Origin of the sequence: Litchfieldia alkalitelluris (assembly GCF_002153425.1) — a bacterium.
GTDB lineage: Bacteria > Bacillota > Bacilli > Bacillales > Salisediminibacteriaceae > Evansella > Evansella alkalicola.
In genome coordinates, this window is record NZ_KZ119600.1 from 4522442 (window position 1) to 4580112 (window position 57671).

The 57671-nt window shown below is 38.9% G+C and carries 55 protein-coding genes (1 of these 55 cut by a window edge); 26 read left to right on the forward strand and 29 right to left on the reverse strand.

From position 1 onward, the window contains the following. Positions 1-204 precede the first annotated feature (204 nt). Positions 205-462: a hypothetical protein gene (locus tag BW724_RS21405; RefSeq protein WP_088077097.1), complete on the forward strand. Its 258-nt coding sequence runs from the start codon at positions 205-207 to the stop codon at positions 460-462. Between the two features lie 146 nt (positions 463-608). Here BW724_RS21405 and BW724_RS21410 read toward each other — a convergent pair whose 3' ends face one another. Continuing rightward, entirely contained in the window at positions 609-1481 is an 873-nt protein-coding gene (locus BW724_RS21410; RefSeq protein WP_088077098.1) for a nitrilase-related carbon-nitrogen hydrolase, read from the reverse strand. A gap of 1146 nt (positions 1482-2627) precedes the next feature. On the opposite strand from BW724_RS21410, the gene BW724_RS21415 reads away from it, so the two are divergent. After that, a complete protein-coding gene (locus BW724_RS21415; protein ID WP_088077099.1) occupies positions 2628-4619 on the forward strand; it encodes a heavy metal translocating P-type ATPase in 1992 nt (663 codons plus the stop codon). A 269-nt stretch (positions 4620-4888) separates the two neighbouring features. Here BW724_RS21415 and BW724_RS21420 read toward each other — a convergent pair whose 3' ends face one another. The 3 genes from BW724_RS21420 to BW724_RS21430 all read right to left on the reverse strand — a co-directional run bounded on the left by BW724_RS21420 (position 4889) and on the right by BW724_RS21430 (position 7058). Further along, complete coding sequence (locus BW724_RS21420) at positions 4889-5683, reverse strand: alpha/beta fold hydrolase (RefSeq protein ID WP_088077100.1); 795 nt, start codon at positions 5681-5683, stop codon at positions 4889-4891. A 90-nt stretch (positions 5684-5773) separates the two neighbouring features. After that, on the reverse strand, positions 5774-6244 hold the full coding sequence (locus BW724_RS21425) for a hypothetical protein (RefSeq protein ID WP_140355052.1): 471 nt from the start codon (positions 6242-6244) through the stop codon (positions 5774-5776). Positions 6245-6260: 16 nt separating this feature from the next. After that, positions 6261-7058 (reverse strand): hypothetical protein, encoded by a 798-nt coding sequence (locus tag BW724_RS21430; RefSeq protein ID WP_088077102.1) that lies wholly within the window; start codon positions 7056-7058, stop codon positions 6261-6263. 351 nt (positions 7059-7409) lie between these two features. On the opposite strand from BW724_RS21430, the gene BW724_RS23380 reads away from it, so the two are divergent. Continuing rightward, the gene (locus BW724_RS23380) at positions 7410-8033 is read left to right on the forward strand and encodes a hypothetical protein (protein ID WP_140355054.1); all 624 of its coding nucleotides are present in this window, start codon (positions 7410-7412) and stop codon (positions 8031-8033) included. 17 nt (positions 8034-8050) lie between these two features. On the opposite strand, the gene argS is transcribed toward BW724_RS23380, so the two are convergent. From argS to speE, 4 genes are all read right to left on the reverse strand, one after another. After that, on the reverse strand, positions 8051-9733 hold the full coding sequence (argS, locus tag BW724_RS21435) for an arginine--tRNA ligase (protein ID WP_088077103.1): 1683 nt from the start codon (positions 9731-9733) through the stop codon (positions 8051-8053). Next, positions 9730-10185 (reverse strand): YwiB family protein, encoded by a 456-nt coding sequence (locus BW724_RS21440; protein ID WP_088077104.1) that lies wholly within the window; start codon positions 10183-10185, stop codon positions 9730-9732. Before BW724_RS21440 ends, argS begins: the two co-directional genes overlap by 4 nt. Before the next feature lie 374 nt (positions 10186-10559). Beyond that, positions 10560-11435, reverse strand: a complete 876-nt coding sequence (gene speB, locus BW724_RS21445) for an agmatinase (protein WP_088077105.1) — start codon at positions 11433-11435, stop codon at positions 10560-10562. 12 nt (positions 11436-11447) lie between these two features. Then, the gene (speE, locus tag BW724_RS21450; RefSeq protein WP_088077106.1) at positions 11448-12275 is read right to left on the reverse strand and encodes a spermidine synthase; all 828 of its coding nucleotides are present in this window, start codon (positions 12273-12275) and stop codon (positions 11448-11450) included. Positions 12276-12522: 247 nt separating this feature from the next. On the opposite strand from speE, the gene BW724_RS21455 reads away from it, so the two are divergent. After that, entirely contained in the window at positions 12523-14649 is a 2127-nt protein-coding gene (locus tag BW724_RS21455; RefSeq protein ID WP_088077107.1) for a transglycosylase domain-containing protein, read from the forward strand. Between the two features lie 496 nt (positions 14650-15145). Here BW724_RS21455 and BW724_RS21460 read toward each other — a convergent pair whose 3' ends face one another. After that, on the reverse strand, positions 15146-15676 hold the full coding sequence (locus BW724_RS21460) for a YwhD family protein (RefSeq protein ID WP_088077108.1): 531 nt from the start codon (positions 15674-15676) through the stop codon (positions 15146-15148). Positions 15677-15936: 260 nt separating this feature from the next. Here BW724_RS21460 and BW724_RS21465 point away from each other — a divergent pair, with 260 nt between their 5' ends. Next, positions 15937-16122, forward strand: a complete 186-nt coding sequence (locus BW724_RS21465; protein ID WP_088077109.1) for a 2-hydroxymuconate tautomerase — start codon at positions 15937-15939, stop codon at positions 16120-16122. Positions 16123-16688: 566 nt separating this feature from the next. On the opposite strand, the gene BW724_RS21470 is transcribed toward BW724_RS21465, so the two are convergent. From BW724_RS21470 to BW724_RS21480, 3 genes are all read right to left on the reverse strand, one after another. After that, positions 16689-17204: a YwgA family protein gene (locus tag BW724_RS21470; protein WP_088077110.1), complete on the reverse strand. Its 516-nt coding sequence runs from the start codon at positions 17202-17204 to the stop codon at positions 16689-16691. Between the two features lie 4 nt (positions 17205-17208). Continuing rightward, on the reverse strand, positions 17209-18513 hold the full coding sequence (locus BW724_RS21475; RefSeq protein WP_088077111.1) for an HD domain-containing protein: 1305 nt from the start codon (positions 18511-18513) through the stop codon (positions 17209-17211). 423 nt (positions 18514-18936) lie between these two features. Further along, on the reverse strand, positions 18937-19158 hold the full coding sequence (locus BW724_RS21480; protein WP_088077112.1) for a YuzB family protein: 222 nt from the start codon (positions 19156-19158) through the stop codon (positions 18937-18939). Positions 19159-19334: 176 nt separating this feature from the next. Here BW724_RS21480 and BW724_RS21485 point away from each other — a divergent pair, with 176 nt between their 5' ends. The 6 genes from BW724_RS21485 to BW724_RS21510 all read left to right on the forward strand — a co-directional run bounded on the left by BW724_RS21485 (position 19335) and on the right by BW724_RS21510 (position 23153). After that, a complete protein-coding gene (locus BW724_RS21485; RefSeq protein ID WP_088077113.1) occupies positions 19335-20177 on the forward strand; it encodes a lipoate--protein ligase family protein in 843 nt (280 codons plus the stop codon). A 455-nt stretch (positions 20178-20632) separates the two neighbouring features. Next, a complete protein-coding gene (locus tag BW724_RS21490) occupies positions 20633-20866 on the forward strand; it encodes a YczI family protein (RefSeq protein ID WP_088077114.1) in 234 nt (77 codons plus the stop codon). A gap of 136 nt (positions 20867-21002) precedes the next feature. Further along, positions 21003-21569 (forward strand): VanZ family protein, encoded by a 567-nt coding sequence (locus tag BW724_RS21495; RefSeq protein ID WP_088077115.1) that lies wholly within the window; start codon positions 21003-21005, stop codon positions 21567-21569. A 21-nt stretch (positions 21570-21590) separates the two neighbouring features. Further along, on the forward strand, positions 21591-22259 hold the full coding sequence (rpiA, locus tag BW724_RS21500; RefSeq protein WP_088077116.1) for a ribose-5-phosphate isomerase RpiA: 669 nt from the start codon (positions 21591-21593) through the stop codon (positions 22257-22259). Between the two features lie 325 nt (positions 22260-22584). Beyond that, positions 22585-22776, forward strand: coding sequence for a hypothetical protein (locus tag BW724_RS21505; RefSeq protein WP_088077117.1), 192 nt, complete (start codon positions 22585-22587; stop codon positions 22774-22776). 182 nt (positions 22777-22958) lie between these two features. Further along, positions 22959-23153, forward strand: coding sequence for a hypothetical protein (locus BW724_RS21510; RefSeq protein WP_088077118.1), 195 nt, complete (start codon positions 22959-22961; stop codon positions 23151-23153). A 184-nt stretch (positions 23154-23337) separates the two neighbouring features. Here the strand turns inward: BW724_RS21510 and BW724_RS21515 are convergent, their stop codons facing one another. Together BW724_RS21515 and pta are read right to left on the reverse strand one after the other, a co-directional pair. Next, the gene (locus BW724_RS21515) at positions 23338-24204 is read right to left on the reverse strand and encodes a polysaccharide deacetylase family protein (protein ID WP_088077119.1); all 867 of its coding nucleotides are present in this window, start codon (positions 24202-24204) and stop codon (positions 23338-23340) included. A 702-nt stretch (positions 24205-24906) separates the two neighbouring features. Beyond that, the gene (pta, locus tag BW724_RS21520) at positions 24907-25884 is read right to left on the reverse strand and encodes a phosphate acetyltransferase (protein ID WP_088077120.1); all 978 of its coding nucleotides are present in this window, start codon (positions 25882-25884) and stop codon (positions 24907-24909) included. A 242-nt stretch (positions 25885-26126) separates the two neighbouring features. On the opposite strand from pta, the gene BW724_RS21525 reads away from it, so the two are divergent. The 5 genes from BW724_RS21525 (at position 26127) to gerQ (ending at position 31359) form a co-directional block, all read left to right on the forward strand. Further along, entirely contained in the window at positions 26127-28055 is a 1929-nt protein-coding gene (locus tag BW724_RS21525) for an oxidoreductase (RefSeq protein ID WP_088077121.1), read from the forward strand. A 21-nt stretch (positions 28056-28076) separates the two neighbouring features. Further along, a complete protein-coding gene (locus BW724_RS21530; protein WP_088077122.1) occupies positions 28077-28826 on the forward strand; it encodes an enoyl-CoA hydratase/isomerase family protein in 750 nt (249 codons plus the stop codon). A gap of 544 nt (positions 28827-29370) precedes the next feature. After that, positions 29371-30114 carry a hydrogen peroxide-dependent heme synthase gene (hemQ, locus tag BW724_RS21535; RefSeq protein WP_088077123.1) on the forward strand — a complete coding sequence of 248 codons (744 nt, stop codon included), beginning with the start codon at positions 29371-29373 and terminating at the stop codon, positions 30112-30114. Positions 30115-30434: 320 nt separating this feature from the next. Next, complete coding sequence (locus BW724_RS21540; protein ID WP_088077124.1) at positions 30435-30866, forward strand: cell wall hydrolase; 432 nt, start codon at positions 30435-30437, stop codon at positions 30864-30866. Between the two features lie 43 nt (positions 30867-30909). Further along, positions 30910-31359, forward strand: coding sequence for a spore coat protein GerQ (gerQ, locus tag BW724_RS21545; protein WP_088077125.1), 450 nt, complete (start codon positions 30910-30912; stop codon positions 31357-31359). A 125-nt stretch (positions 31360-31484) separates the two neighbouring features. Here gerQ and BW724_RS21550 read toward each other — a convergent pair whose 3' ends face one another. Further along, on the reverse strand, positions 31485-31856 hold the full coding sequence (locus tag BW724_RS21550; RefSeq protein WP_176371524.1) for a DUF423 domain-containing protein: 372 nt from the start codon (positions 31854-31856) through the stop codon (positions 31485-31487). 284 nt (positions 31857-32140) lie between these two features. Further along, on the reverse strand, positions 32141-32455 hold the full coding sequence (locus BW724_RS21555; RefSeq protein WP_088077126.1) for a hypothetical protein: 315 nt from the start codon (positions 32453-32455) through the stop codon (positions 32141-32143). Between the two features lie 177 nt (positions 32456-32632). Here BW724_RS21555 and BW724_RS21560 point away from each other — a divergent pair, with 177 nt between their 5' ends. Next, positions 32633-33265 carry a GNAT family N-acetyltransferase gene (locus BW724_RS21560; protein WP_088077127.1) on the forward strand — a complete coding sequence of 211 codons (633 nt, stop codon included), beginning with the start codon at positions 32633-32635 and terminating at the stop codon, positions 33263-33265. 294 nt (positions 33266-33559) lie between these two features. Here the strand turns inward: BW724_RS21560 and BW724_RS21565 are convergent, their stop codons facing one another. From BW724_RS21565 to BW724_RS21600, 8 genes are all read right to left on the reverse strand, one after another. Beyond that, complete coding sequence (locus tag BW724_RS21565; protein ID WP_088077128.1) at positions 33560-33892, reverse strand: YwdI family protein; 333 nt, start codon at positions 33890-33892, stop codon at positions 33560-33562. A gap of 30 nt (positions 33893-33922) precedes the next feature. Next, positions 33923-35704 carry a M3 family oligoendopeptidase gene (locus tag BW724_RS21570; RefSeq protein WP_088077129.1) on the reverse strand — a complete coding sequence of 594 codons (1782 nt, stop codon included), beginning with the start codon at positions 35702-35704 and terminating at the stop codon, positions 33923-33925. Further along, complete coding sequence (locus BW724_RS21575; RefSeq protein WP_328588734.1) at positions 35701-36417, reverse strand: oxidoreductase; 717 nt, start codon at positions 36415-36417, stop codon at positions 35701-35703. Before BW724_RS21575 ends, BW724_RS21570 begins: the two co-directional genes overlap by 4 nt. A gap of 96 nt (positions 36418-36513) precedes the next feature. Beyond that, a complete protein-coding gene (locus BW724_RS21580) occupies positions 36514-38682 on the reverse strand; it encodes a PAS domain-containing sensor histidine kinase (RefSeq protein ID WP_176371525.1) in 2169 nt (722 codons plus the stop codon). 256 nt (positions 38683-38938) lie between these two features. Beyond that, on the reverse strand, positions 38939-39814 hold the full coding sequence (locus BW724_RS21585) for an NAD(P)-dependent oxidoreductase (RefSeq protein ID WP_088077131.1): 876 nt from the start codon (positions 39812-39814) through the stop codon (positions 38939-38941). Between the two features lie 23 nt (positions 39815-39837). Continuing rightward, complete coding sequence (locus BW724_RS21590) at positions 39838-40665, reverse strand: aldo/keto reductase (RefSeq protein WP_088077132.1); 828 nt, start codon at positions 40663-40665, stop codon at positions 39838-39840. Between the two features lie 55 nt (positions 40666-40720). Then, positions 40721-41404 carry a uracil-DNA glycosylase gene (locus BW724_RS21595; RefSeq protein WP_088077133.1) on the reverse strand — a complete coding sequence of 228 codons (684 nt, stop codon included), beginning with the start codon at positions 41402-41404 and terminating at the stop codon, positions 40721-40723. Positions 41405-41442: 38 nt separating this feature from the next. Next, the gene (locus tag BW724_RS21600; RefSeq protein ID WP_088077134.1) at positions 41443-42138 is read right to left on the reverse strand and encodes a DNA alkylation repair protein; all 696 of its coding nucleotides are present in this window, start codon (positions 42136-42138) and stop codon (positions 41443-41445) included. Positions 42139-42387: 249 nt separating this feature from the next. Here BW724_RS21600 and BW724_RS21605 point away from each other — a divergent pair, with 249 nt between their 5' ends. From BW724_RS21605 to BW724_RS21635, 6 genes are all read left to right on the forward strand, one after another. Further along, positions 42388-42750 carry a response regulator gene (locus BW724_RS21605; protein ID WP_088077135.1) on the forward strand — a complete coding sequence of 121 codons (363 nt, stop codon included), beginning with the start codon at positions 42388-42390 and terminating at the stop codon, positions 42748-42750. A 186-nt stretch (positions 42751-42936) separates the two neighbouring features. Next, positions 42937-43878 carry an ATP-grasp domain-containing protein gene (locus tag BW724_RS21610; RefSeq protein WP_088077136.1) on the forward strand — a complete coding sequence of 314 codons (942 nt, stop codon included), beginning with the start codon at positions 42937-42939 and terminating at the stop codon, positions 43876-43878. Between the two features lie 26 nt (positions 43879-43904). Continuing rightward, the gene (locus BW724_RS21615) at positions 43905-44255 is read left to right on the forward strand and encodes a YojF family protein (protein WP_088077137.1); all 351 of its coding nucleotides are present in this window, start codon (positions 43905-43907) and stop codon (positions 44253-44255) included. A gap of 91 nt (positions 44256-44346) precedes the next feature. Next, positions 44347-45009: a bacillithiol biosynthesis deacetylase BshB2 gene (gene bshB2 / locus BW724_RS21620; protein WP_088077138.1), complete on the forward strand. Its 663-nt coding sequence runs from the start codon at positions 44347-44349 to the stop codon at positions 45007-45009. Positions 45010-45351: 342 nt separating this feature from the next. Beyond that, positions 45352-46116 carry a MerR family transcriptional regulator gene (locus BW724_RS21630; RefSeq protein ID WP_088077140.1) on the forward strand — a complete coding sequence of 255 codons (765 nt, stop codon included), beginning with the start codon at positions 45352-45354 and terminating at the stop codon, positions 46114-46116. Positions 46117-46118: 2 nt separating this feature from the next. Continuing rightward, positions 46119-46754, forward strand: coding sequence for a hypothetical protein (locus BW724_RS21635; protein WP_088077141.1), 636 nt, complete (start codon positions 46119-46121; stop codon positions 46752-46754). A 104-nt stretch (positions 46755-46858) separates the two neighbouring features. On the opposite strand, the gene BW724_RS21640 is transcribed toward BW724_RS21635, so the two are convergent. Beyond that, positions 46859-47374 carry a hypothetical protein gene (locus BW724_RS21640; protein WP_088077142.1) on the reverse strand — a complete coding sequence of 172 codons (516 nt, stop codon included), beginning with the start codon at positions 47372-47374 and terminating at the stop codon, positions 46859-46861. Between the two features lie 381 nt (positions 47375-47755). Continuing rightward, positions 47756-49597, reverse strand: a complete 1842-nt coding sequence (locus tag BW724_RS21645) for an LTA synthase family protein (RefSeq protein ID WP_088077143.1) — start codon at positions 49595-49597, stop codon at positions 47756-47758. A 429-nt stretch (positions 49598-50026) separates the two neighbouring features. Between BW724_RS21645 and BW724_RS21650 the strand changes: the two genes are divergently transcribed. Further along, a complete protein-coding gene (locus BW724_RS21650) occupies positions 50027-51259 on the forward strand; it encodes an aminopeptidase (RefSeq protein ID WP_088077144.1) in 1233 nt (410 codons plus the stop codon). A 1646-nt stretch (positions 51260-52905) separates the two neighbouring features. Next, complete coding sequence (locus tag BW724_RS21655; protein WP_088078146.1) at positions 52906-54210, forward strand: alanine/glycine:cation symporter family protein; 1305 nt, start codon at positions 52906-52908, stop codon at positions 54208-54210. A gap of 83 nt (positions 54211-54293) precedes the next feature. Here BW724_RS21655 and BW724_RS21660 read toward each other — a convergent pair whose 3' ends face one another. The 3 genes from BW724_RS21660 to BW724_RS21670 form a co-directional block, all read right to left on the reverse strand. Further along, complete coding sequence (locus tag BW724_RS21660; protein ID WP_088077145.1) at positions 54294-54989, reverse strand: ABC transporter permease; 696 nt, start codon at positions 54987-54989, stop codon at positions 54294-54296. Further along, positions 54989-55837 (reverse strand): ABC transporter ATP-binding protein, encoded by an 849-nt coding sequence (locus BW724_RS21665; protein ID WP_088077146.1) that lies wholly within the window; start codon positions 55835-55837, stop codon positions 54989-54991. Before BW724_RS21665 ends, BW724_RS21660 begins: the two co-directional genes overlap by 1 nt. 154 nt (positions 55838-55991) lie before the next feature. After that, positions 55992-56942 (reverse strand): response regulator transcription factor, encoded by a 951-nt coding sequence (locus BW724_RS21670; RefSeq protein WP_088077147.1) that lies wholly within the window; start codon positions 56940-56942, stop codon positions 55992-55994. 422 nt (positions 56943-57364) lie between these two features. On the opposite strand from BW724_RS21670, the gene BW724_RS21675 reads away from it, so the two are divergent. Beyond that, on the forward strand, positions 57365-57671 hold the beginning of the coding sequence (locus BW724_RS21675) for a YjiH family protein (protein WP_088078148.1). It continues 1004 nt past the right edge of the window; the window shows 307 of its 1311 coding nt (coding positions 1-307); it begins with the start codon at positions 57365-57367; the stop codon falls past the right edge of the window.

Here is a 57671-nt window from a genome sequence, read left to right on the forward strand (position 1 = left end):
AACAGAAACGCCCATATTTGTTTATCAATTCTAATTTTTTCATGTGACTTAGGTGTTATGGAAATAAAGTAGTCGTTTAAATATATATTCTCTAATACAACTTGTATTCCTCAGAAAATTCATTTTTTTCAAACGGTTTTGTGGTTGGTTCGATTTAATAGATATATAATATTCGTAAGTACTAACTAGCGAAGGGGGGATTTTGTGACAGCCATCGTTGATTTCATCGAATATTTGTTTTCTACTAAAAAAGCTTTGGTGTATACTACTTTCAAAATGGATGATTATTATCGGGTTACGGATAAACTAAAGGCGGGCTCAATAAAATACCGAGTTGTGTCAAGGTCAAATGCCTCACAGGCTGGTGTTGGGTACGGTGCGGTGAATCACATTTATAAAATATACGTGAAGAAGTCCGAAAAGGCGAAAGCGCAATATTGCATTCAAAAGAAAGCAAACTAAGTACGAAATCAGCGCGTGCATATGTAAAGGCTGCCCGGGCTCAAATAACACATTAAAAAGGTGAACGGACAAGAACGTTTTGTTCTTACCAGTTCACCTTTTAACTTCCACTATTGTCATTACTGTCATTATTGTCTTGCAACATTTTAGGCTCCTTTCATTTTGTCTTCTGAATGGCCGATATTAACAGGAGCAAAATCTGCTGGATAGTCTTTCATATAAGGAATATCCTCTCGTGTTTTTATGAGCTGCTGCTTATCAATAGTTCCATAGATGACTTCTTCTGAGCCTCTCGATGCTTCCTGCATGATCCTCCCTTTTGAATCTAGGAATTTACTTTTTCCACAAGTCCCTTCTCCCACGGCGTTTACCCCTAACACATACAAAGAGTTATCTAACGCCCGCGCCGGCAGTTGAATATCCCATCTTTGCTCTGCCTCCAAGCTCCAGACTGACGGGACAACGATGAGATCTGCACCACTTAAAGCAAGAACTCTCGATGTCTCGGGAAATTCCACATCATAGCAGATGAGGACCCCAATCTTTCCAACCGCTGTGTCAAAAATTGGGTAGGATCTCTGTCCAGGAGTGAACGTTCCCTTTTCCGCCCCCCACAGCATGGACTTGCGATAAACGCCACAAAGTGAACCATCCTTATCAATCACCGTTGCAGAAATAAAGATATTTTCAAAACTTTGCTCAAGGTCGTTTTCGTTTGATTGAGCAAGAGCAAATTCTCCCACAGCTTCTACCTTTTCTGGAAAAGGAACGATAAGAACGACTTGAAGCTCTCTTGCTAGATTTTGAAACAATGTGATGGTTTCTCCATTTTGCTTTTCCGCAAGTTTGCTGAACAAATCTGTCCCAATCCCATAGCCTGTAACCCATAATTCTGGCAGGGCGATTAGTTCCGCACCATGTGACGCAGCTTCCCTTATTAGTTCTACTGCCCTTTCACGATTTTTTTCCACTTCCCCTTTTATGGAGCGCATTTGCACCCCTGCAACTTGAATTGTCATTATTCATACCTCCTTTTTAGGTTGCTCTACATCTAAAGGTATCTTGGGTTGGTTGGTGGTTGATGGTTGGTAGTTGGTTCAAATCACTCGCTATCCGACTAAATATGAACCTTAATTCCATTTATACGGGATGGACAATATATTCGCAACAGAAGTTTATATTTTTGGGGAGATGAGGAGGTGGGGACTGCTGCGGACATTTCATTGCTTTTCTCATCTAGTTTTGTCCGCTGAGCTAGTGCCTGCGGACATTTCATTGCTTTTCTCGTTGCGTTTTGTCCGCTGAGACTTTGGCTGCGGACATTTCATTGCTTTTCTCTTGTAGTTTTGTCCGCAAATCTAGTGCCTGCGGACATTTAACTGCTTTTCTCGTTGCGTTTTGTCCGCAGATCTAGTGCCTGTGGACATTTTGACGCTCTTCTCGTTTAGTTTTGTCCGCTGAGCCTTGGACTGCGGACATTTCGTTGCTTTTCTCTTTTAGTTTTGTCCGCTGAGACTTTGGCTGCGGACATTTCATTGCTTTTCTCGTTGCGTTTTGTCCGCAGATCTAGTGCCTGCGGACATTTAACTGCTTTTCTTGTTGCGTATTGTCCGCTGAGCCTTGGACTGCGGACATTTCAATGCTTTTATCGTCTAGTTTTGTCCACAGATCCTATTGCTGCGGACATTTTCATATTAATTCCATCAAGTTTTGTCCGCAGACGCCCCCTGAACTACACAAACTAAAAGAGTACCACCCCTTTTTTGACCAACAAAATAAAATTAATTAATGAGGATTGACTTCCCGCCAAATTGGGTATAGATTTATAACTAACAAATAAATAACATATGAAAATAACGTTCATCAATTTTTCATAAAATAGTTAAAGCACTATAGCTTAACTGCATATAATTTAGCAAAGCCAGGCCAAGAATTTTAAATTAAATAGTTTGAAACAAACAGATTGATCAGTCTATATGTAAGTTGCTGTCACCATTGGGTGGCAGCATTTTCTGCTTTTTAGGGGTAATGATTATGATTCTAATTCTCAATAAGAATGAGCAATTGCCTCTGATTAGCTAAAAAATGATTTTCTAATGTTTCACTTAAGAAAATCACCATCGAAAAAGCAGCATCATTCAAGTTTTTCAAAAGGAGATGATCACATGGGCTTACCTAAACCTCGTACACAAGAAGCACAACAGCCTTCATCAAACAAACAAGCAAAAGCAAAAACAAATCAGTCAACATTTATTAAATGCTGTCACGTAGCAGCGACAGGCGCATCAAAACATAGAGAACTACTCTTCGCGCTCCTTGGGGGAATATTCCTCCTTGCCGGATATATTGCAGAACAAACAGCTTTGGCAGGGAGTAGCGCCATTACACTTTACTTACTTTCGTATGCAATTGGAGGATACTACAAGACGAAGGAAGGTGTCCTCGACCTTGTGAAAGATCGCTCCTTGAATGTAGAAATATTAATGATCCTCGCTGCTATTGGCGCCGCTTATATCGGCTACTGGAACGAGGGCGCCATTCTTATTTTCATATTTTCATTGAGTGGAGCGATGGAGACTTATACCTTCCAAAAAAGTGAGAAGGACCTGTCTGCATTGATTGAAATGGCTCCAGCAGAAGCTAACCTTATTGACGAGAAAACTGGAAACGCGAGAACCGTCCCTGTGGACACGATTGAAGTGGGGGACAGGGTGCTGATTCGTCCTGGAGAGAGAGTTCCAGTTGATGGAGTAGTAATCAATGGGGAGACGACCGTTGATGAAGCTGCCCTTACTGGAGAGGCAGTACCTGTGACGAAGACATACGATAGCCAAGTTTTTAACGGAACCATTAACGGAAAAGGTTCCATGACAGTAGAAGTGACGAAAAAGAATGCCGACTCCCTTTTTCAAAAAATGATTCAGCTCGTCCAACAGGCAAAATCCGAGCGCCCACCGACACAACTGTGGATTGAAAAAATTGAAGGCCCGTACGTCATTACGGTGTTGATGATGGTAGCCTTGATGATCGTTATTCCATACACCTTTCTTAACTGGGGATTTGAAGAAACCTTCTATCGGGCCATGGTCCTGCTGGTTGTGGCGTCCCCGTGTGCCGTGGTGGCGTCCGTTATGCCCGCCCTCCTATCTGCCATTTCGACAGGGGCACGAAACGGCGTGCTAATGAAAGGTGGCATGTATTTGGAACAGCTATCGAAAGCGAACGCCATCGCCTTTGATAAAACAGGAACGATCACGAAAGGTCAACCCGAAGTAACAGACTCGATCCTTACCGATAAGAGAGCATCAGACGAGATTTTTGCAGCCGTGGCAGCGGTAGAGCATCAATCAAACCACCCTTTGGCAAAAGCAATATTTAAGTTTTGCCAGAAGGAAACGGAGAAGCAGCTCCCTGAAGTACTAACAATCGAGGATGTCACTGGGTATGGGGTTCAAGCAGAAATTGCCTCCGACAAATGGCTACTTGGAAGCATCGCCTTCATGAAGCGTTCAAATATAGTGGGATACCCGTCAGACTGGAAAGCGTGGGAGCGGAACCGCCAAGAAGAAGGAAAAACCATTGTTTACGCAGCTGTAAATGATGAAGTGGTTGGCGCTTTTGCTATTAAAGATCAAATTAGGAAAGATGCTAAAGAAACGTTGAGGGAGCTGCAGAAAGCTGGTGTGAAAACCATTATGATAACCGGTGATCATGAAGCTACGGCCGCTTCCATTGCCAAAGAAGCAGGTGTAGATGATTGGATATCCGAAAGCTTACCGGAACAAAAAGTAGAAGAAGTTGTGCGACTGAAGAAGAAGTACGGCTCTGTCATTATGGTGGGCGATGGTGTCAATGATGCCCCTGCATTGGCCAAAGCAGATATTGGGATTGCCATGGGATCTGGAACAGACGTCGCTATTGACACGGCCGACCTTGTTTTAATGAAAAGCGAGTTAGACAAAATCCGTTTGTCTTTACGATTATCAAAGCGTATGAACCGTATCGTGAAGCAAAATTTAGTTTTCTCCATGTCCGTCATTGTCTTATTAATTATCGGTAACTTCTTTCAGCAAGTGAGCCTTCCCCTTGGCGTCATCGGACACGAAGGCAGTACTATTCTCGTTATACTAAATGGACTTAGGCTTCTAAAAACTTAATATGTGATGAGTGCGTGCCGTAATCCAACCGATTCAGATTCAGCTTCGTGGGTGAGTTGAATGGTCGTTCCATTCAAAAAAACCGGGTATGAGCTGCCCGGTTTAATTTAGTCAAATACTGCTGTAGAAAAACACATGCTATTCATTCCAACTGTGAAATGAAATCGCATGTGTTTTTCGGGTGGATATCGCATGTGTTTTTTTGCTAGAAAGCTCATGTGGTTATTCACAAAATAGCTTGTTTACAGTTCGCCAGTAAAAGCCATTAATTAAGCTAGACTTGGGTTTCTTTCTGTATCCTTAATAAAGTTCTTTATGATTTGGTTTATGGCGCTTCCCTTTTTGGTTGGCGTCTGGTGGGCAACATTTCCGACTAGAATCACTGTAACTGGACCTTGAACATATTTTTTAAAGAGATGACGATAATGATGAACATAATCGTCCCGCTCCCCATAAATAAGGGTGACTGGACAAGTTACCTTCGTTAATCGCTCAGTCGATTCATATTCAAGTCCCATACGGTAATATGCTTCTAAAATTTCTGGGTTCGATTGCTTAATGTAGGAGGAAAGCTGAAACATTTTAATTGGATTCCACTCATGGGCACCTGCAAGGACATTGGATAGGAGACCCATCAGTTTGTTCTCCATCGCCCAAATCCCAAGCTTGAATTCGTTTCTTAAAAGAAAACTATTTACTTCTGGAAAACTTCCAAGGAGAACAATCCCTTTAATCCGCTCTGGATAGGATATCGCCAACTCTTGTACGACAGATCCTCCATTTGAATAGCCACATGCATATGTTTTTTCAATACCACAGTTATCGAGCACTCTTATGACATCTTCTGCCACCGTCTCCATCGTTAATGGCCGCTTGTCCATACCACTCCGCCCATTACCCCTAAGGTCTACAGCAACTACAGTATAAAATTTCTTGAGTTCATCCTTTTGCCTTCTAAATGTTACATGCCCCATTCCTGGTGGATGCACGAAGACAATTGCAGGACCTTGGCCTTCCACTTCATAGAATATTCTTGCCTTTCCATCTTTCACTGTCCACGGCATGCAATCACCTTTTCCGACATAGTGTCTTACTTTACTTTATCTGTTCCCTTGTAAAGTAGTTTTTGCAGTTTGCAGTATTTCATGCCCAGCTTATTTAGTATAGTGTCCGATTGCGAGTGCACCATTGTCTAATAAAATCTTTTCAATCGTTTCCTTCTGTTCCAACTTGCAATTGATTGCCAGGAAAACCTCTGCCGTGTTCATGTTTAGTTTCTTTCTTTTCTTTATTCTGCGGTTCTTTATAAATTTTTCAACCAGAATTCCTGTTAAAAAGCCGATGGCCAAGCCAATTAAACCCCATATTACTGGTCCCATCGTTAACACAAACCCGTAAATCGTTCCGAGCAACATAAAGATAAGTCCTAAAAAGAAAGCATAATCTAGGCCACTTGATCCTGCAGATAAATTAACACTTTCCAACACGCGCTTTTCCTCTGACCTCCTATCAAGGGGGAGGGCTATTACCTGGTCTTGTTTAATTTCTTTCTCCTCTAGCTTTTTCAACGTTGCTTCTAAGTATGGTGAGTACTCAAAGGACGCAATAATATACACTACTATCACCTAAACTTCCCTTACTTTATGTAAATAAGTCTTCCAAGCTTCCTTCTTGATAAGTACTTCTAAGATGATGTATCATTTCCAATTCATACATTTTGTTATTTTCAATTGCTTTCGTATGTACGTCAAAAATTGTGAATGTATAAACAGATGGAAGATTTAATACCCACTGTGGATCTAATATTTCCTTCGTCTTGGAAAACTCACCAATTGCACTATAGTAAACTGCCTCCATGATATTAGTAAAATATAATAGCGCTCCCCACCAAATTGCAGTAAACACAAGTGTTATAAAACGGTGAATATAGATATACAACATCGGTGGCATAATGAAAGCCCATAGCAAAGTCATCGCTGTATTCTTTTTTCTTAAGGAATTGACTTCTAGAATCGACAAATGAAACGGATTAATATTGAACTTCTCTTTGCTTGTAATTGTGAGTTCGATATCCATATTTAACTCAATTGCCTTTCTGTAGCTATCCCATACGGCAAATATATAAATGGGAATGTAAACAAAGAAGTATTTTAACTCAATCGCTTCTTTAGCCTCCTGAAAATCCCCGAGCATCGAAAAATAAATTGCTGTATTTAATCCACTTAGGGTATTTATTAAAAATTCAAAAACAACAAGAATGACACCGAATAAGTGGTTTCCTAACAAGAAGTGTCCAAAACCAGGAAAGGCTAAGGACCACCAAGCTACCATTAGTGGTTTTTTATAACTTAATGAATTAGTAGCTAATGAATTAGATACAACTATACGTCGACGGGGTTGATTCTGACCGCCATCCTTTCTGTACTTGTTTTTTTCCATTGGCAAGACCTCTTTTAATTATCTTTGTTGGTATTTGTCTTAGTTGGTTTGTCGCTGGTTCGTGGCTGGTTGACTTGGTTCGTCGCTCATTCGTCTTTGTTTGACTTGTTTTGTGCGGGTTCCTCGCTAGATTGACGTTGTTTCTTCTTTAGTCTGTCTTTGATTCGATGTTGGTTTATCGTGGTTCTTCATTGGTTTGTCTTTGGTTTGTCTTTGATTCGACTCAATTTTGTCGTTGTTTCGTATAGTTTCCTAATATTTGTATTTTCTTCTAAAAGAATGGTAATCATTCAGTTAATTAGAAAATCCAACTTTAGACTCATATTATGTTGAGAGCTATATGCTTAAGGAATGCGGACTGAGTTTCATTCAATCTCTGTTTTCAGTCCGCATTTCCCAATATTGCGGACTGAGTTTCATTCAATCCCCGTTTTCAGTCCGCATTTCCCATTAATGCGGACTGAGTTACCTTCAATCTCAATTTTCAGTCCGCATTTCCCATTAATGCGGACTGAGTTACCTTCAATCTCAATTTTCAGTCCGCATTTCCCAATATTGCGGACTGAGTTACCTTCAATCTCAATTTTCAGTCCGCATTTTCTAATATTGCGGACTGAATTACCATCAATCTCAATTCTCAGTCCGCATTTCCCAATATTGCGGACTGAGTTTCATTCAATCCCCGTTTTCAGTCCGCATTTCCCATTAATGCGGACTGAGTTACCTTCAATCTCAATTTTCAGTCCGCATTTCCCATTAATGCGGACTGAGTTACCTTCAATCTCAATTTTCAGTCCGCATTTTCTAATATTGCGGACTGAGTTACCATCAATCTCAATTCTCAGTCCGCATTTTCCATTAATGCGGACTGAGTTTCACAAATCTTCATTACCCAGTCCGCAGTTCGACAAAAAGACCGGCTTTCAATCAACCAAAAAAGTCCGCAGAAATCACTATCTCTGCGGACATAACTAATATTTACTTATACGATATTACATTTTTTCAGGAGCTACTACACCGACTAAGTCAAGGGCATTTGCAATAGTCAGGCGTACTGCTTCCATTAGGGCAAGGCGAGCCTTCGTAAGCTCTGCATCATCTTCGTTAATTACTTTTTCAGCATTATAGAAGCTGTGAAGTGCTTGGGCAAGCTCGTATACGTAGTTCGTCATTCTGTGAGGAGCACGCTTCTTCGCCGCATCCGTCACCGCTTCAGGGTATTCACCTAATTTTTTCATCAAATCAAGCTCTTTCTCAGACTTCAAGAGATCTAAATTCAACTCGCTAGGGGAAGCCGCTGCCACGTCATAACCGGCATCTGCCGCCTGGCGCAGCATACTACAAATTCGGGCGTGCGCATATTGAACGTAATAAACAGGATTCTCCGTTGACTGTGATTTAGCTAAATCTAGGTCGAAATCTAGATGAGTGTCTGCAGCACGCATAGCAAAGAAATAACGGGTTGCATCTATACCCACTTCCTCCATCAACTCACGCATTGTAACAGCCTTTCCTGTACGCTTACTCATCTTCACCTTCTCGCCGTTTTCAAACAGGTTCACCATCTGAATAATTTGGACACTTAATTGGTCTTCCCTATAGCCAAGGGCTTGAACTGCCGCTTTCATACGAGGAATATAGCCGTGGTGGTCAGCTCCCCAAATATTAATGAGCTCCTCAAATCCTCGGGCAAACTTATCCTTATGGTAAGAAATATCAGGCGTCAAGTACGTATAAGATCCATCGCTTTTTACAAGAACACGGTCTTTATCATCACCGTAAGTCTTGGAGCGGAACCAAAGTGCCCCATCCTCTTCATACGTTTCACCTCGACGATCCAACTCCTCTAAAACATCCTTAACTTTCCCACTCGTATACAAGGAGGTTTCTGAAAACCAGTTGTCAAAGCGGACACGGAAGTCCCCTAAATCATTTTGCAGCTTATCGAGCTCGCGCTTTAAGCCGTATTCTTTTAAAAATGCTAGACGCTCTTCGCTTGATTGATCCTTAAAACGGTCTCCATATGTATCCACGATTTCTTTCGCGAAACCAATGATATCTTGACCGTGGTAACCATCCTCTGGCATCGGACGATCTTCACCTAGCTCTTGGAAGTAGCGAGCCTCAATAGAAGTGGCCAAATTATCAATTTGGTTACCAGCATCATTAATGTAGTACTCTCGTGCCACATCGTATCCTGCCTTTTGTAATATATTACAAAGAGAATCACCAACTGCCGCTCCACGGGCATGTCCTAAATGAAGTGTTCCTGTCGGGTTTGCGGAAACGAACTCCACTTGGATTTTCTTCCCTTGTCCAAAATCAGTAGAACCAAACTTCTCACCTTGTTCCAAGACTGTAGACACTACTTTTGCTAAATAATCCTTCTTCATGAAAAAGTTAATGAATCCAGGTCCCGCAATATCTACCTTCTCTACACTGGCACGTCCCATATCCAAATGCTTTACAATATCTTCAGCAATCATTCTTGGTGCTTTTTTCGCGATTCTTGCTAGCTGCATTGCCATATTTGTTGCATAATCACCGTGATCCTTATCCTTTGGTGATTCAATGACGACTGCAGGAACTTCCTCTTCCGTTGCTAGTCCAGCTGCAACGACAGCCGACACAATTTCCTGCTTCAATTGTTCCTTCACCTGTTCCACTTGGCTCATTGCATTTCATCCTCCTTTATTTTTACACGCATATCATAATCTCCCGCCTTTGATCCTTGCAGCTGAAGACTGTACCGTAAACGGATCATACCACTGCCAACACTATTTCCTGTGCGTTCGTTCCAATCAAACAAGACATCCTTTGTCTTTGTGCGCATAGCCATTGGACCGTACGGACTTTGATACATTCCCTCAGTAGTCGTGCCCGGTATAAATCGCTGATTCATGGAGATGGCTCCTTTACGTAACACGGTCATCTCATTACCTTGTATTTTAACAGTTTGAACTGTCTCTGCTTCGTCACCTTCTATAGGCTCGAGAAAACGAAGAAATACTGCCCTACCTTTTTCAAACATATGTCCTTTAGTAGAAAACGAATTAGTATCTTTTTGTGAACCGTCTTTAATAATTGTTGTCATTTCAATCATTACGGGTATTCCATTGGAATTCATAACATCCCCGCCTTTTCATTAGTAACCTATGTATTATATCGAATTTTGGCCTTTTTCTTCAAGCCTAACCTTTTTAGATAGAATTTCTACCTAGCCTATGAAAAAATCATTCTTTGTTTCTGAATAAGTCTACCTTGAAATAAGGTTTGTTGAAACAACCTCAGGTGGAAGTCTACCCTAAAAATATGCTCTTTGAAACAGACGAGGTCCTTCAAGTTTTTTATAGCAAAAAGAGGCTAGGTCATATCATGTTTCACTGAAAATACGAACGGCAATAAGTAAATTTCCGAATAGCAGTTATCACTATTCTATTTGGTTCGTATTCTCAATGATTAAAAACATTCATGTACCCGCCTCTGTATTTGAGCGCTCTATTATTTTTTTGTCCAGCCAAGAAGCATTTCTCGCACGAATTTACTTGCAGCGATAGCCGTTTGGTCCGCAGCATCATAAGGAGGAGAAACCTCTACTAAGTCACAGCCTACAACATTAATCTCAGAATTTGAAATAGCTACGATTGCTTCAAGAAGTTCTTTTGATGTGATTCCGCCTGCTTCTTGCGTTCCTGTTCCTGGGGCTGCTGCTGGGTCTAGTACATCAATATCGATGGTGACATAGACAGGTCGTCCCTTTAACTTTGGAAGCACTTCCTTTAAAGGAGCAGCTACCTCGTATTTTGCCATATACATTCCTGATTCGTTGGCATACTGGAATTCTTCTCTCATACCAGAACGGATACCAAAGGAGTAAACATTCTCTGGCCCGATTAACTCACATGCTTTTCTAATAGGCGTGGAGTGTGATAATGGCTCCCCTTCATATTGTTCTCGCAAATCGGCGTGAGCATCAATATGAATGATAGCTAAGTCATCATATTTTTTAAAAAAGGAGCGAATGATCGGCCAAGATACAAGATGTTCTCCCCCAAGTCCAAGAGGGAATTTTCCATCATCTAGGAGCTTGTCCACAAATTGTTCGATCATATCGATACTCTTTGCTGCATTACCGAACGGCAAAAGCATGTCCCCTGCATCATGGAAGTTTACTTCTTCTAGGTGTCGATCCATATATGGGCTGTACTCCTCTAATCCGATAGACACTTCACGAATTCTATTCGGACCGAATCTAGATCCTGGGCGGAAGCTTACAGTATAATCCATCGGCATGCCAAAAATGACGACATCACTTTTTTCATAGGAGCCATTTCCCATAATAAATACTTTTCCTGAATAAGCATCATCGAAAAACATTGGTGCGCCCCCTTATTCCGTCAAATCCTTCACAAACTTCGGTAGAACGAAAGATGCAAAGTGAATTTCTGGTGTGTAGTATTTCGTTTCCATATCTGTGAATCGTTCCTTCGGAGTTTCTAATGGATCATGTTTCTTAGATCCCATCGTAAATGTCCAAAGTCCACTTGGATATGTTGGAATATTCGCAGTATATAGGCGCGTTACCGGGAACGTTTCCTTCACATCACGATATGCATTTTTAATTAGATCTTGATGGAACCATGGGTTATCTGTTTGCGCAACAAACAATCCGTCTTCCTTTAGCGCTTTAGAAATGCCTTCGTAAAAACCTTTTGTAAATAAATTCACGGCAGGGCCTACTGGTTCCGTTGAGTCAACCATAATTACATCGTATGCATTCTCACTTTGAGCAATATGCATAAAGCCGTCCCCAACTTTCACTTCTACTCGTGGGTCTTCTAGCTTACCTGCGATAGATGGAAGATACTTTTTCGAATACTCGATAACTTTCCCATCAATATCTACTAACGTCGCTTTTTCTACTTCTGGGTGCTTTAAGATTTCACGAATAACGCCACCATCTCCGCCACCTACAACAAGAACATGCTTAGGATTAGGGTGAGTATGTAAAGGCACGTGAGCCACCATCTCATGATAAACGAACTCGTCCTTTTCCGTCGTCATCACCATTCCGTCTAGAAGCAGCATGTTACCGAACTCAGCAGTTTCGACCATGTCTAACTGTTGAAAATCCGTTTTCTCACTGTGATACGTCTTTTTCACACGCATTGTAATCCCAAAATCCTTCGTTTGCTTTTCTGTATACCAAAATTCCATTCCAATCACCTCTATTTTCTATCTTTCACTCTGAACTAGTTATAAAACATATTATCCATTCCAGTTTATTGTCAGCGGAAGCTATTCATTTTATCCAGTCTCAGTGTAACAAGAGAATTATAATTCATCGTTGGAAAAATAGGAAATGTTTTTTATACAAGTATATCCAAGTAGTGGTTGTGGAAAACTGTGGTAATAACTCTAAATTTATTCAATTCGAGCACGATTTACTTAAGGGGTGACATAAGTGGAGGTATTGACTAGAAGAGCTTATCGCAAAAAGAGGAAGCGCAAGCTAAAAAGGCTATTCCAAGCATTCATACTTTGTATTACCATAACCCTCGGCGCAATAGCCGCCGTTGTCACATATGCATATCAACTGGAACCTCCATCATTATCTGTTCCTGAAACTACTGTATTGTACTCCAAGAATGATGAAGTGATAGGTGAGTTCCACCATGGACAAAATCGCCACTGGATCCCAATTGAAAACATGGGCGATGCCATTGTCGATGCCACCCTTGCAATAGAAGACAGGCGCTTTCACGATCACTACGGACTAGATTTTTACCGAATTGGTGGTGCTGTAGTCGCGAATTTAAGGGCTAACTCCATGGCACAAGGTGGAAGTACTATTACACAACAATATGCAAGAAACCTTTATTTAGATCACTCCAAAACATGGACAAGAAAGTTAAACGAAGCACTTTATGCTTTAAGACTAGAGCTTCATTATTCGAAAGAAGACATATTAGAAGGGTACTTAAATACAATCTATTACGGTCATGGTGCCTATGGAATTGAAGCAGCTGCGAATGTTTACTTTCAAAAACATGCAGAAGATTTAACCCATGCTGAAGCAGCGTTATTGGCAGGCATTCCAAAAGGACCAAATATATATTCCCCATTTGTAAACGAAGAGCGGGCGATAGAGCGCCAGCAAGTTGTATTAAGCACGATGGTAGAGAGTGGGTTTATTACATCAGAGGAGCGACAAGAGTATGCAAACGAACCACTCGAGTTTTCACTAAATGAAGATTATAATGCTAGGAAAATAGCACCTGCCTTTCAAGATGTCGTTCGAAGTTTTTTAACAGATGAACTGAATATAAGCGAGGAAGTCATTGAATCAGGAGGGCTAGAAGTACACACCACCCTAGACCCAGACATGCAGAAAAAAGCAGAGGACGCCCTTTTCAGTCAAATTGGGGACGAAGAAGAGTTAGAGGCCGCATTTGTTGCAATGGACCCTCGAACTGGTGAGGTAAAAGCAATGATTGGGGGCACTAATTATACAGAAGGTGGATTCAACCGAGCAACGATGGCAAACAGGCAGCCAGGGTCTACGATTAAACCATTTTTATATTACGCTGCCTTAGAACATGGTATGAGACCTAACTCCATGTTAAAAAGCGAATACACTAGCTTTTTATATGAAGGTGCACAGGAGCCATATCAGCCTGAAAACTTTAATGACAAATATAAAGATGATTATATTACAATGCTACAGGCATTAGCTGTTTCAGATAATATTTTTGCTGTGAAAACTCATTTTCTACTTGGTTTTGACACCTTAGAAAAAACAGTGAGGCGGTTTGGAATTGAGAGTCCGATGAATTCTGCGTTTCCTGCTGTTTCCTTAGGCTCATCTGAGGTTGGTGTAATGGAGATCATTAACGCCTATAGTCCTTTCGCTAACGGTGGATACGTTGTAGAACCTCAGTTTGTTACAAAAGTAGTTGATAGAGATGGAGATATTTTATATGAAGCCGACAATGAGCCAATACAGGAGTTAGATCCTTCGTTAACGGCAATTATGACCAATATGATGGAAGGTGTATTTGAACCAAATTTACGTGTGCAAGGGATAGCAAATCCTACTGGAAGCAGTGTGTCTGGTTACTTTGACCGGCCAATTGCAGGAAAAAGTGGAACTACTGAAAATGATAGTTGGATGATAGGATATACGCCTCAGCTTCTATCTGGAGTCTGGGTTGGATATGACAACCCTAAACGCCTAGAAGGAATGAGTGGACATACGAAGGAAATCTGGGCTAAATTTATGCATGATGCCTTAGAAGGTGAAGTTAAACTCCCTTTTCCAACGACTGATAATGTGATAGAAGTAGATATTAATCCTGAAACGGGAATGCTGGCAACAGATGATTGTCCTGTAAGTCGCCCTACCCTCTTTTATGTGGGAACCCAACCTACGGAATATTGCACTGAGCATATAGAGGAAGAGGTGGAAGAGCAACCGAAAGACCCTAATAAAAAGTCAGAAGAAGAGAAAAAAGAAAAATGGTTAGATCGCTTTTTCGATTGGATTGGCGGAGATCCCGAGTTACCAGACAATGTCGTTGTAGTAGATTAGAAAAGCGGAAGTGCCTTGGTCATCGGCCACAAAAACTGCCTCTTCCTCTGCTAGTAACACTCTGGAGTTTATCCGTCGAGGCAACTCGTAGCTTACTCGTGATGTAAACGCTAGTTGGAGTAGTTAATTCGAAGAAGCTATCGTGAGATAAAGGAAACACAACGAACGTAGTGAGTTGATGTTGACTTATCGTAGACGAGGTGAAGGAAGTTTCTTGGGCTGATAGGCACTGGAGCTAGACATTAATTCAAAGAAAATACTTTTTTTGAAACCTATTTGAACCGAAAAGCGAAAGTGCCTTGATCATCGGCCACAAAAACTGGTATTTATCAAAATGAAAGGCAGGCGAAGGAATTTAAACTCCTTCGCCTGCCTTTTTGTCTTAGTCTATCTTAGTGTGTGTGTCGAATTTAAGTTTACTCATTAAGGCACATTTTCGCAAGACCTCTAAAGTAATTTTTAACCTGTTCACAAAATAGACACATTTAGCCCTCCGTTACATTCCCAAATCTTCTTTTAATTGATCAGAAGAGTTATCCCACATGTCATTGTTAAATTCCTTTAAGTAATTCCTTAAAACTACTTTTGACTTTTCGTCCATTTGGTCCACGATAATTCTCCCTTTAAGGGATTTATCCATATTGTTTACATGCTCAGGCAAGCTTTTATAGCCACGACGAATTTCTCGGTCAACTGTTAGTTCACATGCAGCGACACCACTATATGCCGGCTTTCCATTAATGTGATCTACAGTTACCCATACAAGCCAGTAAGGCTTTCCATTTGGAACTTGATCTTTTTCTTTTAAAAACTTAATTCCTTTTTCTACAGAGCTGCGGGCATGAAGCGCGCCCATATCAACAAATGCCTCTCCTTCATTCACATCAATAAACACAGGAGATACGTTATTCAAATTCAGCGTTCCTGCACCGTATCCACCATGCCCATCATTAGAGTCAGAGCTTAATATATTGAACCCTTGCCCTCGTTTACTGTTTTTCTTTTTATATTCATCAAACAAATCCATGATGAAAACCTCACTTTCAAGTTAGTTAATTATATTTGAATCTAATTATTTGTGTATACATGTAGTCTAGTTTCGTCATTCCCCATTTAGTTTATCATATCTAGTTTTTCAGATGCACATAGGAGAAACTGACAAAGGGTTATTAATACAATATTCTGGTGGATACCACTGGTCACGTATAAAAACATCCAGTATATTAGTAATAACCGTATAATGTACCCTAATAAAAAATAATATAAAATGAAATGAGGTCTTTTATTATGCCAATCGTAACTGTAAAAATGCTAGAAGGACGTTCAGATGATCAAAAGAGAGCACTTGTGGAAAAGGTAACTGAAGCAGTGTCAGAAACAACTAACGCTCCAAAAGAAAGAGTATCAGTTGTCATTGAGGAAATGTCTCCAGCTAATTTTGGTGTTGCTGGAAAGCGTCCGAGCGATTCATAATTTAATGCCCAGTTACTAGGTTAACCAGTTTGGTTTTTGTTTTGGGAGACATAATCAAAAATAACACTTCATTAATCAGATCAATTCAACAACTGGATTGGTCTGTTTATTTTTGTAGATATTTAAGAGTTATTACCCCTTTTAAAACTATATACAGAAATCAACTAACAACGGTTGTGCATATTGCGTATAGGGGGGTGGGGGGCGAAGATTGATTGCTCTTATTGACAGTTTTGCAATTTCGAGCTACGAATCTGCCGTTATTACATGCTCTTATCGACTGTTTTGCGTTTCTGAGCTTCAAAACTGTCGATAACCTATCCTCTTTTCGACAGTTTTGTGTTTTCTAACATCAAAACTGTCGGTAACCCATGCTCTTACCGACAGTTTTGCGTTCCTGAGCTTCAAATCTGTCGGTATTCCTTGCTCTTTTCGACAGTTTTGCGTTTCTGAGCTTCAAAACTGTCGATAACCTATCCTCTTTTCGACAGTTTTGTGTTTTTTAGGATCAAAAAAACACCGCAAATATTGCGGTGTTTAAAAGCAAATTCTATTTACATTGAAATTCAACTAACCTGCCCTTGGGAAGACGCCTTTAGCCTATCAATAAACTGATAAGCTTCCTCGAGGTCAGTTTCCGTGTAGTTCTGCTTTGCCTTCAATGTATAGACCTTATCCGCCACTTCCTCCTTAGGAAGATCATCAAAATAAAGGATAGTCGAAACTAGCTCAAGGAATTTAGCACTTTGCTCATTGAGCTCATTTAAAATCCCCTTTTCTTCCGGCAATTCATAGTTAGATAAATTAAGGAACTCGTCCCCTTGCTCAGATAGCGTATAACGATATTGATAATACCCCGCCTTTTTCTCTCTCACTTCCTCTACAAAAGAGAGGTGGCACATCTCCTCCATGCGGAGATTTAGTTCTTCTGAGTAGGGTCCATAAAAGTGAAACTGATATTTTTCAAAAAAAGGAAAGTTCATTTTCTTCGCAATATAGATAAGCTTTTGCAGCTTTTTTCGCCCAACAATTTCCCCAGTTTGCTTAAAGACAGCTAATAGCTTAGCATGCTCGTTTAACATTTCATTACCCCTCCTGTGCCATGAGCAGCTTCAAAATTCGTTGTTTCTCTTCTGCAAAGGTCTGCTGATTATCTAGTAAGTCCTTTGGAAAATAAAGCTTGTGATCTGTCCGCTTTTTACCTGATATAGCCTCCACCACATCTGATTCCCGTGATAACTCTCGTAAATCACCGTTAGGCTTTAACAAATTAATAGGGACACGCTCCTCTTCCTCTCCTGGACGGTAAAAGTCATATGGAAGGTCGGAAGATGAATCGATCACCAAATAATAATTATGGTCGAGCCCGATTTTATTAAAAAGCTGAATTAATTCAGGCCATATTTTCATTTGTTCACTAGGGTCACACTCTACGTATTTGAAAAGTTTACGATCCATAAACCTACGGCAAAGATCCTGTAAAATAGGATCCTCTTCCTCTTGCCACTCTTGGAAATAATAAAGTATGACAGACTCGTCTAACTTTAAATAATCCCCCAACGTGATTTTTCCAGAGAAGAGGGAATAAAAATGCTTTGGCTTATCTTTAAACTCATAGCCTTGCTCATATAAATCCTTTGCCCTGTGAAGAATTCTGCTTAAAATAACTTCCGCACTACGTGTAACAGGGTGAAAATACACTTGCCAGTACATTTGATAACGACTCATAATATAATCCTCAACCGCATGCATACCGCTATGCTTAAATACGGCCTGGTCCTCCGTAGGTCGCATCACCCTTAACAGCCGCTCCATATCAAAGTGACCATAACTAACCCCCGTGTAGAAAGCATCCCTTTGGAGATAATCCATACGGTCTGCATCAATTTGGCTGGAGATTAAGCTAACGACCAGCTTGTTATGGTAAGTCTTTGCAATGACATCGGCCACCTTTTTCGGGAATTCCTCGCCCATTACTTTAAGGACGTTATGCACTTCCGTATCCCCTAAAATAATTCCTTTTGTCCACTCTTCATGATCTGTATGAAAAACCTTTTCAAAGGAATGGGAAAAGGGGCCATGACCTATATCGTGAAGAAGTGCTGCAGCAAGACAAACGAGACGCTCTTCTGAATCCCATGCCATGTCCTGTTCAATCGTTTCTACCATTCTGCGCATAATCTCATAAACGCCAAGAGAATGATTGAACCGCGTGTGTTCAGCGCCATGGAATGTTAAGTACGTAGTCCCAAGTTGTCTAATCCGCCGCAGTCTTTGGAACTCCTTCGTTCCAATCAACTCCCAAATTAACTCATCACGAACGTGTATGTACCTATGAACTGGGTCTTTAAAAACCTTTTCCTCTTCCAGAACACCAAAACGTTTAGCCATGACCTTCCCCCTTTCTCTTCACCATATAGTAGCTTCATTCGTTCCTTTCATTATACTAAATGCTCAGCATATTAAAAGGGAACATATGGCAAAAAATAAGTAAATATGACAAAATGGGCGCACTATTTTTCGACAAAACTCTTCCCAATAAAAACAACTATCATGATAACAGGTTTGTTGGAACAAACTACAGTCTACTTCGCTTTCACGCAAGGTACAAGTGCGTCATCTGCTCATTCTTCGCAGTGTCTTCTTTGCCGTGGAGAAGTCGGCAAGCCGCTTCGAGCTTCGCACTGCAGGGTCTTGCCCTTACTTCACTTTCCGCGGGCGGCTGGTAAGCCTCATCCGAAAAGAAAAGCTATTCCCACTAAAATCAGGAATAGCTCCACGCTCATGTATCTATCGTTGCAAAGGCAGGCCACATTATTTCATTCGTTTCTCCACTTTTTCAAGTAGCTGATCTTCATCTGGTGCAGCAACGGGGCGGTCATTAACAAAGGCAAATGACTTTTTTCGCCCTGGCCCACAGTATGACTGACAAGCAATCTTAATCTCAGCCTCAGGATCCAGCTTTTTCAAACGCGGTACTAATGTTTTTATATTCGTGGCCTGGCATTCATCACAAATACGAAATTCGTTTGCCATCCTAAACCACATCCTTCTATATTGAAGCAATGCAATGAACAGAAATGTCACTGCATTATAGCTTGTATTGAATCACTAACGAGTATTTTACAACGATTCACCCCACATTTGCAAAGGTAAGGTTGTCCAATTTATGATATACTCTTGAAGAAAATGAATCAGAAGGAGCAAAAGGCATGAAACAGCAACAATTGCCACTGTTTCGAAAACACTGGTATATCATAGATCAATCCCTGACAGGACTAGGTATGAACCCCGTGCAGTCCTTCGCTTATGACGATACACTCTGCCGAATTGTAGCAGAACAACCAGACTGGGGTATAGCGAGGACATGGGTTCATGACAAGACAATTGTATTAGGAATACAGGACAGCAGATTGCCACATGTTGAAGACGGCATTCAATTTTTGAAAAATCAAGGCTATAACGTCATCGTCCGAAACTCAGGCGGTTTAGCAGTAGTATTAGATGAAGAAGTCCTCAACCTGTCTATCATGCTTAAAGATAGCAAAACCATGTCCATCGATTACGGCTATGAACTGATGGTTGCACTCACCAAATCATTGCTTGAAGAGCTTGGGGGTGGAGAGTCCGGTCAAATCGTTGATGGTGAAATAAAAGAGTCCTATTGCCCAGGCCGTTACGACCTAAGTATCTTTGGGAAAAAGTTTGCGGGGATTTCCCAACGAAGATTGCGTGGCGGAGTAGCAGTCCAAATATATATGGCTGTCAGGGGAAGTGGTTCGACCAGAGCCGAACTCATACGTCAGTTTTATGAGCACGCAGTAAAAGGAATGCCTACAAAATATGAATACCCTAAAATCGTTCCAGACAAAATGGCTTCCCTAGAAGAGCTTGGGTTTGAAGATATTACGATACAAAAACTCGTCCATACTTTGCTCCTAAAGTTACACGCCATCTCCGATGAACTCTCAACATATGAATTCAAGGCTGAGGACTGGAACCATTACGAAGCTAACTTGAAGAGAATACTGAAGAGAAATGAAAAAATGACCTAAGAGAGACATGCTAACACGTTTACTTCAGAGGTGCTTACAAGTCTTTAAAAGTAAAATCACATGCGATTTCACGCAGAAATCATATGTGATTTTTTGTAATTGCACACGTTTTTTAAAAATAATGAAAGCCAAATGATATTTCAATTAGTCTAATAGACGAAAGTCAAAATAAGGAAGGGTGAACTACAATTATCAGGTTTTATATGGGATATTCTTTTAAGGAAATTAAAAATTATATAGTAAATCGAGACATTTCAAATAGTGAATTTGTCTCGTTTTTCAGCCTAAAAAGGATAGTAAAAATACAACTAAATAGTTCGTTTTTGCTGGGTTCATAATTCCGCTTATTTTGGAAGGCGGATGGGAAATTTTATAGTATAATTAGTAATGAGACTTAGATTGCGAAAACAAACTGGTGGCTTTCCTTCAATAAGTCTATAAAGAGGTGTTTAAAATTGTTAGTTGTTTTAAAAGTGATTTTTGCGGTAATCGCTGCTTTCTTCGCAGGATATGGATTGATTACTAAGAATTTTGAGTTCCAATCGTATATGATGTTTTTCTTAAGTTTAATGGTGTTAATAATTGGATTAGAAGAATTTCGGAAAGAACGAAAAGTAACGGGTTGGATCAGCATAGTTGCTTTTTTATTTGTATTATTTGCATCAATTCTAGTCTTCTTATTGAACTAACGGAACTATTAGAACTAATTCGAGTTGCATTATTGCAGCTTATTTTTTTGCGCTTATCAACTGGATAAATATGTTAAAATAGTAAGGTGAATAGTTTTAAGAATTTCACACTAAATGTAGAAAAGAGGATACGGAAATGGAGCAACTATGGAGAGCCTTTAGTGGTGTGATACCATTATTTCTGGTTATTATTCCTATCGTAATACTAATTGGGTGGTTTTTTTATAGAAGAGCTTTAAAAAAGGAAACTGAGCAGAAAACTGCATTATTATTTTCAGTGTTATATATCCTTTTTGCCCTTTCGATAATTGGAGTAATGATGGTAACTCTCTTTCCAAGACCATTTACGGAGGGTAGAACACTTCAAATAGTTCCATTTGGAAGTATTTTAGATGTTTTACTTAACCCTGTTCATTACACAGTACCTATTAGATTGTTAGGTTTTAATATTATTTTATTCATCCCATTTGGCATAATTTTGGCTTTGGTATTAAAATCGACCTCCAAAGTAATATTAAAAACTACCTTGTTAGGTATGGCGTTCTCCATAACAATTGAAATTTTACAATTCCTACTTAACAGTGGAAGAACATCAAATATAGATGATGTGATTTTAAATACTACAGGAGCTTTTATGGGAGCTGTAATTGGATTTATTATTAGGCATAAAACAAAAAATTCTTTTTCGGATATAAAGGAATAGTATGTTAGGAGGGTTACATATATGAATGCTAAACAGCTTGCTGGTGAGAAAGCTGTTGAACATGTCAAAGACGGAATGCTTTTAGGTCTTGGAACTGGCTCCACAGTCTATTGGTCAATTTTAAAACTTGGAGATTTAGTTAAAAAAGGACTAAATATTAAGGGGGTCCCTACTTCTACAAACACTGAAAAGCTTGCTATTAATTTAGGGATTCCATTAGTTAGTCTGTCTTCGATAAATCAATTAGATTTAACAATAGATGGTGCTGATGAAGCCAATAGGAATTTTGAACTGATAAAGGGTGGAGGTGGAGCTTTATTACGAGAAAAAATGGTTGCTTCTATTTCCAGACGTTTCATTACAGTTATTGATGATACTAAAATGGTTACTGATTTAGGTGAATTTCCGTTACCCGTTGAGATTATACAATTTGGTTGGGAATTAACTTTAAAACAGGTAAGTGAATTGGGCTCCAAACCTAAATTACGAATGGATAATAATGCCCCTTTTATCACTGATAATGGTAACTATATATTGGATTGCTATTTTGGGAAAATACAAGATGCTAACGGACTGAAAAATACATTAAATATGATTCCAGGTGTAGTTGAGAATGGTCTTTTTGTTAATATGGCTGATACTATTATAATTGGCAATAAAAACGGAAGTGTAAGTACCTTGTATAAATAATTATTTTCAAAAACATTGCCTTTGGAAAGAACTAATAAGTAATTTCAGTTGGAAATCATCGATAGTTTTTTTAGCTTGGATATTTGTAAGGAATGTAGTTTGTAAAAAAATGCACTTAAACTATCGGGTGTTAGTTGAATATACTTAGGCAAGTCAGACAGTCCCTATTAGATATTCACTTAAAGTGACGCAGTGCGTTTCTGTAATAAGCAGAGACATTTTTTTACATATTTATACCAAATAAAACGGGACTAGTGGTAACATTAAAATAGAGTAAAGAAGATATTGAAGTAATGCGGAGATTTGAAAAAGTGGAGGTGTCAAAATGGGAGGTTTAGTTATTTTATTTCCAATCATTACAGTTTTGGTTGGGCTATATTTAATAACATTAGGGTTATGGGAATTAAGAGAAGGCGTAAATAGAAAACAATACATAAAGTATATGTTCACTGGACTATTCTTACTAGTTATATTAACCCCTATGGTTTGGCTTTTGGGAAGCAGCCTTCTGATCTGAATTGTTTAGGTATTGAAATGCTGTATTTATGGAACGGATAGCAATAGCTAAAAAGTAATGACTGTCCATGGGCAAGTCAGGAACGTTCCTATTTTTAAGCTTTATATGGTTTTAGCTAGCAGAACCTACTTCTATAATATGTTATTATGATTATAAGAAATAGTCGTATGGGAGGAATTCTTATGGCTGTAAGAAGAGAAGAACTATACAAAATCATTGACAATATTTCAGAAAGAAATTTAGAAAAGGTAAAAGAAATTCTTGAAACCTTGACAAAATATGAAGAACAATTTGAAGAAGTTGAACCGACTAATGATGAGAAAAAAGTAATTGAAGAGGCCATGAATGAAGATTTTCATTCTTTTGATAGAGGTTAATAGGTTAGGTCTAATCCTGACCTTTTTTATTTTTAAAAATGAGTATCCCCTTAGCTAAGAATATGAAAAATATAAATAAAAGATAATCTTTAAAGTTATCGCAAGAACGCATAACATCCAATATTGCTAAGAAAAAGGCTGGGACATCACTAAACACTCTTGTCCCAGACTCTTTGTTTAAAACCTATAAGTGAAACTCCCTTCTTGGTGAAGTTTCTGATAAAGTTTTAAACGTATATCCCCAAGACTTTAATTCACTTAAAATGATTGGTAATGCCTCCACAGTGGCTTGTTTATTTATCCCATCATGAAATAAAGCAATTGCCTTTTTTCTTCCTTTTACTTGTTCAAGAGTTTGGTTTGCAATAACTATTGCGTCGAGCTCATTACTTGTAGAATCACCTGAATCCACATCCCAGTCAAAAAACACATACCCTAGATCGCTTAAAGCAGCCCTTGCTTCATGTAGAATCTGTTCCCCACCATACTTTTTAGCCATAGATGAATTAGACCCTCCAGGGAATCTAAAAAAATTTGTTCTCTCCCCTGTAATTTCCTTAATATAATTTTCCAACTGAAGAACGTCTGCTTTAAACTCTTCAACGTCTGAGTAAATTTTGTCATATTCATGGGTATAAGTATGATTTCCTAGTACATGCCCCTCGTTGATAATGGCTTCATACATCTGCACAGCTTCCCCAGACTCTCTCCCGTTCACAAAAAATGTAGCATGAGCATTGTATGCATCTAAAATGTCAAGAATCTCTCTTGTATGTACTGACGGTCCATCATCAAAGGTAAGGTAAACGATTTTTTCCTCTTCATTATTTCCCTCTTCATTATTTACGTTGCCTTCCCTCGTTTCAAGCTCAGCCTCCTTCTCTTTAAAATAAACAAAATCTTGAGAATCGAGATATTTCTCTTTCTGTAATTCTGTCCCTGCTCTTTCTCCAAAGTTTTCTACATGGAGCGCTTGGTTGTCAGCCTCGCATTGCACTAACGCTAGAGAAATAATGATTAATGGAATTATGTGAGACAATTTACCGTACATGGAAACACCTCCTCGCCCTAATTATGAAACCCTATATCTACGAAATTCTGAAGAACATTTATTAGTATTGGGGCTTCTTTGGGAGAAAATGAGATGTAAATGTTGGTTGTTTAAAACAGGAGGAGTAGTACAAGTGCCGTGCCCCGTAGCAAGCAAGGGATGAAGCTAGACATACATGAATGCAAAGAATCTTACATATTCTTATCTCCTTATATATTTTAACCGGAGAATTTCCCCTTAATTATGAAATAGCGCGAAAAATAGTCTAAATAGACGGAGAAATTCCGCTTACCCACTCGAATCTATTTAAAAAGAGGAACTTTCCTTTGCATAGGCGTAAAAATTCCCCTTATTCCCCACGAAATAAGATAAATTATAATTTTAAACGGAAATTCTCCGCTTATTTTATTTCACAGGTAAGGAAAGGGGTACATGGACTTAGCGATAAGCCAAGTTTATCTAATAAAAAAGCACTAGCCCATGATCATCGTTCATAAGAGTTGCACAAGTGCCTATGATTACAAGCATAGAGTCCCATAGCAAGCCTGCGTTGAAGCTAGACATACAATAGTTCAAAGAATCTTACAAATCCTTCTTACCTATAAAAAAAGCCCATTTCACCTCGGTTGTAAGGTGAAATGGGCAAGACACACTTTTACTTTTCATGCCTCGCTAGGCTAGCTCCAGCGCCTGATATTTAATTTAGTCAGCCAACCCTTGCATAGCTGTGATTAATGCAAGCTTGTATACATCTTCCGCATTACAACCACGGGAAAGATCGTTTACTGGTTGGTTTAAGCCTTGAAGAATTGGACCAATCGCTTCATAGTTACCAAGACGTTGGGCGATTTTATAACCAATATTACCTGCTTCTAAGCTTGGGAATACAAATACATTTGCTTCCCCATTTAGTGGGGAGTCAGGTGCTTTCTTTTTTGCCACTGCAGGTACAAACGCAGCGTCAAATTGGAATTCTCCATCTAATACAAGCTCAGGAGCAAGCTCTTTCGCAATCCTTGTAGCTTCTACTACCTTCTCTGTCTCCGGACTAACTGCAGAGCCTTTTGTAGAAAAGCTAAGCATAGCAACCTTAGGGTCAATATCAAATACTCTAGCTGTTTTCGCAGCTTCTACTGCAGTTTCCGCTAAATCATTGCTGTCAGGGGCAATATTAATTGCACAGTCTCCAAATATATAGCGCTCGTCACCCTTTACCATCACGAATACACCAGAAGTTTTTCTTACCCCTTCTTTCGTTTTGATAATTTGTAACGCTGGACGAACTGTGTCACCAGTCGAGTGAGCGGCACCACTAACTAGACCCGCTGCTTTATTTAAGTAAACTAGCATTGTGCCGAAATAGTTTGGTGTTTTCAATATCTTTCTTGCATCTTCAGGGGAAGCTTTTCCTTTTCTTCGCTCCACAAAAGCATCTACTAGTTCCTCGAATTGTTCGTAAGTTTCTGGATCATAAATATCTAAATCAGAAGTATCTAAGTTAAGCTCTTTTGCTTTATTATTTACTTCATCAAGATTTCCAACTAAGATTGGATTTAAAATCCCTTCTTTTTTCAACCGAACAGTTGCTTCTAAAATTCTTTCATCTGTACCCTCTGGAAACACAATCGATGGGTACCCACTCTTTACTTTTTCTGCGATGGCTACAAACATATCACTCACAGAATTACCTCCTTTAATACCTCTAGGTCTATCTCTATATAGTAAGCATACTCTTTATTGAGCAAAAAATAAATTATTCACAGGCTCTGTGGATAAAGTTTAAATTTTCAGAAATGTACACATTTTCACAAACATTCATTACGCATTTTCGCTCATCTTATTTTAAGCGTTTTCATTGCTTCTATACTACTGATTTTGTATAATGAATGAATATTCAGTCAGTTTTATTTAGGGGGTAAAAAATGAGTAGTGCTTTATTTCAACCAATAACCATTCAATCAATGACGTTAAGAAATCGAGTATTGATGGGTTCCATGCACGTTGGACTGGAAGGAACGGAAAATGGAGATGAAAAGTTAATTGAGTTTTACAAGCTTCGGGCAAAAAATGAAGTGGGCTTAATCGTTACAGGTGGAGCTGCTGTAACGGCTGAAGGTAGCGGTGGTAATGACTTCATGACAATTTACAATGATGAAGATGTGAACCGTTGGAAGCCCCTTACGTCTGGGGTTCATCAAGAAGGGGGTAAAATCGCACTCCAGCTTTTTCATGCAGGCCGTTATGCATATAAAGCATTAACAGGAAAGGATCCTGTCGCGCCATCTGCGATACAATCACCAATCAACCCTGACCAGCCACGGGAAATGACAGAAGAAGATATTGAACGAACAATTCAAGCATTCGCTCATGGAGCAAGACGCGCAAAAGAAGCTGGGTTTGACGCCGTTGAAATAATGGGTTCTGAGGGTTATTTAATAAATCAATTCGTTTCCCCTGTAACAAATAAGCGGACGGACGATTGGGGAGGGAGCTTTGAAAACCGTATCAAGTTTTCCATAAGAATCGTAGAAGAAGTGCGGAAGCAGATAGGAAATGATTTTCCAATTATTTTCCGCATGTCAGGACTAGACCTTATAGAAAACAGTACAACAGAAGCTGAAACCATTGAATGGGCTAAAATCCTTGAAGAAGCAGGGGCTGATGTCCTTAACATTGGAATTGGATGGCATGAATCTCGCGTACCTACTATTTCAATGAAGGTGCCACGCCTTCATTTTGTTCAGATTCCAGCTACTATTAAAAAACACGTATCCATTCCAGTAGTAGCAAGTAATCGAATCAATGATCCAAGAGACGCGGAAAAAGTACTTGATAAAGGTGATGCTGATCTCATTTCCATGGCTAGACCATTTTTGGCAGACCCTGAAATTTTAACAAAGGCAAAAGACAATCGTTTTGAAGAGATCAATACGTGTATTGCCTGTAACCAAGCCTGTCTCGACCATGTATTTGAAGGTTTGCCCGCCTCTTGCCTTGTGAATCCGGAAGCTGGTAGGGAAACGGAACTAAAGCTTATTCCTGCTGCAAAACCAAAAAATGTCCTCGTTATTGGTGCAGGCCCCGCAGGACTTGAAGCAAGTCGAGTAGCTGCTGAACGGGGTCATCAAGTAACTTTGGTAGACGGGAAAGGTGAGATTGGTGGACAGCTAAATTATTCTAAGCGAATTCCTGGAAAACAAGAGTTTTACGAAACATTAAGATATTACAAAGTCCAGTTGGAGCGCTTAGGGGTCCAAATATTGTTAAATCATACAATGCAAGAGTCAGACCCACTTTTTGAAAAAGCAGATGAAATTATTATGGCAACAGGTATCACTCCTCGAATACCAGAAATTCCTGGTGTAGAAAACAAAGCTATTGTATCGTACCGTGATGTTTTCGATGGAAAAGTTGAAGTCGGTTCGAACGTTATTATTATTGGTGGCGGTGGTATTGCATGTGACTTAGCCTTGTTTTTAAAAGAAAGGAATGTGGACGTCACCTTGCTACAACGCAGTAAATCGTTCGCAAAAGGAATTGGTAAGACGACTCGTTGGGCAACGTTAATGGAGCTACGCCAGCAAAAAGTGCAGATGATCGGTCGAATTGAAAGCTATAAGGAAATTACAGATGATGGAAAAACAGTTGTCTTCCAACATGATGGAAAGGAACAGCGCGTTACTGGAGACACTGTCATTCTTGCAGCTGGCCAGCTAGTAAACAACGACCTAGCTTCACATCTTGAAGGGGAAGGGAAATCCGTTACTGTAATTGGCGGCGCTAAACATGCCATGGGCCTTGATGCTAAAAAGGCTATCTACGATGGCACGATTGTAGGAAGAACAATTTAATTTTTTGAGGAGCTGATTACAATGTCCGAATCTAATAAAAACACAGTTTTGTATGAAGAAAATGATGGCGTCGCTGTTATTAGATTGAATCGTCCACACGTAAAAAACGCTATCAATAAAGAGATGCATCGGGATCTGTACGATGCATTTGATCGAGCTAGAAAGGCAGATGACGTGAAAGTCATTTTACTGACGGGACAGGAAAACTCTTTTTCTAGCGGAGCAGATATTAAGAGCATTCCTATAGATGAAATGGAAAGCTTTGATCATGGAGAGTACTTGCGAGATACTTACAATAAGTTGATTCTTTTGATAGATTCTATTGAAAAGCCAGTCGTGGCCCATTTGAACGGAACGGCTGTAGGAGCTGGATTAAGTATTGCTTTAGCATGCGATTATCGAGTTGCTTCTGATGATGCAAAACTCGCATTGAGCTTCTTTGGAATTGGGCTGACTCCTGACGCTGGTGCATCCTACTTCCTCCCGAGACTTGTCGGTCTCTCTAAGGCGATGGAAATTGCATTAGGAGGTCCCTTATCTGCAAAGGAAGCACTTGAAGTTGGTTTAATTCACAGGATTGGTGATCCGAATCCATTGGTAGAATCACTGAAGCAGGCACCAGCACCAGCATTCGCCTGGATGAAAAAGAACATGAAAGCTGGCTGCCACCTCCCTCTCGATCAAGTCCTGGAGCTTGAAGTGGAAGGTCAACGACAGGCAGGCAAGTCAAAAGCACACTTTATGGCCGTTTCAAAGTTTATCAAGAGATAGGGTTTGATTGAAAAACTCACGTGCTGCTTTTGGTTTCAAGTGGTGACTTTTTCGCCCTGTTTTTAGCTACAAGAACTTCCTTTCTCAGGAAAAACTTCAGCCTCCCTCTAGCATGTGGGGGGCTGAAGTTTTTAATTTGCTAGTGAAGAAAGCTTAAATCGGGCTTCTTGCTCTACAAAGAAAGTGTAATTAACTTGGTTTAATTTACCGAAGCAGCACTTCCTCCTTCTTAAAGGGAAATTAAACTCGATTTATTTTACCGAAGCAGCGCGTACTCCTTCTTAAAGGGAAATTAAACCCACTGTCATTCAATAAACCTTAAACCAATGATGCACTTCCCCATGAAATAACTCGCCACCAATAGCTAGAATTTCACAGCAAATTCTCAACCTACTCTTCCATATATCATAAAACAACCCTTTATAGAGCCAAGTTTTTGGTTTTTCGAATACGACCTAGTATAATATGAAGTAGAAGCAAACTATATTAAGTATTTCACATGATATAGTCACATAAATGAAAGCTAGAAATGGAGGATCAATTAATGAGTGAACCGGCAAAAACACTAGAGGGTTGGTTTTGTTTACATGATTTCCGTACCATCAATTGGGCAGAATGGCGCAAGCTTGATTCTGAGGAACGGGAACAAATAATGGGTGAATTTTTGAACCTGTTGGAAAATTGGAATGAAACGCAAACTAAGTTTGAAGGTAGTCATGCATTGTACAGTATCGTAGGACAAAAAGCTGATTTTATGATCATGCTACTTAGACCTACAATGGACGAGCTTAATGAGCTTGAAAATGCTTTTAATAAAACACGTTTTGCAGAATACACAATTCCTGCATACTCTTACGTGTCAGTAGTAGAGTTAAGTAACTATTTACCTGCTGATAAAGATCCTAATGAGGATCCTGAAATTCAAGCACGTTTAAAACCAATTCTACCAAAATGGCAATATGTCTGTTTTTATCCAATGGACAAGCGACGTGATGGAAACGATAACTGGTACATGCTCCCAATGGAAGAGCGTCGTACTCTCATGAGAAGTCATGGAATGATAGGTAGACAGTATGCAGGAAAAGTGCGTCAAATTATTTCTGGTTCTGTAGGTTTTGATGATTGGGAATGGGGAGTTACTCTTTTTGCACATGATGTACTACAATTCAAAAAGCTCGTTTACGAAATGCGTTTTGACGAAGTAAGTGCCCGCTATGGTGAATTTGGTTCATTCTTTGTTGGTACATTACTTGAAGAAGATAAAGTTAAATCGTTTTTGCATATTTAATTAAAAGAAGATAAATATGTCTTTCGAAGGCGTCACCAACATATCTTGGTGAGGTCTTCTTTTTTTACCCAAAAATGCATCACCATCTTCTAGGTATTAGCATATGTATTTATTGTGGGCTAAAGGTGTGCCTCAACCCAATGTAAAGCGGTGCTAAAAAAGATTTGTATCATTCAACTTGTCCTTTGTCATAGGCTTAATTACCAAATCATACAAATACAATAGTGGTTGTAGAGAGTAATGGAAGTTGACAAATGACAGTATTGAATTTCATTAAACACCTATTTACAACTTCATATTACTTCAAAGGGGGTGTTTTATTGGCTGTCATAAAAGCTAGGGAAAATGATATTGCCCTCCTTGCCCGGCTCATGCGTGCTGAAGCTGAAGGGGAAGGAGAATTAGGAATGCTGAAAGCTGGTAACGTAATGGTTAACCGAGTTCGTGCAGACTGTTTGGATTTTACAGATATTAATGATGTAGAAAGAATGGTGTTTCAGTCTCCTGGTGGCTTTGAAGCCGTTCAGAAAAGCTATTTTTATCAGCATGCACGTGAAAAAGATAAACGACTGGCCAGAAAGTTAATCCAAGGGGAGCGGCATCACCCAGCAGAGTTTTCACTTTGGTTTTTCAGGCCTGAAGGAGCATGCCCTGCCCAATGGTTTGGACAATGGAATACTGGCCGCTACAAATTACACTGCTTCTTTTCACCTTTACAATCTGAATGTCCTTCTGTTTACTCGACCTATTAGCAACCATTTTTTTGAAGATAAATCTATTTAAAGGAGTGATTATATGTATCCACAGCAAGGACAACAAGGCTATCCAGGATATGCTTATCCAGGAACAGGAGCGCAGGCGGGTGGATTACCTGGTCAACAAATGCCAGCCCCTCCTGGATATTATCAACAGTATTTACAAGCACAGCAAGCTCAAATTGCGCAAGCACCAGGTCAGCTACCAATTGAACAATCTTATATTGAGAACATTCTCCGTTTAAACCGAGGTAAGGTTGGAACATTCTATATGACGTTTGAATACAATGAGCGTTGGAATGCAAAAGTTTTCAAAGGAGTTATTGAGGCTGCGGGGCGAGATCATATCATTATAAGTGATCCACAGACAGGTAAGAGGTACTTATTACTTATGGTTAATCTCGACTATGTAACTTTTGATGAAGAATTGAAGTACGATGCTGCCTTTGGTGGAGAACAGGCAGAGCTTGATACTTTCTCACCAAGATAATAAGAAAAGATGAAGTGACTTGGTCATTGGCCACAAAACTAGAGGAGGTTGTTCCAAAGTTTGAAACTTTTGGAACAGCCTCCCTCTACTTTCTTATGACTAATATTCTAATGAGTATTTCTTTTCTAATGATTTAGTGCTGCTAAAAAGACAAGTACCCAGCCTACTAAAAAGGCTACACCACCAATAGGCGTAATCGCACCTAAAATGGATATTCCAGTCATACTTAGTACGTAAAGACTTCCCGAAAATATAATGATACCAATGAAAAAAGCCCATCCGGCACCTTGCAAAAGTCCAGTCGATCCCATGAAATTCATTAAAATTGCTACTGCAATGATAGCTAATGAATGTATCATATGGTACTGCACAGCAGTCTCATACGTCGCCAAATATCCCCCCGCCTCCAAACGAGGTTTTAGTGCATGTGCGCCGAACGCCCCTAAAGCCACAAATAAAAATGAAGAGATACTGCCTAACATTAGGAATAATTTCATTATGTATTCTCCTTTGCACAAATGATATCGATATACTCTGAACAAAGAATATCATACTTTTTATGGAGTACAAAAAATCGTGCATCATCAACATTTGAATATTTTTCCTCATGAATGACTCTTTAAGGTAAGTTTTTCACATCTGCTTTGTCATCTACTCTAAATTCTACTCCAAAAAGAAGAGGATGCCACCAAATTTTATACTTTTGGGACATCCTCTCTTATATTTGTATGCTTTTTAAAATTATGACACCCTAACGAAAATCAACCACCTAAGAAGACCTCTACCTGTTTTTTAAGAAAACAGAAAGTGCCTTTTCTATCCGCTCCGTATCTGCATTATCAGCTGAATGAACAATGATATGATCCCCTGTGACTTCCATATTAACATGACCAAAACCTTGTTGGTGTAGGAAATCTGAAATAGCAGAGGCATCTTCCTGTTGAACTAGAAAAGTATGTTTACCGATGTAATCATCATTCACGTAAAGGTCATAGCTATCTTCGTTTAACTTCACATTTGCATCTCCGTCATATGCGTTATTAACAAGAAACATTGGTAATACACCAGGTATCCCTGCTTGCGTATTATTGTACATAGAGTAACCCTCCTTTCCCCTTATTTTTTCCTACAATAAAAAAACAATGTATTTCATTTGTGATGAAAATAACACTCACATATAATTAAACTACATTAAAATTTATTGATAATTTTTGCTACAGATATTTCCCTTTCTGCGGGTGGCTTGAAAAAATGTTTGAAAGGAGTGTCATGATTGAATAAAAATAAAGTAAATGTACGGCAGTATACTGTTGAGGACTTTGAAAAACTGTTGATCATACAAAAGGAAGCATTTCCTCCACCTTTTCCAGAGGAACTTTGGTGGAATGTAGAGCAAATCAAAGCACATGTGACTACATTCCCTGAAGGTGCTCTATTAGCAGAGGTTGATGGAGTCCCTGTGGGGTCCGCAACGTCCCTTCTTACATACTACGACGGCACTCCTCACACTTGGGAAGAAGTTGCAGATAATGGCTATATTAAGGGTAGTCATCAGCCAAACGGGGATAGTTTATACGGAATAGATTTATGCGTGCGTCCAAGCTATAGGGGAAAAGGAATTGCGCAAGCACTATATCAGGCTAGAAAACAAACCGTGATGGATTTAGGTCTTCAGCGATTTATTGCAGGATGCCGCATTCCAAATTTCCATGAATTTGCAAAACAAATGTCTGTGGAGAAGTATGTGGAAAAAGTACAAGCTGGAGAACTCCATGACTTAGTATTATCGTTTATGTTAAAGCAAGGATTAATACCAATCCAAATCATGCCTAACTATTTAGACGATGAAGAATCATTGGATTACGCTGTAATTGTAGAATGGAAAAACCCAAGCTTCTCTTCATAAGGGAGCTTGGGATTTCTATTACATTTGGCTACCCTTAAAATAGGTTTGTTGGAAACAAACTACAGTCTACTCCCTTTCCGTGGGCGGATCGGGAGCCTCCTCGTTGCTTCGCTACTGTGGGGTCTCCCCTGATCTCGCTCTTCCCACAGGAGTCTCCTAGACTTCCGTTTGTTCCAACAGTATATCCAAATAATAAATTTCATCTACCATGGTGCAATTAAAATTGATTGGGTATCTATGTTGAACTTTGATGGCGATTCTTTATCAACATTCTTCTTTAATAGAGATTTACATTTAAAAATCCAACAGGCTATCGCTTTCTGGTTCTTCATCTGGGTCGTAAATGTTCATTCGGTCTTGCTGCTTACGAGATTTACCTACATTTTGATTCCCATCTGAACTTTTTGCCAAATCATTCACAGAAGCATGTTTTACAACTGGCGCTTCCTTCCTCTTATAGGTTGATTCCGTATCAGAGGATAACAGTAACTCACAATACGTTTTGATGGCAGCAGCCTGTTCCTTATAAGTTGATGTGCCACCAGCCTCTTCTTGAAGGAGTGAATCTTTAAGTTTCTCTAGTTCAGCCTCCATTTTTTCAACCACAATTCTTGCTGGGATATTCACAGACGCGCCTCCCTTCTGCATTTTCTCTGTTTAATTTTCCGTAAGCTCCATAAAGGCTTGAAGGTCTTGCTTGATTAAGTCAATTGCCTTTTGCCAAAACTTAGGTTTTGTTATATCAACATTCAAGTGCTTTTTCGCTAATTCTTCCACTTCCATACGTCCAGTATCCCGTAATAATGCAATATAGCGTTCTTCGAAATCCTCTCCACCCTCTGAAGCTTGTGCGTATATTCCCATGCTGAACAGATATCCAAACGTATACGGAAAGTTATAGAAAGGCACACCTGTGATATGGAAATGTAGCTTTGACGCCCAGAAATGAGGGGAGTATTCACTTAAAGAATCACAATATGCTTCTTTCTGCGCTTCCAGCATGATTTGATTTAAGCGCTGAACACTAACAAGCCCCTTTTTACGCTCTTCATAAAACCTCGTTTCAAAAAGGAAACGGGAATGGATATTCATAAAGAAAGCAACACTACGATTTAGTTTGTCGTCTAACAACTGAATTTTAGCTTCTTTTGTTTTAGCATTTTTCACTGTTGCATCTGCAACAACTACTTCAGCAAAGGTAGAAGCTGTTTCTGCTACATTCATGGCATATCGCTGTGCCATTTGAGGTAAATCGTTCATGACATATTGATGATATGCGTGGCCTAGCTCATGGGCAAGGGTAGCAACATTTGAAGCGGAGCCATCATATGTCATGAAAATTCTTGATTCCTCACTGATTGGAAAACTCGTGCAGAATCCTCCTGGTCGCTTGCCAGAACGACTTTCAGCCTCAATCCAACTCTTTTCAAAAGCCATTTTTGCAAAGTCGGTCATCTTTGGACTAAATTGCCCAAACTGTTCAACGATCATTTCTGCAGCATCGTCGTAACTTACTTCTTCTACGTTTTGAGACAAAGGCGCTCCAATATCCACCATATGTAATTGATCTAATCCAAGTAACTTTGCCTTTCTCCCCATATATCCTACAAAGTCTGGCTTGTTTTTTGTAATTGTATCCCACATCACATCAAGAGTTTCTTGTTTCATTCGATTAATTTGTAAGGGCTCTTTTAGAACCGCGTCCCAACCACGGGCTTCGTATGTTTTTAAGCGAAAACCGGCTAAATGATTGAGGGTATTGGCAAATAGCTCTGATTCTTTTTCCCATGCTTTTTCATATTGCTCAAATGCATGCAGTCGCACATCACGATTTTTATCATTAAGTTTATTCATCGCTTGCCCAACTGAGTACTCCTTCGTTTCGTCCCCTACTTTCATTTGCACAGTCATACGTCCAACGATCGTATTGTAGAAGTCACCCCATGCATGATAACCATCCACAGAAAGTGCCTGAATTAACTTTTCCTTATCACCACTTAATTTTTCCTTTGCTTGATTGCGGCGTTCATTTAAGTTAAAAATAATAGCCTTCATGTTTTCTAATTCAATAAACTGTTTCCATTCCTCTTCAGAGAAGGACAATAATTTTTCATCAATCGTTGTCATTATGGTTGAGAAGACAGATGACAGTTGTTTAATTTGACCGACTAAAAGCTTTGCCTCTTCATCTTTTACATTTTGCGCTGACAAACAGCTGATGAAGGCTCCTGCTTCCCTTACCTTTTTTCCAATCTCCTGGGCTTTTTCAACACGATCAGCCCATAACTGAATGGACGTTCCTTCCGTTTTTTCCAGTTCCCCTGTAAACTCCTTCAATTCTTTGTCCAAGTCAGTTAAGAACTGCTGAAATACAGAGGAAGTACTTCCTCCTGGAAATATTGAATCTAAATCCCAAACTTGGTTATATTGTTGTGTCATTCTATCTCCCCCTTAGGAATTGTTTCATGATAACTTTCTTGAATAATTGCTTTTCCTAATTGCCTAATTTTGTCAGATTCGTAAATATGTACACCGCTACTTTCTTCTTGAGCAATGGCACACATTGTCATTGCGACATACTTACCTTTGACTGGACGATATTTTTCATAAGCTCCTACCAGTAAAAAAGATAAGGGTTTACTAACCCATTCACTAACACTTTCTCCAAGTCTGAATTCCTGGCGTTTACCTGTTAATAGAGATGGTCGGAAGATGTGAAGTGAGGGTAATCCAATGGATACAAGTTCTTCTTCCAACTTACCTTTGACACGGCTATAGAAGAATTTAGCTTCTCGGTCTGCTCCTATTGCAGTAACGATTAAAAACTTTTTTACACCCATTAGTTTGGCTAAATTGGCTAGTTTTAGTGGATAAACATAGTCAACCTTCACGAACTGCTTCCTACTTTTTGCTTTCTTCATTGTAGTACCTAAACATACGAAAACGTCATCAACGTCCTTGAACAGTTCTCCTTCTTTTTCCAGTTTATCAAAATCAACGATGTACTCTTGTACTTTCGATTGATTTTGAAAATCTGTTTTTCTTCGGGAAACGATTTTAACTACATCGTATTTAGCCAACAACTCGCTCACTAGATGTTGCCCCACAAGGCCTGTTGCACCAGCTACCAATGCTATTTTCAAGCCAATCACCTCTACCCCTCTAACCGTAATTAGTTACAATGTATCATGAATAATACGAAAAATAAAAGAATAACGGTATCACAAAAACGCCAAGAACAGTATATCTTAGCGTTTTTGTTTTTTATTTGGTAAGCGAATTTCAAAAGTCGTCCCCTCACCTTTTTCCGATGAAACAGTTATTGTTCCACCCATATCTTCAATGATTTGAAAACTCGTTGTAAGCCCTAAACCTGTCCCGTCTTTTTTTGTTGTAAAAAAGGGAATTCCTAGCTGCTCTACTGTCTGTGGATCCATTCCTATGCCAGTGTCCGTTATGGTAATGATTAAATCCTCCATAGGCCAATGATAAGAGGCATGGATCCTAAGTTTTCCACCATCATCTCCTAAAGCTTCTTCTGCATTTTGGACCAAATTGATTAATACTTGCTTTAATTTACTTTCCTTTGTAAAAATTAATGGCATTTCTTCATCAATAGAAGTGAAAACACGTATATTCTTATTTTTCATCTGTGTTTCAGTCAATAGAAGAATGTCATTAATTAGGTTTTTTACATTTACATAAGTGTTTTCCTCAGAATTGACCTTAGGTTTTGCTATATTCAATAAGTCGTTAATAATACCATTTACACGGTCAATTTCTTTAATAATAAGGTCATAATGTTTTATGTTTTTACTTTCCTTATTTTCTCCTAAAAGCTGAACAAAACCACGAATGGTTGTAAGGGGATTTTTTATTTCGTGTGCGAGGCCAGCTGAAATCTGGCCAACAATCTTCAACTTTTCTGAACGAACTAACTTTTTCTCCATAAGACGAATTTCTGTTAAATCATGAAAGACTAATAAAATTTCGTCGTGTCTTGTCTCATCTTCTAAACTCGGTAAGGTTGATATACTTATTAAAAAGTATTTTTTGCCACCATTACAGTTACATTCAATTTCAATCGTCTTTTCAGTTTCCACTTCCTCAATCTGTTGAAGAAGAGTTGCCTCCTCTACGAAAGACCTAAAATTAGGCGACATTTCCAACAATTCTCCCATTGTTTTTCCTAAAACAGTATCTTTCTCTTCTTCAAATAGAAGTTCACAAGTCCTGTTAAACAGTGTAATACGCTTTTCTAGCTTATTTACAGCAAGCACGCCATTATCCGTTGTCTCTAATATGAGAGTAGATTTCTTGTCATCTTGTTCTCGTTTCTCTAGTTTTCTCGTCATCTCGTAAAACGTTTGATTTAGCTGATCCATTTCTTTATATGCATTTATTTGAGGAACCTTCTCTATTTTTTTCCCAGAAGCGAATGCAGCTGTAGTTTCTACAAGTTGTTGGATTGGCTTTACTAAATAGTTAGCTAGCTTAAATACTGCAATTGTAATCAGAAGTAAAACTAAACCAATAAAGAATACATACTGCTTTAACAGTCTTGACAATGGATAATACAGTTGGTTCTGATCTATAGCTATTCCTAAATACCAATCGTTATGAAAACCAGGCATATTCTTTACTTTCGAAAATGCATGTACTTCTTCCAGATTAGGTATTTCTATAAAAGCAGGCATCTCTCTCATTTCTGCTAAAGTCATTGGAGATAATCCATATTCGACAAAGTAATTGTTGTGAAAAATAAAGTCGTCGTTTGGGTGAGAGATTATTTCTCCACTCCTATTAATTAAAAATGCATACCCTTCTGACCCTACAATCTCGCGCTGCTGAAGCGTATATTTATCAATCGTTTCGTTAAGTGCATCAATATTAAAGTAGGGTGACACTACACCAATGATATTTTTATCTTCATCATAAACTGGTGAAGCCATGACGATGACTGGAAAACGAAGTAACGGAGACATGTATATATCAGAAAAATAAAGCTCTCCTGACACTGCTCGCTGAAACCACTCCCGATTACTAATATCGTTATCTACTGTTTGTCCATCTCCATCGATAACTACCCTTCCATCAACATCAGCAAAGACGACCCCTTGATAAATTTGATGGACATCTAAAAATTGATGAATTTGTACCCTCATATCCCATGTATCACTCTCTTGGTCCATTAAAATTGGATTGCGAGCAAGGTATCTCGTATTAGTGATTCTTTCCTCAATGAACTTTTCTATTTCTACAGACATTATCTCACTGTTCATCATGAGCATCTGTTCTACACTGTTCGTCAGTTCTTCCTTCTGATTGTAATAGCCAATAATACCCACAATAATCATCGGTATGAAAGTTATTAACAGAAAGAAGACTAACAGCTTGAATCTCAACGTATGTTGCATTGTGGACTCCTTCATCATGTACTATTTGCTCTGAATGGACTAAGCTAATTCTCTCTTTTCATATTATATTATATTTTATTCGACAAATCTCTATAAAATACGACAAATTACTCATTTTGTGGGCTACCGTCTAAGGGCTAGCTACGCTATTGGTCTAGTTAAATAACAAAAAGCTGTCCCTGAAAGTTCATCACCTTCTAGGACAGCTTTTCTTTCTAGGTACCTTTAACTCTCTAGGGAAAGCTAAAGCTAACTATTATTGGTTTATATAATATTTATAGATGGCATGTGTTCCTGAATCGTCTTCACCTTTTTCGGTGAGTTCCTCATATAGTTTTTTCGCCAAGGCTAAGCCTGGTGTATGCAATCCCATTGTTTCGGCTGATTCCAATGCTATTTTCATATCTTTAATGAAGTGCTTAATATAGAAGCCTGGCTCAAAATTACCATCAATCATCCTTGGACCTAGATTACTGAGGGAAAAGCTCCCTGCAGCCCCCGTAGAGATACTATCTAGTACCTTTTTCTGATCAAGGCCAGCTTTCTTCGCATAGGCTAGGGATTCGGCTACCCCCATCATTGTACTCGCAATCGCGATTTGATTTGCCATTTTTGTATACTGACCAGACCCTGCTGGACCTTGATGTTGAATATTCTGTCCCATCAGTGAGAGAATTGGATAGACCTCTTTAAATGTATCCTCATCTCCACCAACCATGATGGCTAACCTCGCTTCCTTAGCACCAATATCACCACCCGAAACTGGGGCATCTAGACACCCTACTCCCTTATCCTTAGCCACATCATAAATTTTTTTCGAAAGCTGTGGATTGGAAGTAGTCATATCAATAAGATTCGCCCCTTGACGAACATGGGCAAGAATCCCCTCTTCACCCAAATAAATTTCCTCCACATCATGTGGATATCCTACAATCGTAATAATGACATCGGACTTCTCCGCAAGTTCAGCCACCGTATTACACCATACAGCGCCTTGATTTAATAACTCTTCCGCCTTACCTTTTGTCCGGTTGTAGACGAGGAGCTCATGTCCTCCCTTTTTAATATGTGAAGCCATGCTTTTTCCCATCACACCTGTTCCAATAAAACCAACTACAGGTTTGTCTGCCATACCATTTCCTCCTCCATATCCTACTAAAATGTATCTGGGTCTGGACCGAACCGTTTGTGTTCATTACAGCTATCCAGGATATTCATATCTTCCTCAGACAATTCAAAATCAAAAATCTCCGTGTTGGATTGAATTCTTGCTGGTGTTACTGATTTTGGAATTGTTACAACTTCCTTTTGAAGATCCCAACGTAATATGATTTGGGCTGGCGTTTTCCCATACTTTTCTGCCAATTTTACTAATCTCTCGTCATCGAACATATGCCCTCTAGTAAGTGGACTCCAAGCCTCTAACTGAATATCATTCTTTTTGCAAAACTCGTGTAGTTCCTCTTGGGTCAGAAGTGGGTGGAACTCCACTTGGTTAACTACGGGCTTTACCTTTGCATCCTTTAGAAGATATTCTAGATGATGAATATTAAAATTACTCACACCAATAGCTCGGACTTTCCCCTCATCGTAAAGTTTTTCCATCGCTCTCCAAGTATCCTTAAACTTTCCTGTGACTGGCCAATGTACTAAGTATAAATCTATGACATCTAACCCTAGTTTTGTACGGCTAGATTCAAATGCTTTTAATGTTTCCTCATATCCTTGTTCGTCATTCCACACTTTAGTAGTAACAAAAATTTCTTCCCTCGGCACATCTGTTTCACGAAGAGCCTCTCCTACACCAGCTTCATTATGGTAAAAAGATGCTGTATCAATGCTGCGATAACCCGCCTCAAGTGCCACTTTAATTGCATTTTTCACCTCATTACCATCTTCTGCTTTGTAAACGCCTAAACCTAGCCAAGGCATTTTCACGCCGTTATTTAACGTCACTGTCGAATGAATATTTAATGTAGTCATATGTATTCCTCCTATATTTTTTGCCTACCCAGAAAAGAATTATTGTTGGAACAACCTACAATTTAACTGGCAGCTCCCAATTCACTTCTTTTAAACCGCTACTTCTTAGAAAACTATTTGTTTTTGAAAAGGGACGGCTACCAAAAAAACCTCGATTGGCCGATAAGGGACTTGGATGTGGGGATTCAATAATGTGGTGCTGTTCCCCAGTAATAAACGATTTTTTCCCTTGGGCGTGTCTCCCCCATAATATAAATACGACAGGGGTAGATCGATTATTCAATTCCTGAATAACTGCATCTGTGAACTCTTCCCACCCTTTTTTCTGATGGGAGTAAGCTTTCCCCTCCTGAACTGTCAAAACTGTATTCAACAATAATACACCTTCATTCGCCCAGCTCTGTAAATAGCCATGACTCGGTATTTCATATCCGAGGTCACTATGTAGTTCCTTATAGATATTGCGCAAGGAAGGGGGAATCTTAACTCCAGGTTGCACAGAAAAACTCAAACCATGGGCTTGTCCTTTTCCATGGTATGGATCCTGCCCCAAGATTACAACTTTTGTATCTTCATACGATGTTGAGTTTAGTGCATGAAAGATGTTTTTATATGCTGGGAAAACTAGTTTTTCTTCATACTCTTTGTTTAAGAATTCCTTCAGCTCCACAAAGTAAGACTTCTGGAATTCCCTATTAATATACTTTTGCCAATCTGTATTAATCTCACTAATTGTCATGGTACCACCTTTATTTTTCATAACATGTTGTACTGCGGTCAGTAGTTCTTCTTATCTCTTTCTCGTTTAATATGTTTCAGACCTTCTCTAATACTTAAGGGAGACAAGTCGTCGTTTTCTGAAATAAATGCTTCTACAGCTGCGGGATTTGTCTTACTATATTCTCTTAGTGCCCAACCAATCCCTTTTCGGATAAAAAAGTCAGTCTGATCCTTATTTACCTTGATGACATGGAACAATAAATCCTGATCTGTATTTCCTTTATACTTCAATTGAAATAGGATTGCAGTCCTTCTCAACCATAGATTTTCATGTTGTTCCCAATCTGGAATATATTGTTCAATGAACTGAGGCTCACGGGAAAATAATTCTCCTACAATTCCTCCTGCTATTGTATCAACCGTATCCCACCATGATTTAGTAACTATCAAGTCAATTAAGAAGGGCACTTCATTCGCATGAAGCCATTGTGGACGATGTCCTAATATACCAAGGACTACGTATTGATATTCCCTTTCAGGTTTTTTCCATACTTCTTGTAAAAAAGCTATAGGTAACACCTTTTCTTCTAGAATACTAGTTTCTTTGAAAAACTGCTTCAACAAAGCATTTCTTTCTGGCGTCTTAATTCCTAAAAATTCAAACTGATTTTTCATGTATGCCTTCATAGTTGGAATATTTTCTTCAACCTTATGTGCGGAAAATAATGCTTCTAATTCTTCTGTATACGACATCTTTAACACCCCTATCTTTTGTTTTTGTCAACCACTTGAAACTACTACTCATGTGTTGGTGATCGTCTCTGCACATTCTCTTTTTCTGCGGGCGGTCAATAAGTTCATTACTCATTCGTGTACACCCGTTAATCATTTACAACTCTACAGTATAATAGACCTATTTTCATAATAAGATCAATTGACATTATATATCTTAAGTACTATATTAATAGAAAGGATACTGCTACAAGGGAGGACTGCTTTCGTATGACAAAACTGCTAATTACAGATGATGCTGCTTTCATGAGAATGACTCTAAAAAGAATCGTAACAGATGCCGGTTTCGAAGTTGTAGGTGAAGCAGCAAACGGTCAAGAGGCAGTTGACCTATACCGTGAACATAAGCCAGATCTTGTTACAATGGATATTACCATGCCTACAATGGACGGAATAGAAGCATTAAAAGAAATTAAAAAACTAAATCCCCATGCGAAAGTGCTCATGTGTTCAGCGATGGGACAGCAGGCAAAAGTTGTGGAAGCCATTCAAAATGGTGCACTTGATTTCATTGTAAAACCATTTGATAATGCTAGAATAATAGAAGCATTAAACAAAGCACTAGAACGATAGAATACTACTAACAGGCGTTCTTGGAGGCCACCTCCAACATAATGCCTGTTTTTTTATGTGTGTTTGCCTAGACACTTCCATTATATCTCAACTGAATTGGGTTATAAATTCAGGAAAAGAAATCTTAAACCTGTTACAATATTATTTACACACTATTTTTATAATTTAATCAGCGGAGGTGTCAACATGACAAAGGTTTTTATACTCCATGAAAATGATGAATGGACAAAACCACTTATAGATGCATTAGCCGAATTACAAGTTCCCTTTGAAGATTGGCACTTACACCAAGGAGTCGTTCCATTAGACGAAGTGCCTCCTGAAGGTATATTTTATAATAGAATGAGTGCATCATCCCATACAAGAGGGCATCGATATGCACCAGAATTGACCCACGCTACTTTAACTTGGTTAGAGGGTCATGGTAGACGCGTCCTTAATGGAAGAAACGCCCTTCAATTAGAATTAAGTAAAGTTGCCCAATACGAGGCTTTAAAACGCTATGACGTCTTGGTCCCTAAAACAACAGCCGTAATGGGAAATGAAGCTTTATGTATTGCTACAGAGAGTTTCCCTTCTCCCTTTATCACAAAGCATAACAGGGCTGGAAAAGGTTTAGGGGTCCATAAATTTGATTCTAAAACTTCTTTAAAAGAATGGGTTGTCTCCAATAAAATTGAGCCTTCTATTGATGGTGTGATGTTATTACAAGAATATATTTCATCACCAACTCAAACTATTACACGTTGTGAGTTTATCGGTGGAAAGTTCATGTATGCTGTCCAAGTTGATACATCGGAAGGCTTTGAGCTCTGTCCTGCTGAAGCATGTGAAATAGGAGAGCAATTTTGCCCAACTGATGGCTCAAATAACTCAATCACTAAACCTAAGTTTGAGATTATTGAAAACTATGAAAGCCCATTGATTGAGAAATATGAAAAATTCTTACAAGGTGAAGGCATTTATTTTGCTGGAATCGAGAACATTACTGACAGCGATGGTAAAGTGTATACTTACGATGTAAATACGAATACCAATTATAACCCTCAAGCAGAAGAAAAAGCTGGTATTTTCGGAATGAAAGAAGCTGCTCGTAAACTAAAAGAAGAGTTAAAACGGCACTATTGATTTTTTCAAACAGGAGGTGAATACGTTTGAAACCTATTGACCCAAGTTTTGCACAGGAAACACTATCAAAGTTAAAAGGCAAGAAATTGTATATACATCTAGAAACAACAAACGGAGCTTATGCCTCCCACCACGATCAGGCATTTTTATCTGCAGGTACTTTTGTTAGAAATGTACCACTCACCTATATAAATGGTGGTATTAAGGGAGATGGACCATATAGGATTGGCCTTGAAACAGAATACGGCTACTTATATGCAGAAGGCCTTACTGATTGGACAATCGATGAGGAAAACCGCGTCCTATTTGCTGGTCACAATCACGAGGGGAAACTAGCAATTGCTTTCCAACTAAGCGAAACTCCATTTCCAAAGTAAAGAGAAAGTTGCACGCCAACATATGATTATTTTTTTTACGGTAGCTTACACAAATTAAGAAGCCATGTATTTAAAAAGGAAGTGTATTTTTATGGAACGTCATGTTTTAGTCGTATTCCCACACCCAGATGACGAAGCATTTGGCGTCGCTGGGACCATTTTATCCCATACTAAAGCAGGTACTCCCGTTACTTATGTATGCCTGACTCTAGGTGAAATGGGGAGAAATATGGGGAGACCTCTCATTGCTAATCGGGAAACTTTACCTAAAATTCGCAAGCAAGAATTGGAAGAAGCATGTCGCTTATTAGGAGTCAAAGATTTGCGAAAATTTGGTTTGAGAGATAAAATGGTTGAGTTTACAGATCAGAAATTATTAATTGATCGTATTTCCAGTGTAATTGAAGAAACAAATCCATCGTTGATTATCACTTTTTATCCTGGATATGCTGTTCACCCAGATCACGATGCAACAGGAGCTGCTGTTATTCAAGCAGTACAACGCATGGAAAAGGGGAAGCGCCCAGTTATACATGCGATAGCTTTTTCAGAAGGCTGCGAGGAAGTGATTGGTGCACCAGACGTAGTAGTTAATATAGAGGAATTTGCCGAAGAGAAACTAAAGGTTATTGAAGCACATGAATCACAAACTGCAGGATCAATTGAAGCTATGAAAGAGCAGTACTACAATGGTGATGATTATACGAAGCAGCGATTAACTAGGGAACGATTCTGGACCTATCCTCTAGATTAAGTTTGTATGCTTAGAACTTAGAACACACACCTTTCACCATAATGACTTGTGAATAATTAATAATTAGAAATACCGGGCAAAAACCGCTCGGTATTTTTTTTGATGGGGCTTGTATTTCTTTTAAAGAAAAGAACGTTTTTGGATTTAAATTTGCTTTAGTTAAATTGACCAAAGCATGAGAGTGTTGAGACCAGATAAAACCTTGCGATTGCGATAGTGCCCGGAGCTGTATGGCGGCAAGGATTTCGGGAACTATTTCTAAAAAAGTCCTCATTTTTCTATTTGGCTCTTGATAGTGACGTTACGTCATTTTATATAATAGAAATAGAGGGAGGTTTTTCCATGATATCCATTAAAGAAGTCACAAAACAAACAGGTGTTACGGTAAGGACATTGAGGCATTACCACCAAATTGGACTGTTGATACCTGCAGGTAAAACTGACGGTGGGCACCGTTTGTACGGAGAAAGTGAACTGAAAAAACTTCAGGAAATCCAGTTTTTAAAGTCATTAGGATTTACTTTAAAAGAGATAGACACGATGCTTGTGGACGAAGACCATGATTGGTTTAGCAGGCTGCAAGGCCAGTTGAAATACATCATCAGGGAAAAAGAGAAACTGGACCAAATGGAAAAGCTGATCACAGGTTTAATGAATGAATTTGCCCTTGAGGGGAAAGTAGATATACATCACATACAGCAGCTCACCCATTTTTCCCAGCAAAACAAGTTCAAGCGGAAGGAATTTTTACAGCAACAGTTCACTGAGGGTAAAGAAAAAATAAATGAGCTCCTTCCAAATATAAACAGCGGTGACCCTGATACATTGGAATGGGTTGCTTTACTAGCACAAATAAAAAAGCATATGGCAAAAGGCGTTGATGCCATAGAAGTGCAACGTATCATACGAAGGATTTTGGAAAAAGATCAAGAGTTATTCGAAGGAAATGATGAGCTGTCCAATGCATTCTGGGAAGTTAGGAAGTCACAAGAGAAGTCACAATCTGCTGGCTTATATCCGATTGAACAAGAAGTACTTGATTTTCTAGAACAAGCAACTGAATTTTTCCTTAAAAATGAAGCTAGAAACATAGGAGGCAAGAAATAACCATGGAATTATTAATCGAATACCAATGGGGAATTTTTATTGTAGCAGAAATACTGTCTATATTTGCCCTCCTTCTATTTGGATTTTTCCGCTATTTTTTAGTCAAAAAGAAGTTGAGCCTCCTTTTTATCTACGCTTTCCTTGCACTTGTAGGACTGGAAGCAGTCTTAGGTATACTAATTTATCAATATACAGGGGAGTTCTCCACCTTCCAGCTCGTCATCACAATCTTTGTTATATATGCCTGTACGTTTGGGATCTTTGATTTCCTTCGATTGGATCGATGGATGAGGAGAAAAGTTGGAGAATGGCGTGGCATAGAACTTTTAAGTGAAAAAGACTATTATATACTGGAAAGAAACAAAGATCCCAAGCTTAAAGCAAAAAAATATCGTTGGAGTGCAACAATACACATGATTGTTTTTTTGACAGTACAATTTATTTTCTGGTCTCTGGGAACCCAAGGCTTTCAAGAAATGCTTTCATATATCACTGATTTTTCCTGGATAGAAGCTGGCACCTCAGAACAATCTCCATATCCAACTGAGACCCTATACTATATTGGCATGATCTGGTCCGTGGTTTTCATAGTGGACTTTCTCTATTCATGGTCTTACACAATCTTTCCATCCAAATAGAATAAAAAGAATGAGCATCCTATAAATAAAGGTGCTCATTCTTTACTCATCTTTTATGCATAGTATAGTTTGCATCGAAATATTGATCCCTTTCACCAATTTTATTATATGCTGTGATTATGAAGCCGGTCATATTTATAAGGAAGTGACTCCCCTGTTAACTCCTTTAAAACTGGTAAAAACTTTTTCGAAGATATCAATGCGAAGGAAAAGACGTGGTAATTATTCGGTAGTTTAGCTATTATTTCTAACCCTAAACGCTCTGATTCGATACGCACAATTTGTTTTATTTCCACCACTGTTTTTATTTTTCGGAACACTGGTACAAATAAAACAAAACTATCGGTCACGACAAGGTAACCCCTTCTTTCTCTCTTCAAGCGGATTGCATCTACGACTACAAGCGGCTCCTCATTAACCATCGCTCTCACTTTACTTTTCACAATATATCGATATAGTAAATCAAGGCCGAAAGATAAACAAAATGCCACGAGCAAGCTAGCGATCCCATAGATCCAACTCCACTGCCACATATATAAACTGCCAAACAGACCAAATAAAAGCCAACTTATTACATAACGTAAATACTTATCTGTAAATGGTCTCGAAACCTTCACCATATGATTCACCCCCTCTTATTATAATTATTCTTCATTGTACCTTCATAAGTTAGGTAAATTACTATAACATATTTTCGGAATATATTTAATACATTCTACTTTTTCTATCAAAACCTCTTATCTTTCTTAATCAAATTCGACAAAACATGACAAATACCTAATTATTCCTTTCAAGTAGCTAAAAAGATTTTATAATTAATCCACATAAGTAATTTCCCTTCATTAAATATGATCAAACAGTTTTTTTGATAAGAAAAAGCTAGGACATATTACGCCCCAGCTCTTTACCCTGAACTAATATGGAATGGCTGACACCACATCAGAAAAAACTATATCAATATATCATTTGTTACAATAGTTCAGTAAATTCGATCTAATCTACTATTCCCTGAATCTAAACAAATCACTGTAGATGATCTCATCTGAATAAAATAACTCCATTTCCCCTCGTTTTACAGCTTCTTCACAGTTTTCTAATGGTATTTCTTCACCTGATTTTTCCTCATAACAAACACCATGGTGAAAAATTATCTCATCAGTTATTACATTCCCATTACGAAGAACTGCAAAGTCTTCTCGATCTTCAGCAAATAAGTCACTGCCGAACATAATTTTATCCTGTTCTGGAATTCCAAGGAGGTTCAAAATGGTAGGCATCACATCTATTTGACCTGAAACTGTATCCAACCTCTCCCCTTCCATTCCTGGAATGTGAATAATAAGGGGGACACGTTCCAACTTTATTTCTTCAACAGGATCAATTTCTTTTCCAAGAAACTTCTCCAGTTCATCATAATGACTGTTTGCTATCCCGTAATGATCCCCGTACATGATAAGAATCGTATTTTCGTATAATCCCTCATCTTTTAAGCCCTCAACTAGAACCTTCATTGCCTCATCTGTATATCGAACTGTAGGGAAGTATTGATTGACAATCTCACTTTCTGAATCATAAGGATCAATAAAATGATCTTCTTGCCCTAATTCATAAGGGAAATGGTTTGTTAAGGTTAGGAAGGTACTATAAAACGGCTCTGGAAGCTCCTTCACATATTCCATAGACTGTTCAATCCAGTCAATGTCTTTCATTCCCCAGCCTACTGAATTTTCTTCAGTAATCTCATAATCTTCCATTTCATAAAATCTATCATAGCCAAAGTTTTCATACATAATATCTCGGTTATAAAAAGTTTCAGTATTTGCATGGAATGATGCATTATAGTAGCCTTGTTCCTTTAAAATGCCAGGTAGTGCTTCAAATTCATTGTCTGTATGGGTGTGAAACACAGCCCCTCGTCCTAATGGATAAAGGGAATTGTTTATAAGGAACTCTGCATCGGATGTTTTCCCTTGACCAGTTTGATAATAAAAGTTTTCAAAATAAAAGCTCTCTTCAATCAACTCATTTAAAAATGGTGTTATTTCCTCTCCGTGTATCGTTTCACCAATTACAAAGCTCTCGACTGATTCAAGGGAAACGACGACGACATTCATGTCCTCTGCAACACCAAACATATCTTTATTAGGTTCTACCCTATTCTCTTCCAAATACCGTTCAATATTCCACCAGTCACCCACATCAGCAAATACAGTTTGTGTGCTAGTTAGGGTATGCACCCCCGCATCATACACATAAAAGTTGTAGATACCCATTGACTGCACGAGATGGTCCCGGTTAAAAGAATGTGTGCGAGTTTCAGGGTGATTAAATTGAATGAGACCAACAATTGTCAGCACAATCACTGCAATGACAGCAAATTTACTCCTCGTTTGTTTAAAGGAGGTCTGTGTGACGGTTAATACTGCTGGCGTTTTAAACATAAAATATCCAATAAGCAGTACATCTACAAAAAAGAAAACGTCGTACCATTGAATAAGGGCAAAGATACTAGTACTTAAATCTCCCATATTCGCCCCCATGACTAACATGGGAAGCGTGATAATATCGCTAAACTCTCGAAAATAAACTGAGTTGGAGTAAAGCACGATTGATAACAATAAACTAATAATGAAATAGTATTTAGGCTGTACCTTTGGTTTGAACAGAACACCGATACTAAACACAACTAATAAAAAAGCAAGGGGATTCACAGCAAAAATAATCGCTTCCAAGTATTTATTTATATTGATGTTAAACGTTAGGCTAGAAATCACAAAAGTCTTTACCCACAATATCCCAAGGCAAAGTAACATGAATCTATGACTTTTAAAAAAGGATTTCATGATTTGTCTTCCTTTCTATGATCTTTATAGACCATGTAAAACAATCCCATATTTATGGAAATGTATATATCATTTTATGTTATTAGACGTATCTGGCACAACAAAAGTTGCAGGTTTACATATTTTTATAGATTCATTGATTGAATACCACAATTCGACGACAGTTAATCTAGTTTTTATCAAGATTTGTCCAATCCTAATAGTCACGTCCATTATTTACGTCTTATCCAATATTACTTTCGAGTCTCGAAGTTTCATCATTGCATAAAAACTGTTACAATAAAACCGAAGTTAAAACAAAATAAAGACTTTTCTAAAGGACCTGTTAAGCTTTGATGTGTGATCTTTTGTTTCAGGTACATACGTTACAGTAAATCAGCATTTTCTTTTAACAGAGCCATCTATAAAAAAATGAAAAGGGAGATGACTATGACTCAATTTAACGAAAAACTCGAAAAATATGCAGAACTTGCTGTAAAAGTTGGTGTTAATGTTCAGCAAGGTCAGACGCTTGTTGTGAATGCACCTATCGCTTCTGTCGACTTCGTACGGTTAATCGCTAAGAAAGCTTATGAAGCAGGAGCAAAAAACGTTCATGTTGAATGGAACGACGATGATTTAACTCGCATGAAGTACGACATGGCACCTTTTGAAGCATTTACAGAATTCCCAACCTGGAAAGCGAGAGGATTTGAAGAGCTTGAAGAAAATGGTGCAGCATTTATGTCTATTAAATCCACTGACCCTGAACTATTAAAGGGCGTTGACGGCAAAAAAATTGCAGCTGCTAATAAAGCAGCAGGCCAAGCAATGGACAAATATCGAGAATACATACAAACAGACAAAGTAAGTTGGTTAGTAATTTCGGCTCCTTCTAAATCGTGGGCCGCTAAAGTATTCCCTAATATACCAGAAGAAGAGCAAGAAGCAAAACTTTGGGAAGCGATGTTTGAAGCAGTTCGTATAAACACGCCAGACCCAGTAGCAGCTTGGAAAGAACATGATCAGACTCTTCAAGATAAATCAAAGACTTTAAATGAAAAGAAGTATAAGAAGCTTCATTATAAAGCACCTGGAACAGACTTAACAATTGAGCTACCTGAAGGTCACATTTGGGTTGGTGGTGGCGGCCCTAACCAGGATGGCGTTCATTTTGTTGCAAATATGCCAACAGAGGAAGTTTTCACCGCAGCTAAAAAAGATGGTGTAAATGGAACTGTTTCTAACACGAAGCCACTAAACTATGGTGGAAACACAATTGATGGGTTCACCCTGACTTTTGAAAACGGAAAAGTAGTAGATTTCAAGGCAGAAGTAGGAGAAGAAACTTTACAACATCTACTTGATACAGATGAAGGTGCCCGTCACATTGGTGAGGTTGCATTAGTTCCTCACAGTTCACCGATTTCCCAGTCTGGCATTCTTTTCTACAACACTTTATATGACGAAAATGCATCAAACCACCTTGCACTAGGTAGTGCCTATCCTACAAACGTAAAGGGCGGGGCACAAATGACGAAGGAAGAGCTTGAGGAAAATGGAATTAACACAAGTATTACACATGTTGATTTCATGATGGGATCTGGAGAAATGGACATTGATGGCATTAAAGAAGACGGAACCGTTGAACCAGTCTTCCGTAAAGGCGAATGGGCTTTTTAATTAGAAATTAGAGTTTGGGATTTGGAATTTTGGATTTGGAATTTTGAGTTTGGAATTTAGCGGTCAAACTGCTCATTGCGTTCTTTAAGGCGCTAGGAGCAATTACTGCGATCAATACTACCGTAGAATTAACTGTGGTTACTTCGAAATGCGTTCAATGTAGCCGTAGCAGTCACCCTTGGTCAAAAAGCTAATTATAGCTTGTGGCCAAGGGTGATTTTTGATTTTTGCTTTTTTTGTTTTTTTGTTTTTTTGTGTTTTTAAGCATAGGGGATTTAATTAGTAAGCTCCATTTTCATTCTAACTGCGCTTGCGCGGCTTTACTTAGGGAACACTCAGTGCTGAATAGTTCCCGGAGCTATTGACTCAACTTTGCTTCGGGCACTATCAACCTATATTAGTGCCCGGAACACTCCACTCAACTTCGCTCCGGGCACTATCTAACAATATTAGTGCCCGGAGCTCTCCATTCAACTTTGCTTCGGGCACTATCAACCTATATTAGTGCCCGGAGCTCTCCATCCAACTTCGCTTCGGGCACTATCAACCTAGAATAGTGCCCAGAACACTCCATTCAACTTTGCTTCGGGCACTATCAACCTAGAATAGTGCCCGGAACACTCCATTCAACTTCGCTTCGGGCACTATCAACCTAGAATAGTGCCCGGAACACTCCATTCAACTTCGCTTCGGGCACTATCAACCTATATTAGTGCCCGGAGCTCTCCATCCAACTTCGCTTCGGGCACTATTAAACAATATTAGTGCCCGAAACACTCCACTCAACTTCGCTTCGAGCACTATCAACCTATATTAGTGCCCGGAACACTCCATTCAACTTTGCTTCGGGCACTATCTAACAATATTAGTGCCCGGAGCTTTCCATTCAACTTTGCTTCGGGCACTATCAACCTAGAATAGTGACCGAAACACTCCACTCAACTTCGCTCCGGGCACTATCAACCTATATTAGTGCCCGGAGCTCTCCATTCAACTTTGCTTCGGGCACTATCTAACAATATTAGTGCCCGGAGCTTTCCATTCAACTTCGCTTCGGGCACTATCAACCTATATTAGTGCCCAAAACACTCCATTCAACTTCGCTTCGGGCACTATCTAACAATATTAGTGACCGGAGCTTTCCAATCAACTTTGCTTCGGGCACTATCTAACAATATTAGTGCCCGAAACACTCCACTCAACTTTGCTTCGGGCACTATCTAACAATATTAGTGCCCGAAACACTCCACTCAACTTCGCTTCGGGAACTATCAACCTATATTAGTGCCCGAAACACTTCACTCAACTTCGCTTCGGGCACTATCAACTTAGAATAGTGCTCGGAGCAATCGACTCAGCTTTGTTTCGGGCACTATCTAACAATATTAGTGCCCGGAGCTCTCCAATCTACTTCACTCCGAGCACTATCAACCAAAAATAAAGCTCGGAGCACACTGAACATAACCTCCAGCGCCACTCCCACCAACCACTTCAAAAAAAATTTACATTTTCTGAGACAAAACTATTTCTATTTTTCTGAATATTAAATATAATTTAAACAACTTATATATAAGGGGGTCTTTTTATTGGTAGAAACTATTGAAGGAATAATTGGTAGTGTTAACGATGTCGTCTGGGGCATCCCAATGCTTGTTTTAATCGTAGGTACAGGTGTTTATTTAACATTTCGATTGGCATTTTTACAATTCCGTACTCTTCCTTACGCATTAAAACTTGTTTTTACCCGCCAAGGGCACGACAAAGAATCTAAAGGTGACATCACGCATTATCAAGCTTTGACAACAGCATTGGCAGCAACCATCGGAACAGGGAACATCGCCGGGGTTGCCGCAGCCGTATTCCTCGGTGGACCTGGCGCCGTGTTCTGGATGTGGATCACCGCATTATTTGGGATGGCAACGAAATATGCTGAGGCCATTCTAGCTGTGAAATACCGCGTTCAGGGGAAAAACGGGGAATATTCCGGTGGTCCAATGTATTACTTAGAGAAAGGGCTAAAGCAGAAATGGTTAGCAGTATTGTTTGCTATATTCGGGGCTTTAGCAGCCTTCGGTATCGGTAATGTCGTACAGGCAAATGAAGTTTCCTCCGCTCTAGGTGGAACCTTTAACATTCCGACATGGGTTACTGGTATTGTTTTAACAGTATTAGCTGGTCTTGTTATTCTTGGTGGTATTAAAAGCATAGGTAAAGTAACGGCTTATTTCGTACCTATCATGGCACTCTTCTATATCGGTGCTGGTGTTGTCTTAATGGTCATGAACTTTGATCTCGTACCAGCAGCAGTTGGACTTATTTTCACAGATGCTTTCACTGGGCAGGCAGTAGCAGGTGGTGCCATCGGTGCTGTAATCCGTTGGGGGGTTGCACGTGGAGTATTCTCTAACGAGGCAGGTCTCGGGTCCGCACCAATTGCAGCAGCTGCAGCAAAAACGGATTATCCAGGACGTCAAGCACTCGTATCCATGACACAAGTATTTATCGATACAATCATCGTGTGTTCCATCACTGGTATTACTATCGTTATGGGTAACTTGTATCTAGGTGACCTCTCAGGTGCAGCATTAACATCTAGCACTTTCGAGTTCTTCCTTGGAACAACAGGTGGTGCTATCGTTTCTATCGGCCTTGCGTTCTTCGCATTCTCAACGATTCTTGGTTGGTCTTATTACGGTGAAAAATGCTTTGGTTACTTATTTAAAGAGGAAAGTATTAAATTTTACCGTATCGTATTTGTTCTCTTCATTCTTGTCGGTGCACTAGGTTCAAACGATATTATCTGGGGCTTCGCAGATATTATGAACGGACTTATGGCTGTTCCGAACTTAATTGGTCTCCTTGGTCTGTCAGGAATTGTAGTAACAGAAACGCACCGATTCTTGAAGGTAGCTAAGCAAGAGAAGGAAGATGCGAAATCTGAAGCAAGTTAATAGGATAAGGATAGTTTCTTCGAAAAAATCAAAAACGGCTGCTATAGGGGAGCAAATCAAACTTCCCTAAGCAGTCGTTTTTATTAATCGTCTGTTTTCGTCTTTTTAAAACATATAAGGGTGAACAGTGCGGCTCCAATTACCCAAATCGTAACAACACCCAATGGTAGCCATGAGCCCGTATCACTCACTTTCATTACTTGCATAAGTGGGAAGTTGTCAGCTAGTTTTAACCCAAAACTCCCCTCCGGTAAACCGAGAAATTCAATCATTGGTGTGAACCCGAATAAAAACATAACTGGCATCATGTAGGCAGATGTTGATGCAATCGATTTGGAGAATAACCCAATCCCAATGCCAAGGAATAGAAAAAACAAAAACAATAAAAATAAGCCAATTATTGTATAGATATTTAAAATAGGCCCAAAACCTATGATGGAGAATGAAATGACTAAAGTAATTAGAGTCATCAGACCTGTTACAAGACTTTTCCCGATTATGATATCTAGAAACGATGCTGGTGATAGCATAAGTCCCCTTAAAGTTTTCTTCTCATTCTCCTCCGCCATCATCGTCATCATGATACTTGTTGTAACTGCTGAAAAAATGACTCCAACAACGATATATATGACTACCAGTGGAAGCTCTTCACCTTCTCCAAGTCTACTATAAACAACTGCTAATACAATTGGTATGATCGGCATCATTAAGAGCATCATGTTTTTCATGAAGTCTTTTAAATCCTTTTCAAAGATGGCACTTATGCGCTGCGTATTCATTACACCAACTCCTTTCCAGTAACTTTCAAGAAGATTTGACCAAGCGTCGGTTTATCAGTATGCAATGATTTTACGCGGTCATTTACAATGAGGTCTCGAATTTTATCACCATTCTTCGCTTCATTTTCAATTATTAACTTTTTCCCATCAAAGGTTTCCACATGAAAAGCGTGGGTAGAATATTTATAACGGAGTTCCTCAGGACTGCCCATCTCTTGCAGCTCCCCTTTATTTAAAAATGCAACACGATCACATAACAAGGTAGCTTCTTCCATATCGTGTGTGGTCAGAAAGATTGTCGTACCCGCTTCATTCAGTTTCTGTAGGCCACGGTGGATATGCGCCATATTTCCAGGATCTAACGCAGAAGTAGGCTCATCAAGAAACACAATTTCAGGTTGATGAATCAGTGCTTTAGCAAGCAATACTCGTTGCTTCATTCCTTTTGATAACTTTGACACTATTTTTTTCCGCGCATCCACCAAATCTACTTCATGAAGTATCACATCTATTTGTTCAAGCGGTGCATGATATAACTTACAAAACAGTTTCAAGTTATCATAGACTGTTAGACGTTCATATAACGAACTATTATCTGATAAAATTCCAATTCTTGATCTAAAGTTAGCCCTGCTAAATTTCTGTGAATGAACATCTAGTACTTTCACGTAACCATCTTTTTGAACAAGTTCTCCTGTCAAAATTTTAATTGTCGTAGTTTTCCCAGAACCACTTGGCCCGAGAAATCCAAATATTTCACCTTTTTTCACTTGAAAGCTAATATCATTAATTACTTGATTTTGGTGAAAAGCCTTCTTTAATCCTTGTACCTCAATTGCATAATCCAATATTGAAAACCTCCTTTGATAAGCTACATTCATCGTATACTGTAACTGTTGTCTTTACAGCCATATCAAGATGAAATGTACATAAAAGAGGTTGAAGTGTACCGATATAATATTCAATACGACTCATTTTTTCCCATGGCATACCGAACTGTACTTATTTAAGGTTGAACATTTCTTGGATATCTTGTATTTTGGTCCGTGACAGTGGAATAGTCGATTGGACTCGATTATCAATTCTAAGGGAGTACGTGTTTTTTGACCAAGTGATGATCTCACGAACTTTTTGTAAATTTACTATGTAAGACCGGTGACACCTAAAAAACCCATAAATCTCTAACGTTTTTTCAGTTTCAGCAAGTGTAGCATCCATAGCGTAAGATGTATCATTTATAACAATCATCGATTTACCATCTTGACTTTCAATGTAATCAATTTCAAGGGGGTCAAATAATATCACTTTGTCATCTACTTTCGCAGGAATCTTAAATAGTTTTACCGTCGATGGTGTGAAAGCTTGCCCTTCATCTATAGGCTCTGAATCACTACTCTCTACTTCGATCTCATGAAGCCCTTTCTCATTCAGCTTATAAGCAACATTTCCTAGAAGCAGCGCGTGCTCCATATTAGAAACGAGAATAAGGGTGGGAATATTGTACTTCTTAAATTGTTCTAACAGCGTAAGAAAAGTATTAGTCGTTTTAATATCGACACCATGTATTGGCTCCACAAAAACTTTTGGGTGAGTATTAGTCATATAGTATTTAGCGAAATACACTCTCCTTTGCTCGGATCGGGTACACTTTTTAAGAACCTTTTTTACACAAGCCTGTAAATCAAAGAGCACAAGTACCTCTGCAATTGGTATTTTACATTCAAACCACTTATGGTAAAAAGCAATGTTATCTTCTACAGTTAATCGTTCGTATAATCCTTCCTTCATATCAAAAACTGAAATTCCACTCTCATGCATTAAGGTATTTATTAATTCTGCCTGCAATTCCATATCACTGTGTACAGCAGTAATATTGGCTTCGTCCAAGTCTAGGGTGAATTGAGGCAGGATTTCATTTTTTTCATTTTGGTTATTTATTTTAAAACTAGTCATGTTTTAGACTCCAGTTCTCAAAGTGAAATTCACATAAGCTTATGGTTTTCATTCCTATACATATTTTACATACGATGTTGGAAATCCTTCTAAATGTATATGAACGCCCCTCAAAGTTGCGTACTATTAAAAATATTTCAACAATTTACTATACTAAACTAACTTATTGACGAGTCGATATTCTATAAATATTCAAAAAATATTATAAAAACACTTTATATATGCAATTTTGTTGCATAAAAATAAATTTTTATGTTGATTAATTCATGATTGTGTATTAATATAGATTTTGTTGAATAATAATTTATTTATTTTTGGAGGAGAACACGTTGAGTAATAATAGCAATCATACAAATAATAATATATCACCTAAAGCTTTTTGGAAATTTTTGATTCCATCACTGATTGGTATCGGATTGTTTATGACTCCAGTACCAGTCGATGGGGGTTTTACAATCCCTGTTGCCCTTCTTGCAAATTGGTTAAAGGATTTAGTAGGGGCATTTCTACCTGAAATTATGACCGCTATCATAACTTTAAGTTTTGTAGGTGTCGCGATACAAAAACACGTAAAGCCAAAAGTGCTAACATCAAGCCCATTCTTTGTTAAGCTGTTTGATGTGAGTCCTTTCTGGTATGCTACCCGCCTTATTGGGATGGTCTTAGCAATCATGACTTACTTCCAAATCGGACCAGACTATGTACACGACCCGTATACTGGTGGATTAC

Coding starts and splice junctions, on each gene's coding strand:
- BW724_RS21410 (WP_088077098.1), bottom strand. CDS start 1,481: ATGACAATTCAAGTTGCAGGGGTGCAAATGCGCTCCATAAAAGGGGAA.
- BW724_RS21415 (WP_088077099.1), top strand. CDS start 2,628: ATGGGCTTACCTAAACCTCGTACACAAGAAGCACAACAGCCTTCATCA.
- BW724_RS21420 (WP_088077100.1), bottom strand. CDS start 5,683: ATGCCGTGGACAGTGAAAGATGGAAAGGCAAGAATATTCTATGAAGTG.
- BW724_RS21430 (WP_088077102.1), bottom strand. CDS start 7,058: ATGGAAAAAAACAAGTACAGAAAGGATGGCGGTCAGAATCAACCCCGT.
- BW724_RS23380 (WP_140355054.1), top strand. CDS start 7,410: ATGCGGACTGAGTTTCATTCAATCTCTGTTTTCAGTCCGCATTTCCCA.
- argS (WP_088077103.1), bottom strand. CDS start 9,733: ATGAGCCAAGTGGAACAGGTGAAGGAACAATTGAAGCAGGAAATTGTG.
- BW724_RS21440 (WP_088077104.1), bottom strand. CDS start 10,185: ATGAATTCCAATGGAATACCCGTAATGATTGAAATGACAACAATTATT.
- speB (WP_088077105.1), bottom strand. CDS start 11,435: ATGTTTTTCGATGATGCTTATTCAGGAAAAGTATTTATTATGGGAAAT.
- speE (WP_088077106.1), bottom strand. CDS start 12,275: ATGGAATTTTGGTATACAGAAAAGCAAACGAAGGATTTTGGGATTACA.
- BW724_RS21460 (WP_088077108.1), bottom strand. CDS start 15,676: ATGGATTTGTTTGATGAATATAAAAAGAAAAACAGTAAACGAGGGCAA.
- BW724_RS21465 (WP_088077109.1), top strand. CDS start 15,937: ATGCCAATCGTAACTGTAAAAATGCTAGAAGGACGTTCAGATGATCAA.
- BW724_RS21470 (WP_088077110.1), bottom strand. CDS start 17,204: ATGTTAAACGAGCATGCTAAGCTATTAGCTGTCTTTAAGCAAACTGGG.
- BW724_RS21475 (WP_088077111.1), bottom strand. CDS start 18,513: ATGGCTAAACGTTTTGGTGTTCTGGAAGAGGAAAAGGTTTTTAAAGAC.
- BW724_RS21480 (WP_088077112.1), bottom strand. CDS start 19,158: ATGGCAAACGAATTTCGTATTTGTGATGAATGCCAGGCCACGAATATA.
- BW724_RS21485 (WP_088077113.1), top strand. CDS start 19,335: ATGAAACAGCAACAATTGCCACTGTTTCGAAAACACTGGTATATCATA.
- BW724_RS21495 (WP_088077115.1), top strand. CDS start 21,003: ATGGAGCAACTATGGAGAGCCTTTAGTGGTGTGATACCATTATTTCTG.
- rpiA (WP_088077116.1), top strand. CDS start 21,591: ATGAATGCTAAACAGCTTGCTGGTGAGAAAGCTGTTGAACATGTCAAA.
- BW724_RS21505 (WP_088077117.1), top strand. CDS start 22,585: ATGGGAGGTTTAGTTATTTTATTTCCAATCATTACAGTTTTGGTTGGG.
- BW724_RS21510 (WP_088077118.1), top strand. CDS start 22,959: ATGGCTGTAAGAAGAGAAGAACTATACAAAATCATTGACAATATTTCA.
- BW724_RS21515 (WP_088077119.1), bottom strand. CDS start 24,204: ATGTACGGTAAATTGTCTCACATAATTCCATTAATCATTATTTCTCTA.
- BW724_RS21525 (WP_088077121.1), top strand. CDS start 26,127: ATGAGTAGTGCTTTATTTCAACCAATAACCATTCAATCAATGACGTTA.
- BW724_RS21530 (WP_088077122.1), top strand. CDS start 28,077: ATGTCCGAATCTAATAAAAACACAGTTTTGTATGAAGAAAATGATGGC.
- hemQ (WP_088077123.1), top strand. CDS start 29,371: ATGAGTGAACCGGCAAAAACACTAGAGGGTTGGTTTTGTTTACATGAT.
- gerQ (WP_088077125.1), top strand. CDS start 30,910: ATGTATCCACAGCAAGGACAACAAGGCTATCCAGGATATGCTTATCCA.
- BW724_RS21550 (WP_176371524.1), bottom strand. CDS start 31,856: ATGAAATTATTCCTAATGTTAGGCAGTATCTCTTCATTTTTATTTGTG.
- BW724_RS21555 (WP_088077126.1), bottom strand. CDS start 32,455: ATGTACAATAATACGCAAGCAGGGATACCTGGTGTATTACCAATGTTT.
- BW724_RS21570 (WP_088077129.1), bottom strand. CDS start 35,704: ATGACACAACAATATAACCAAGTTTGGGATTTAGATTCAATATTTCCA.
- BW724_RS21580 (WP_176371525.1), bottom strand. CDS start 38,682: ATGCAACATACGTTGAGATTCAAGCTGTTAGTCTTCTTTCTGTTAATA.
- BW724_RS21585 (WP_088077131.1), bottom strand. CDS start 39,814: ATGGCAGACAAACCTGTAGTTGGTTTTATTGGAACAGGTGTGATGGGA.
- BW724_RS21590 (WP_088077132.1), bottom strand. CDS start 40,665: ATGACTACATTAAATATTCATTCGACAGTGACGTTAAATAACGGCGTG.
- BW724_RS21595 (WP_088077133.1), bottom strand. CDS start 41,404: ATGACAATTAGTGAGATTAATACAGATTGGCAAAAGTATATTAATAGG.
- BW724_RS21600 (WP_088077134.1), bottom strand. CDS start 42,138: ATGTCGTATACAGAAGAATTAGAAGCATTATTTTCCGCACATAAGGTT.
- BW724_RS21605 (WP_088077135.1), top strand. CDS start 42,388: ATGACAAAACTGCTAATTACAGATGATGCTGCTTTCATGAGAATGACT.
- BW724_RS21610 (WP_088077136.1), top strand. CDS start 42,937: ATGACAAAGGTTTTTATACTCCATGAAAATGATGAATGGACAAAACCA.
- bshB2 (WP_088077138.1), top strand. CDS start 44,347: ATGGAACGTCATGTTTTAGTCGTATTCCCACACCCAGATGACGAAGCA.
- BW724_RS21630 (WP_088077140.1), top strand. CDS start 45,352: ATGATATCCATTAAAGAAGTCACAAAACAAACAGGTGTTACGGTAAGG.
- BW724_RS21635 (WP_088077141.1), top strand. CDS start 46,119: ATGGAATTATTAATCGAATACCAATGGGGAATTTTTATTGTAGCAGAA.
- BW724_RS21640 (WP_088077142.1), bottom strand. CDS start 47,374: ATGGTGAAGGTTTCGAGACCATTTACAGATAAGTATTTACGTTATGTA.
- BW724_RS21645 (WP_088077143.1), bottom strand. CDS start 49,597: ATGAAATCCTTTTTTAAAAGTCATAGATTCATGTTACTTTGCCTTGGG.
- BW724_RS21650 (WP_088077144.1), top strand. CDS start 50,027: ATGACTCAATTTAACGAAAAACTCGAAAAATATGCAGAACTTGCTGTA.
- BW724_RS21655 (WP_088078146.1), top strand. CDS start 52,906: ATGCTTGTTTTAATCGTAGGTACAGGTGTTTATTTAACATTTCGATTG.
- BW724_RS21660 (WP_088077145.1), bottom strand. CDS start 54,989: ATGAATACGCAGCGCATAAGTGCCATCTTTGAAAAGGATTTAAAAGAC.
- BW724_RS21670 (WP_088077147.1), bottom strand. CDS start 56,942: ATGACTAGTTTTAAAATAAATAACCAAAATGAAAAAAATGAAATCCTG.